The organism is Burkholderia cepacia ATCC 25416 (genome assembly GCF_001411495.1).
GTDB classification, from domain to species: Bacteria; Pseudomonadota; Gammaproteobacteria; order Burkholderiales; family Burkholderiaceae; genus Burkholderia; species Burkholderia cepacia.
The window spans coordinates 3272897-3328495 of record NZ_CP012981.1 but is presented as its reverse complement, the minus strand read 5'-3'; the positions used below and the strand labels follow the sequence as shown (position 1 = coordinate 3328495).

Sequence of the window (55599 nt, the reverse complement as noted above, 5' to 3'; positions counted from 1 at the left end):
TGACAAAGCCCCGCAAGTTCTCGGACTTGCGGGGCTTTTTCTTTTTGACTATCAAATCAACTCACAAGCTTCCTGTGAGCATGAGCACGACGAACGAGCGGTTCACCGGTCGCAGTCGTTCTGATGCCGAGTGAATATTCGCGCGGTGAAGGGTGATCACTCGTCAAGCGGCGATCCGTGTCCGCGTGCGGCATGCTTGAGCCGGACTCGGTGATTTCCTGAACCATCTCAAGTCGACTCGAGAAAGTGAGCTCCTTCGGCTGGGTTCCCGGAAGGTTGGGTGTTTGGCGGCTTCCAGTCTTCCAGACTCAGTTCGGATGAGCCATCGATACAACCTGTCGAAGCTTCGCAGCTAACCCGGCGGTATCGTGCGACTGGCGCGAATACGAGCCGGCCTTGCCATGCAAAAACTCAACTGCGCAGCTGCTCGCCCTTGATAAAGGCAATCAGGGCGCGCAGAGCCTGCGAGACATGGCGATGGCCGGGATAGTAAAGGCATAGTCCCGGAAAAGGCGGACACCAGTCGTCAAGAACGCGTTCGAGGCGTCCGTCACGCAAGGCCTCGACGACGAGGTGGTCAGGGACGAAAGCGATGCCTATGCCGTCCATGGCGGCGTCGACCATCAGCGGTTGGTCCGTCAAAGTAAGCGGGCCCGAGACATCGATGGTCTCGCTCACGCCGCGTCGCTCGAATTCCCACTGGTAGATCGCGCCGCTCTCGAAGCGAAAGCGAATACAGTCGTGTCGATAAAGATCGTGCGGCGTAGTGGGGCGTCCATGTGCAGCGAAATACGCGGGCGGCGCGACTGCTGCGAAACGAACGTTGCCCATGATCGGAACGGCCACCATGTCCTGCGGCACGGCCTCGGCCAGTCGGATGCCCGCGTCGAATCCCGCTGCAACGATGTCACCGAGGCGGCCGTCGCTCACGATGTCGAGATGCACGTCCGGATACGACTTCAGGAAGCTTGCCAGGATGGGACGCAGGATGAGGCGGATGGCGCCTTCGCTTGCATTGATGCGCACGGTTCCGCTGGGAGCCAGGCGGAGATCGTCGACTTCGCGCATCGCTTCGTCAATGCTCGAAACCGCCGGCCGGAGTTTGGCTGCCAGACGCTCGCCGGCCTCGGTGAGCGAGGTGCTGCGAGTCGTTCGATTCAGGAGCCGGACGCCCAGACGCCGCTCGAGCGCTTTTACCGAATGACTGACCGCTGACGGCGTGATCTCGAGTTCGGTCGCTGCTGCGCGAAAGCTTCGTCGTGTTGCAACGGCCAGGAACACGGTGAAAGAGAAAAAATCGAAGCTCCTTGATTGGTGAGTAACTCTCATCGTTTCATCAAGCATTGGTGATCTTGTTTTGATACTAGGGGCTCCCTACACTGGGTGCAACTATTTCAGTCAAGGAGCGCCAGATGTCTCGAAAGATATTGATCACGGGTGCCAGCTCAGGTTTTGGGCGTGGTGCGGCAATTGAACTTGCGCGCCTTGGCCACCACGTCGTGGCGACGGCCGAAACGTGGCCGCAGGTTCGCAGCCTGCGTGCGGACGCAGCCGAGGCCGGTGTGGTGCTCGAGGTGATCAAGCTGAATCTGCTCGACGCGATCGACATCGCTCACGCGGGCTCGTTCGATCCCGATGTCCTGGTGCTGAACGCCGGCGTCATGGAAGGCGGATCGATCGTCGACATCCCGATGCAGCGCGTTCGGGAGTCCTTCGAAATCAACGTCTTCGGCCATCTTCAACTGGTACAGGCGATCGTGCCGAAGATGGTGGCACGCAGGTCCGGAAAAGTCGTATGGACCTCGTCGATGGGGGGCATTCTGGTTGTCCCGTTTGTCGGTGCCTATTGCGCGACCAAGCATGCGATCGAGGCCATCGCCGGGTCGATGAAAGCGGAACTCGAACCCTTTGGCGTCAAAGTCGCGACCGTGAATTCGGGCGTGTTCGGTACCGGATTCAACGACACTGGCGCCGAGAGCTACGTACAGTGGTACGACGCCGATTCTGCCGTTGTGCCGATGCCGAATTTCGGCGACAGCCTGATGAACCAGGCCGACCCCAGGGAGATGATCGACGCCATGGTCGAGATCATTCCGGCCGATACGCATTTGTATCGAACCATGCGCCCCTTTGCGACGATTGACGCTGCGAAGCAGTGGCAAGAGACGGAGTGGACGCAAAATGCCTGAGCTCACGTTGGAGCGGGCGGATCGGATCGTGGCCCAAGGGCGTGCCGCAGCCCAGGACGCGGGACTCAATGCCGTGTTTGCAATTCTGGATGCGGGTGCGCACCTGGTCACTTTCTCGCGGATGGACGGGGCATGGCTTGCGTCGAATGAACTGTCGATTGCAAAGGCCCGGGCTTCGGTGATGTTCCGGGCGCCGAGCGAAGCGCTCAATGTCCCGTGGCAGGCGGGCCAGCCAGTTCCACACTTCGACCACATCCATGCAGGCGGGCTGTTGCTGATGGGAGGAGGAGTGCCTCTCTTGGATGGCGATGGCCAACTGATCGGCGCCCTCGGCGTGTCCGGCGGTACACCCGAGCAAGATGCGGTACTTGCTCGTGCTGCGATTGCCTGAGCGCTGGAGGTGGTGGGAGAGATTCCGATACCTCGGCTATCGCATCGATCCGCGGCGACACGTCACGGTTTCGTCGTCGGCATGTTGTGGGCGCTGGCCTGCTTGGCGTGCCAGTCGTCATGTGTATCGCGCGGTTGCGTACTCGCGCAGCATGAAATATTCGCGGCCCGCGTCAAGAATGTACATCTGCGATGCGTAAGGTGAGGGCGCGACAGCCTGCCGCGATGGTGGATGACCCGCGCGTTGGAATATTCACTGCGCGCACCGAAAATACACACGCGCCATGCAGGTAGCGGGTGCGCATCCGCCCGCTGTGGTGGCGGCTGGCGCAAGCGACCCCATATTTACTTCGACAGCCCGGATGTTGCGCGACCGGTTGTTCGGGCCGCGCTTCGGTTCAACCGTCGATTTCGCTCGAATCGAACGTGATTTGCACATCATGGTCCGCAGGCCGGTACGACGCGGCGTAACCACACTGTTTGCCAGCGAAGATGATCGTGCGCTTGCAGACCGGCGAATTGAAGTCCACCGGCGTTTGCTCGATCAGCCTGGTGTCCGGGCAGGATGCGGACACGTTCGGCAGCTTCTGTTGCGCGGATTCGCTCGCCTGATTCGCGTCCATCCCACGATCTTTCGCGGTGCGCGCCCGCTGAGCAGCAGTGGATGCGCGATGGTCTGCGATCGTATTTTCACGGGCAGCGTCGCTATTGGCGTTCGCCGCTTTCGCTGCGGTTGCAGTTTCTGCGGCGCATTCTGCGCGCTTGGCAACCATCATCACGCCGACCATCGGCGCCTGACAGCGGTTGGCGTCGCAAATTGCTCCGGCTCCTTGCCGAGCGGAAAGGTGATTACGTAAAGCACGTTGATGGGTATCGGCTTGCTGTTTCTAGTCCGCCCCACGGGAGCGTGGAGGGTGGGCGGCGCGGCCATTCACGCGATCCGCGTCGAGCAAGACGAAATGAAATAAAAATGAAAGTTAATCTGTAAGAAATCAGCGCTGCATTCTCGCCGTCTTGTCTGGTGCCAATCAGCTCGTTCCGACCCTCCGGAATGGCAGGCGGATGTCAAAAATGCGGCGATGCGTCGATTTTTGCAATCTGTCTGATCGATCAATACAAAAAATTACTCATAAAAATCAGCAAGATAAGGCGGGTTGTGAAAATCGATGCTCTGCTGCGATGCAGAAAATAATCAATCGCCTTATGCTGGTTAACCCGATCGCGTTTGAGCGGCGTCAAGCTTTCCCGTGATGCCGCTTTACATTTTGCCAACATTGGCGATTCACGAAATCTTTCTGTCGATTTGATTTCGTTCCTTTCGTCTCGCCTGTCTCCGATGCAGTGCGCGACTTCATCAAGGCCCTGTTGACATGCATGATTTCCCCTTCCTGAGCCTGGCCATCTGGGCTCCGATCCTGTTCGGCGCGTGCCTGTTGCGCGCCGGTTCCGACCATCATCCACGTCGAACGCGGCTGATCGCGCTCGTCGGCGCGCTGGTGGGGCTTGCGGCCGTCGTTCCGCTGGTCGCCGGTTTCGATGCACACTCGGCCGCGATGCAGTTCGTCGAGAGCCGCAACTGGCTGGCGGCATTCAATTCCGGATGGCGGGTCGGCATCGACGGCGCGTCGCTGTGGCTCGTCGTGCTGACCGCGTTCACGACGCTCGTGGTGGTCGTGGCGTCGTGGGAGTCGGTCACGGTGCGCGTCGCGCAGTACTACGCGTCGTTCCTGATCCTGTCGGGGCTGATGGTCGGCGTGTTCGTCGCACAGGACGGGCTGCTGTTCTTCATCTTCTTCGAGGCGACGCTGATCCCGCTTTACCTGCTGATCGGCACATGGGGGCGCGAGCGCCGCGTGTACGCGGCCGTGAAGTTCTTCTTTATCTCGTTCGCCGGCTCGCTGTTGCTGCTGATGGCGATGCTGTACCTGTACGCGCAGTCGCACACGTTCGACATGGCCGTGTGGCGCACGCTGCAGCTCGGCTTCGCGCCGCAGTTGCTGGTATTCCTCGGCTTCTTCGCCGCCTTCGCGGTCAAGGTGCCGATGTGGCCGGTCCACACGTGGCTGAGCGACGTCTATACCGACGGCCCGACGGGCGCGGCGCTGATGCTCGCGATGCTCAAGCTCGGCGGCTACGGGTTCCTGCGCTTCGCGCTGCCGGTGACACCCGACGCGAGCCACTTCTTCGCGCCGGCCGTGATCGCGCTGTCGCTGTTCGCGATCGTCTATGCGAGCCTGATCGCGCTCGCCCAGACCGATCTCGGCAAGCTGCTCGCGTATTCGACGGTCGCGCACATGGGGATCGTCACGCTCGGGCTGTTCCTGTTCAACCGGATCGGCGTCGAAGGTGCGATCGTGCAGCTCGTGTCGTACGGCTTCGTCGCGGGCGCGATGCTGTTGTGCGTGAACGTGCTCGTCGACCGCACGAAGCAGCGCGAGATTGCCTCGTACGGCGGCGTCGCGGGCGTGATGCCGCGTTTCGCGACCTTCACGGTGCTGTTCGCGATGGCCAACGTCGGCCTGCCGGGCACGTCGGGCTTCGTCGGCGAGTTCATGGTCATCATGGGCGCGATCCGCTTCAACTTCTGGATCGGCGCGATCGCGGCACTGACGCTGATCCTCAGCGCGTCGTACACGCTGTGGATGCTCAAGCGCGTCGTGTTCGGCAAGGTCGCGAGCCAGCGGATCGCAAAGCTCGCCGACCTGAACCGTCGCGAGATCGTGATGTTCGCGTCGCTCGCACTGGTCGTGCTGGCGGTCGGCATCGATCCGAAGCCGTTCACCGACGCGATCGATCCGACCGTCGGAAGGCTGATCGAAGACGCGAGCCATTCGAAGCTGCCGGCAGGGGACGGCCCTGCGCAGCCGCAGCCGTCGTACATGGCATCGACGCACGGCTGATCGCGGCACGTCGCGCGAACGGGGCTCATCGCGCGGCGGTGCGGCCGTTGCGTACACATCGATCGCGGTCCGGCGCAGGTAGCGCCGGGCCCGCTTGCGGCTGCGTGAAATTGCCCCGCGACAATGTGTCTCACAACAGATTCTGCAATGATGATTTTCCGCATTAGCTGGTTCTTCATCGCACTCGCGCGACGTATGATTCGGCCACTTTCGTGGATCGAATGCGCATCGGGCATACGCAAACGGATTCAATGACCCTCGGGCGGTGTGATGAAAAGAAGAGCTTCAAAAGGCGGGGTGGCGCTGATGTCGATCGGCGCGGCCCTGAGCCTGTCAGGCTGTAATTTAGATGTGCTAAATCCGAAAGGAAGCGTGGGGGCTGCCGAAAAGGCGCTGATCGCGACGTCCACCTGGGCGATGCTGGTCGTCGTCGTGCCGGTGATCCTGCTCACGCTGTGGTTCGCGTGGCGTTACCGCGCATCGAACCGCAATGCCACCTACGCGCCGAACTGGTCGCACTCGACCGCGATCGAGGTCGTGATCTGGACGGTGCCGACGCTGATCATCCTGTTCCTCGGCGTGCTCACGTGGAAGACCACGCACGAGCTCGACCCGTACAAGCCGCTCGAGTCGTCGGTGAAGCCGATCGACGTCGAGGTCGTCGCGCTCGACTGGAAGTGGCTGTTCATCTATCCGGAACTCGGCATCGCGTCGGTGAACCAGCTCGCGATTCCGGTCGGCACGCCGGTGAACTTCCGCATCACGTCGGATTCGGTGATGAACTCGTTCTTCATCCCGCAGCTCGGCGGCCAGGTCTACGCGATGGCCGGCATGCAGACGCGCCTGCACCTGATCGCAGACGAGCCCGGCAACTACGCGGGCACGTCCGCCAACTTCAGCGGCCGCGGCTTCTCCGACATGAAGTTCCGCACGCTCGCCGAGCCGCGCGAACAGTTCGATGCATGGGTGCAGAAGGTGAAGGCCTCGCCCGACCGTCTCGACGCGACCGTGTACGGTACCGTCGCCCAGCCGAGCGAGAAGGCGCCGGTGCGCTACTTCTCGTCGGTCGATCCGCGGCTCTTCCACAACATCATCGCGAAATACAACGATGGCCACGTCCTCGACCTGAAGGACGCCGCCTGCGGCACGAAGGGGTAACGCATGTTCGGCAAACTCACACTTTCGGCGATCCCGTTCGATCAGCCCATCATCATGGGGGCAGGCGCCTTCATGGGGCTGGTCGTGCTGGGCATTCTCGCCGCGCTGACGATCACCGGCCGGTGGAAATGGCTGTGGACGGAATGGCTGACCACGGTCGACCACAAGAGACTCGGCGTGATGTACATCATCGTCGCGCTGATCATGCTGCTGCGTGGCTTCGCCGACGCGATCATGATGCGCATGCAGCTCGCGCTCTCGTACAACGGGCCCGGCTACCTGCCGCCGCACCACTATGACCAGGTCTTCACGGCACACGGCGTGATCATGATCTTCTTCATGGCGATGGTGTTCATGGTCGGCCTGATGAACCTGGTCGTGCCGCTGCAGATCGGCGCGCGCGACGTCGCATTCCCGTTCATCAACTCGCTCTCCTTCTGGATGACGGCCGTCAGTGCGATCCTGATCAACGTATCGCTCGTGATCGGCGAATTCGCGCAGACGGGCTGGCTCGCGTATCCGCCGCTGTCGGAGCTGCAGTTCAGTCCGGGGGTAGGGGTCGATTACTACCTGTGGGCGCTGCAGATATCGGGCGTCGGCACGCTGCTGACCGGCGTGAACTTCTTCGTGACGATCATCAAGATGCGCGCGCCGGGCATGACGCTGATGAAGATGCCGGTGTTCACGTGGACCGCGCTCTGCACGAACGTGCTGATCATGGCGTCGTTCCCGATCCTGACCGCGACGCTCGCGCTGCTCGGCCTCGACCGTTACCTCGGCATGCACTTCTTCACGAACGAAGCCGGCGGCAACGCGATGCTGTACCTGAACCTGATCTGGGCGTGGGGCCATCCGGAGGTGTACATCCTGATCCTGCCGGCGTTCGGGATCTTCTCGGAAGTCATCGCGACGTTCGCGAAGAAGCCGCTGTTCGGCTACAAGACGATGGTGTACGCGACCTGCGCGATCATGGTGCTGTCGTTCCTCGTGTGGCTGCACCACTTCTTCACGATGGGCTCGGGTGCGAACGTGAACGCGTTCTTCGGCATCATGACGATGATCATCGCGATCCCGACCGGCGTGAAGGTGTTCAACTGGCTGTTCACGATGTACCGCGGCCGGATCGAATTCACGACGCCCGTGCTGTGGACGATCGGTTTCATGGTCACGTTCACAATCGGCGGCATGACCGGCGTGATGATGGCGATTCCGGGTGCGGACTTCGTGCTGCACAACAGCCTGTTCCTGATCGCGCACTTCCACAACGTGATCATCGGCGGCGTGCTGTTCGGTTATCTCGCGGGCTTCAACTACTGGTTCCCGAAGGCGTTCGGCTTCAAGCTGAACGAGAAGCTCGGCAAGGCTGCGTTCTGGTTCTGGCAGGTCGGCTTCTACGTCGCGTTCGTGCCGCTCTACGTGCTCGGCTTCATGGGCATGACGCGCCGGCTCAACCACTACGACAACCCCGCCTGGCATCCGTGGCTGCTGGTCGCCGCATTCGGCGCCGTGCTGATCGCGGTCGGCATTGCGTGCCAGTTGCTGCAACTGGTGGTCAGCATCCGCAACCGCAACCTGCCGGCATACCGCGACACGACGGGCGATCCGTGGGGCGGCCGCACGCTGGAGTGGGCGACCTCGTCGCCGCCGGCCGACTACAACTTCGCGGTGATCCCGCAGGTGCGCACGCTCGACGCGTATGCGGACATGAAGGCACGCGGCGAAGGCCGGCCGAACCCGGCGTCGTTCCGCGACATCCACATGCCGTCGAATACCTGCGCGGGCCTCGTGGTGGCGATCTTCAGCCTGGTGCTCGGCTTCGCGCTGGTGTGGCACATCTGGTGGATGGCGATCGGCGGGCTCGTCGGGATCGTCGCGACGCTCGTGATCTACAGCTCGCGCGATAACGACGGTTATTACATCCCTGCGTCGACGGTGCGCAAGACCGAAGACAAGCAGCCGACGCAGCGCGTGGCCGCGCGCGTCGACGACGTGGAACTGGAGGCCAACTGATGTTGCAGAAAACCTTGAGCGCGACCCTGCTCGAGCACGACGACCATCCGCCGTCGCATTCGGTGTTCGGGTTCTGGTTGTATCTGATGACCGACTGCGTGATCTTTGCCGCGCTGTTCGCGACGTTCGCGGTGCTCGGCCAGCAGTATGCGGGCGGGCCGACCGCGAAAGACCTGTTCGACATTCCGGGCGTCGCGGTGGAAACCGCCGCGCTGCTGCTGTCGAGCATCACGTACGGTTTCGCGATGCTCGCCGCGTACAAGCAGCGGCGGGGCGCGCTGCTCGCATGGCTCGCGGTGACGTTCGTGCTCGGCGCGGCGTTTCTCGTGATGGAACTCCGCGAGTTCTCGCACCTGATCGCGGAAGGCGCGGGCCCGCAGCGCAGCGCGTTCCTGTCGGCGTTTTTCACGCTGGTCGGCACGCACGGGCTGCACGTGACGGCCGGGTTGCTGTGGATGATCGTGCTCGCCGGGCAGATCGTGTTTCGCGGCGGCGACCTGACCGATCGCGACCTGCGACGCCTGACGTGCCTGAGCCTCTTCTGGCACTTCCTCGACATCGTGTGGATCTGCGTGTTTTCCTTTGTTTATCTCGCGAGCGTGATCTAAATGGCCCATTCGCATTCGTCTCAACTCGAAGAAGGGCACGGCAGTGTCGGCGGCTATGTCGCCGGCTTCATCCTGTCGGTGCTGCTCACGGCCGCGTCGTTCGGCCTCGTGATGGGCGGCGTGCTGTCGCCGCACGCGTCGCTGATCGCGCTTGCCGTGCTCGCGTTCGTGCAGATCGTCGTGCACCTCGTGTACTTCCTGCACATGAACGGCTCGTCGGGCCAGCGCTGGAACGTGATGGCGTTCAGCTACACGGTGCTGACCGCGGCGATCCTGATCGTCGGCACGCTGTGGGTGATGCACAACGTCAGCATGAACATGATGTCGCGCTGAGCGGCATCGCGGCGCGATGCGTCGACCGGAGAAGCGGCACGAAGGTGCCGCTTTTTTTTCGTCCGCGAGAAGGGCGCTGCGGCCCGCGAGGGCGGTACCGGGGGCATCGACTGTATGATTCGGCGCGTCCGCACTGCCGGTGCGAACGCCGATCGGCAAAGGCGGAAGGGAGCCTGGGCGCCTCCGACGGGCCGTCGATTGTTACAAGACGTTAGCGCAAGCTTGCCCTTGCGATGCCGCGCATCAGTTCTTACAAACTTGAAATATGCGGTGGCAACGCTTGCCGTTATAGTCGAATCACACATCAAACAACCCCCAAAGAGGAATCCATGAAGACCTTGCGTATTGCCTCGCTCTTGACCGGTATGACGGCCTTGCTCGTGTCGGGCGCAGCAATGGCGGGAGTCAATGTCGGGATCAATCTCGGCGTTCCGGCACCGGTCTACGTCGCGCCCGCACCTGTGTATGCGCCGCCGCCGCCTCCGCCGGTCGTCTATCAGCCTGCGCCGGTCTATGCGCCGGCACCCGTCTACGCACCGGCGCCCGCTATCGTGATCGGCTGGCATGGCGACCGCTACTGGGACGGCCGTCGCTACTGGGGTCGCGACGAGTGGTACCACCGTCACGGCGGCCGCCCCGGCTGGGATCGCGGTCACGGCCATTGGGACAACGGTCGCCACAACGGCTGGCGTTGATCGGCAGGGCGCACGCGTGATGTGCGCGCAACGTTCGCTGATGAGGAAACCGCCTGCATGGCGGTTTTCTTTTGGCCCGACGGATTGAATGGGTAGAATCGTCCCTCGTTACTACCCTCATTCGACCGACAGGGCCTCTATGACGAAGGGTTCGCCCCGGGCCGCCGCGCGTGTCCGCCGTGCCGTACGGGTTGCCGGCCGCACGGCCGCGGTGTTCGTGTTGCAGGCGGCGCTGGCCGCGACCGCCGCGCACGCGGCCTACGCCATTGCGCAGTACGGCGAGCCGAAGTATCCGCCGGGCTTCAGGCATTTCGACTACGTCAACCCCGACGCGCCGAAGGGCGGCACGCTCGTGCTCGCGAACCCGAACCGGTTGACCTCGTTCGACAAGTTCAACCCGTTTACGATGCGCGGCAATCCCGCGCCGGGCATCGACATGCTGTTCGAGAGCCTCGCGACCGGCAGCTCGGACGAGCCCGCGTCCGCGTACGGGCTGCTCGCCGACGACATCGACATCGCACCGGATCGCCGTTCGGTCACGTTCCACCTGAATCCGCGCGCGCGCTTTTCCAATGGCGACCCGGTCACGGCCAACGACGTCAAGTTCTCGTTCGACACGCTGAAGAGCAAGCTGGCCGCGCCGCAGTTCGGTGCGTATTTCGCGGAAATCACGAAGGCCGTGGTGGTCGATCCCGCCACCGTACGTTTCGAGTTCCGCAGCGCGAATCGCGAACTGCCGCTGATCGCCGGCGGCGTGCCGGTGTTTTCGCGCAAGTGGGGATTGCGCGCGGACGGCTCGCGCATCCCGTTCGACCAGCTCGCGTTCGAGCAGCCGATCGGCAGCGGCCCGTACCTGATCGAGCGCTACGACAATGGCCGGACGATCACTTACCGGCGCAACCCGGCGTACTGGGGGGCCAACCTGCCGGTGCGGGTGGGCACCAACAACTTCGAACGGATCGTCTACAAGCTGTACGGCGATGGCGTTGCGCGGCTCGAAGCGTTCAAGGCCGGCGAATACGATGTGCTCGTCGAGTACATCGCGCGCAACTGGACGCGCCGCGACGTCGGCAAGCGTTTCGACAGCGGCGAGCTCGTCAAGCGCGAATTCCGCCAGCACAACGGCGCCGGCATGCAGGGCTTCTTCATGAACCTGCGCCGGCCGCTGTTTCGCGACGTGCGCGTGCGCCAGGCGCTCGACCTTGCGTTCGACTTCGAATGGCTGAACCGCCAGCTGTTCTACAGCGCCTACACGCGTCTGGACAGCTACTTCGCCGACACCGACCTGCAGGCGACCGGCACGCCCGGCCCCGGCGAGCTGAAATTGCTGGAGCCGCTGCGCGCGCAGCTCGATCCGGCCGTGTTCGGGCCGATGGTCACGCAGCCGGACACGAATCCGCCGGGCTCGCTGCGCGCGAACCTGTTGAAGGCGCGCACGCTGCTCGCGCAGGCCGGCTGGACCTATCGCGACGGCGCGCTGCGCAATGCGAAGGGCGAGCCGTTCACGTTCGAGATCCTCGACGATTCGGGTGCCGCGATGGAAGGTGTCGTGACGGCCTATCAGCGCAATCTGGCGAAGCTCGGCATCGATGCACGCTTTCGCACGGCCGATTTCGCGCTGCTGCAAAAGCGCCTCGACGCGTTCGACTACGACATGACGACAATCCGCCTGCCGGGCGTGCAGGTGCCGGGTGCCGAGCAATACTCGCGCTACGCCAGCAAGTTCGCCGACGAGCCGGGCTCCGACAACCTCATCGGGCTGAAGTCGCCGGCCGTCGACACGCTGCTGCACGCACTCGGCACCGCGCAGTCGCGCGACGAATTGCTCGACGCGACGCACGCGCTCGACCGCGTGCTGATGCATGGCTACTACGCGGTCCCGCAGTGGTACAGCACGACGCACCGGATCGCGTACAAGCGCACGCTTGGCTACCCGCAGACGCTGCCGCTGTACTATTCGGCCGAGGGCTGGGTCGTGTCGACCTGGTGGGCGAAGCCCGATCACTGAGCCACGCCGCCCTACGTCCAACCCCGCCTACCGATCGCGAGTCGACGCCCATGTGGAGCTACATCCTCAAACGCCTGCTGCTGATGATCCCGACGCTCGTCGGCGTGCTGACGCTTACGTTCGCGGTGATCCAGTTCGTGCCGGGCGGCCCCGTCGAACAGGCCGTGCAGGAATTGCGCAAGGGCGCGACGGAGCAGGGCGCGGTGCCGTTCGGGATGCGCGCACACACCGGCGTCGACGCACAGCAGCTCGCGCAGCTCAAGGCGCTGTACGGTTTCGACAAACCGCCGCTCGAACGCTACTGGCTGATGCTGAAGCGCTTCGCGCGCTTCGATCTCGGCGACAGCTACTTCCGCCACCAGAGCGTGTGGTCGCTGGTCGTGCAGAAGCTGCCCGTGTCGATCAGCATCGGGCTGTGGACGTTCTTCCTCACGTACCTGATCGCGGTGCCGCTCGGCATCGCGAAGGCCGTGCGCAACGGTTCGCCGTTCGACGTCGCGACGAGCCTCGTCGTCCTCGTCGGTTATGCGATTCCGGGCTTCGTGCTCGGCGTGCTGCTGCTCGTGCTGTTCGGCGGCGGCTCGTTCTGGCAGCTTTTCCCGCTGCGTGGGCTCACGTCGGACAACTTCGCCCAGCTGTCGCTCGTCGGCAAGGTGCTCGACTACCTGTGGCACATCGCGCTGCCGATCACGGCGTCGGTCGTCGGCAGCTTCGCGGTCGTCACGATGCTCACGAAGAATGCGTTCCTCGACCAGATCCGCCGGCAATACGTGCTGACCGCGCGCGCGAAGGGGCTCTCCGAGCGCAGCGTGCTGTGGAAGCACGTGTTCCGCAACGCGATGCTGCCGCTGATCGTCGGTTTCCCGGCCGCGTTCATCGGCGCGTTCTTCACGGGCAGCCTGCTGATCGAGACGCTGTTCTCGCTCGACGGCCTCGGGCTGCTGTCGTACGAATCGGTCGTGCGGCGCGACTATCCGGTCGTGCTCGGCACGCTGTACCTGTTCACGCTGATTGGCCTTGCGACCAAGCTGATCTCCGATCTCTGCTATGTGTGGGTCGATCCGCGCATTCAATTCGACACCCTGGAGCGCTGACATGAAACCGTCCGTCTGCATGCCCGGCGTCACCGGGCGAGGTGCGCGATGAACCGGGCCGTCGTGTCGTCCCGCATCGACGCGGCGCGCGCCCGCGTGTCGCCGTCTCCCGCGCGCCGCGTATGGCAGCGCTTCAGGCAGCAGCGCCTCGGCTACTGGAGCTTCGTGATCTTCGTCGTCGCGTTCGCCGCGAGCCTCGCGGCGCCGCTGTGGTCGAACGACAAGCCGCTCGTCGTGCGCTACGACGGCCAGACCTATTTCCCGATGTTCCATGCGTATCCGGAGACGACCTTCGGCGGCGATTTCCCGACGCCGGCCGACTATCTCGATCCGTATGTGCGCAAGCGGCTCGAGGCGCCCGGCAACTTCGTCGTCTACCCGCCGAACCGTTACTACTACGACACGCTGAACTACTTCTCGAACGTGCCGAACCCCGCGCCGCCGTCGCGCGCGAACTGGCTCGGTACCGACGCGCAGGGGCGCGACCTGCTCGCCCGGCTCGTGTACGGGTTCCGCGTGTCGGTCGAGTTCGGGCTGATCCTGACCGTGATCGGCACGCTGCTCGGGATCGCCGCGGGCGCCGTGCAGGGCTTCTTCGGCGGGCGCATCGACATCGTCGGGCAGCGCCTGATCGAGATCTGGAGTTCGCTGCCCGAGCTGTACCTGCTGATCATCTTCGCGTCGATCTTCGAGCCGAGTTTCCTGCTGCTGATCGTGCTGCTGTCGCTGTTCGGCTGGATCGGGCTCGCCGACTACGTGCGCGCGGAATTTCTGCGCAACCGCACGCAGGACTACGTGCGCGCGGCGCGCGCGATGGGGCTCACGAACTGGCAGATCATCTGGCGCCATGTGCTGCCGAACAGTCTCACGCCGGTGATCACGTTCCTGCCGTTCCGGATGAGCGGCTCGATCCTCGCGCTCACGAGCCTCGATTTCCTCGGGCTCGGCGTGCCGCCGCCGACCCCGAGCCTCGGCGAACTGCTCGCGCAGGGCAAGGGCAACCTCGACGCATGGTGGATCTCGTTGTCGACCTTCGGCGTGCTGGTCACGACGCTGCTGCTGCTGACCTTCATGGGCGACGCGCTGCGCAACGCGCTCGATACGCGGATCGCCGATTCGGTGCGCGCGGCGGGAGGCCAGCGATGAGCGAACCGGTCGTATCGACGCAGCATGAGCCGCTGCTGGCGCTCGAGCATCTGCATGTGCGCTTCGGCGACACGGTCGCGGTGGACGACGTGACGCTCGAGATCGGTCGCGGCGAGCGCGTCGCGCTGGTCGGCGAATCGGGTTCCGGCAAGAGCGTGACCGCGCTGTCGATCCTGCGGCTGCTGCGCGATGCCGACGTGAGCGGCGCGATCCGCTTCGCGGGGCAGGACCTGGCTGGCAAGAGTGAGCGCGAGATGCGCGGGCTGCGCGGCTCGGACATCGCGATGATCTTCCAGGAACCGATGACGGCGCTCAACCCGCTGTATACGATCGGCGTGCAGATCGGCGAGACGATCGTGCTGCACGACGGCGTATCGGCGGTCGAGGCGCGCAAGCGTGCGATCGCTCTGCTTGCGCGCACGGGCATCGCGGAGCCGGAGAAGCGTGTCGACAGCTATCCGCACCAGTTGTCGGGCGGCCAGCGGCAGCGCGCGATGATCGCGATGGCGCTCGCCTGCCGGCCGCGCCTGCTGCTGGCCGACGAGCCGACCACCGCGCTCGACGTGACGATCCGCGCGCAGATCGTCGACCTGCTGCTGGAACTGCAGCGCGAGGAAGCGGAAAAGCGCGGGATGGCGATCCTGCTGATCACGCACGACCTGAATCTCGTGCGGCACTTCGCGGACCGCGTCGCGGTGATGGAGCACGGCCGGCTCGTCGAGAGCGGGCCGGTCGAGCGGATCTTCGCGGAACCCGAGCATCCGTATACGCAGCGGCTGCTGAACAGCCGTCCGCAACGCGCGGTCGCGCCGGTGATGCCGATCGCGCCCGTCGTGCTCGACGCCCGCCACGTGAGCGTGCAGTTCGCGCGCAAGCGGCCGGGCATCGCGGGCTGGTTCGGCTCGGTACCCGTGACGGCTGTCGCGGATGTGTCGGTGTCGGTGCGGCAGGGCGAGACGCTCGGCATCGTCGGTGAATCGGGATCCGGGAAGTCGACGCTCGCGATGGCGCTGCTCGGCCTGCAAAAGACGGCCGGCGGCACGATCGAATTCCAGGGGCGCGCGCTGTCGACCTATCGCGGCCGCGAACAGACCGCACTGCGCTCGAACATGCAGGTGGTCTTTCAGGATCCGTTCAGTTCGCTTTCTCCGCGTCACACGATCGAGCGGATCGTCGGCGAGGGGCTCGAACTGCATCGCCCGGACATGACGCCCGATGCGCGTCGCGCGAAGTCGCTCGCGGTACTGCGCGAAGTCGGCCTCGACCGCACGGTGCTGCACCGTTATCCGCACGAATTCTCGGGCGGGCAGCGCCAGCGGATCGCGATCGCGCGCGCGCTGGTGCTGGAACCGCGCATCCTGATCCTCGACGAGCCGACGTCCGCGCTCGACGTGTCGATCCAGCAGCAGGTGCTCAAGCTGCTCGCGAATTTGCAACAGAAATACAACCTTGGCTATGTATTCATCAGCCATGACCTGGAGGTGATCGGGGCGATGGCGCATCGCGTCGCGGTGATGCAGGGCGGGGCCGTCGTCGAGTCGGGAGAGGTGGCCGACATCTTCACCAGGCCGTCACATCCTTACACACAAAAGCTGTTGAAAGCGGTCTGGAAAGCGTGATAGGCCGCCAATGGTCTGATCATCTCGATTGTATTTATTAATTTGTTTTGACAAACGATTACGCGCTGGCTAGTATCGACCGAAATTTTCCGCCAATCAGCTGATTTTTAAGCAAATTCCATCGACCAATGCAGCATCGATCCCTGACCCAGGCATGCGCGCGCACCATCGCCGGGCTATTCATCGGCGCCCTGTTCGCAGCAGCACCCGGCGCGTTCGCCGACGAAGTCAGCAGTTTTAACCAGAATGTCATAAATTCGACGCAGAACGCGTCGAATTCCTCCCTCCAGCAGACCAGCGCTCAGCCGTCGGGCGGCGGCGCGAAGTCGTTCCTCGCCGGCATGGCCGGCAAGGCGGGCGACGTGGTCGTCGGCGCGCTGAACATGATCGGCGTGCGCTATCGCTGGGGCGGCAACTCGCCGGATTCGGGCCTCGACTGCAGCGGCTTCGTGCGCTACGTGTTCCAGGACACCCTCGGCATGTCGCTGCCGCGTCGTGCGGAAGAGATGAGCCGCGTCGGCGAGAAGGTGAGCATGAGCAACCTCAAGCCGGGCGATCTCGTGTTCTTCAACACGATGCGCCGCACGTTCTCGCACGTCGGCATCTACATCGGCGACAACAAGTTCGTGCACTCGCCGTCGACGGGCAGCACCATCCGCGTCGACGATCTCGATAGCGGCTACTGGGAAAAGCGTTTCACCGGCGCGCGCCGGCTTGAGTCGGAGTTCCCGATGAAGCCGGAAGATCTGCGTCAGCGCGTGCGCGCGACGATTGGCGACGATTCGGCGAACGGCAACAACTGACGTTCGACGGCCAGTCCGGCCGGATCGAAAAAACCCTGTCACCGAAAGGCGGCAGGGTTTTTTGTTTTGGGGCGGTGCAAACGGTGAGGCGGTCGCGCCGTCGTTTGAGGGCCGGCGGCGCGCGCCGGCCTGCTCATCGCGTACTTACGCGGCGGCCACGCCGCGCGCTGCCGCGAGCTTGCGCTGCAGTTCCGGCATGATGCGCGCGACGGCTTCCTCGCCCGCAAGAATGGCCGCGTTGCGCTGGTTGAAGTCGCTGCCGCCCATGGCCGCGAGGTTCGGGCGGATCACGACGTCCGCGTACTTGTCGAGCTCGTAGGTCTTGATCGTCTGGCCCATGATCGTGAAGGTCTGCAGCAGCATCTCGATCGGGTTGTTGGTTGCCGCGCCGTCCGGCCGGGCCGAGATGTCGACCGCGATCACGAAGCTCGCGCCCATCTTGCGCGCGTACGACGCCGGCACGGGGCTCACGAGGCCGCCGTCGACATATTCGCGGTTGCCGATCTTCACCGGTTCGAACACCGACGGCACGCTGCATGATGCACGCACCGCGAGCCCCGTGTTGCCCTGCTGGAACAGGATCGGCTGACCGCTCTGCAGATCGGTCGCGACAATACCGAGCGGCTTCGCCATCTTCTCGATCGGCCGGTTGTTGAGCGTCTTGTTCAGGAAGTTCTGCAGCGCCACGCCTTGCAGCAGCCCGCGCGAACGGAACGGCAGCGCCCAGTCGCTGATCGCCGCCTGATCCATGTCGAGCGCGATCTTGTTGATCTGCAGTGCGCTCATGCCGGACGCATACAGTGCGCCGACCACCGAGCCCGCGCTCGTGCCCGCGACGATTTCGACCGGGATGCCGCGCGCCTCGAGCGCCTTCAGCACGCCGATGTGCGAGAAGCCGCGCGCGGCGCCGCCACCGAGCGCGATGCCGATCTTCACCGGCTTCTCGCGCGGCTGCGTGGCGCCGGAGGCATTGTCCGAACGGGATTTGTCGCCGAACGACGTGCAGGCGGCGAGGCTGGCGGACGCGGCGGCGATCGTGAAGTGGCGGCGCGACAGGCGAGGGGACGACATCGAATGGTTCTCCGGCGGCTTGGCGGCGGGTTACACGGCCCGCGGCGGCGATAGGTTCCGAGCGGCCGCGCGGCAGGTTCCGTGCGGCCGGTGCCGCGCCGGCTGGCGGCCGCGGCGCGCACATCATAAAGCAAGCGGCGCGCTTGGCGCGATGTCCGGCGCGAGTATAATTCCGGCTTCTTTCCCGTTCCGGGCGCGGCCGGCCCCGTTGCTGTCCGGGCTGCCGCCGTCGATCCCGCGTCGAATCATTCATGCGCCCCAGGCGTTCGAGTTACCGTTTATGACCCGTCCTGTCCGTACCCGCTTCGCGCCGAGTCCCACCGGCTTCATCCACCTCGGCAACATCCGCTCCGCGCTCTATCCGTGGGCGTTCGCCCGCAAGATGAAGGGCACGTTCGTGCTGCGCATCGAGGACACCGACGTCGAACGCTCGTCGCAGGAAGCGGTCGACGCGATCCTCGAAGGGATGCAATGGCTCGGCCTGGATTTCGACGAAGGCCCGATCTACCAGATGCAGCGGATGGACCGCTATCGCGAGGTGCTCGCGCAGATGCTGGAGAAGGGGCTTGCATACCCGTGCTACATGTCGGCCGAGGAACTCGACGCGCTGCGCGAACGCCAGCGCGAGGCCGGCCTGAAGCCGCGCTACGACGGCACGTGGCGTCCGGAGCCCGGCAAGGTGCTGCCGGAGCCGCCGGCCGGCGTAAAGCCGGTGCTGCGTTTCCGCAATCCGCTGACGGGCACGGTCGTGTGGGATGACGCGGTGAAGGGGCGCGTCGAGATTTCGAACGAGGAACTCGACGACCTCGTGATCGCGCGTCCGGACGGCACGCCGATCTACAACTTCTGCGTGGTGGTGGACGACATGGACATGGGCATCACGCACGTGATCCGTGGCGACGACCACGTGAACAACACGCCGCGCCAGATCAACATCCTGAATGCGCTCGGCGGCGAGGCGCCGGTCTACGCGCACCTGCCGACCGTGCTGAACGAGCAGGGCGAGAAGATGAGCAAGCGGCATGGCGCGATGAGCGTGATGGCGTATCGCGACGCGGGTTTCCTGCCCGAAGCGGTTGTCAACTATCTCGCGCGCCTCGGCTGGTCGCACGGCGATGCCGAGATCTTCTCGCGCGAGCAGTTCGTCGAATGGTTCGATCTCGAGCATCTCGGCAAGTCGCCCGCGCAGTACGACCACAGCAAGCTGAGCTGGCTGAACGCGCATTACATCAAGGAAGCGGACAACGCGCGCCTCGCCGAGCTGGCCAAACCGTTCCTCGCTGCACTCGGCGTCGACGATGCGGCGATCGCCACGGGCCCGGCGCTCGATGCCGTGGTCGGGCTGATGAAGGATCGCGCGACGACGGTCAAGGAGATCGCGGAAGGCGCTGCGATGTTCTACCGTGTGCCGGCACCGGATGCCGATGCGCTTGCGCAGCACGTGACCGATGCGGTGCGTCCGGCGCTGGCCGATCTCGTCGCTGCGCTGAAGGCGGCCGACTGGACGAAGGAGGCCGTATCCGCCGCGCTGAAGGCGACGCTCGGCACGCACAAGCTGAAGATGCCGCAACTCGCGATGCCGGTACGCCTGCTGGTGGCGGGGACGACGCATACGCCGTCGATCGACGCGGTGCTCGTCCTGTTCGGTCGCGATGTCGTGGTGTCGCGCATCGAGGCCGCGCTGGCCTGAGATTCGGGGGCGAGCGAAGCTGCCCGTGCGTGACATCGCGGCAGCTTCGCAAAAAATTTCGCTCCAATCGCAAAAAGGGTATTTACAAGTTCAAAGTAGCTCCATATAATCTCACTTCTGTTCTGCAAGGGGGTATAGCTCAGCTGGGAGAGCGCTTGCATGGCATGCAAGAGGTCAGCGGTTCGATCCCGCTTACCTCCACCATCAGAACAAGCTGGATTGATTTGCGAAGCAGCAGTGGTAGTAATAAATGCTTCACAAAATGATTCAAAGCAGTTAGAATTTCGGCCTTCGCTGTTGATTGAAAAGTGAATAGCGAAAGTCAGACAGATCTGAAAAGATTTTGTCCCCTTCGTCTAGAGGCCTAGGACATCACCCTTTCACGGTGAGTACAGGGGTTCGAATCCCCTAGGGGACGCCAGGATTCAGCGGCGTTTCGTAGAAGTGTCGCAAGGCTCGCAGGAACGTAACCGACGTCCTGCGGGTTGGGTAAGAAAGCTGGAGCGGTAGTTCAGTCGGTTAGAATACCGGCCTGTCACGCCGGGGGTCGCGGGTTCGAGTCCCGTCCGCTCCGCCAGAACGAAGCCCGTTCAAGACGTTTTTGAGCGGGCTTTTGTATTAAAGATGTAAGCAGTACGTTGTCCCCTTCGTCTAGAGGCCTAGGACATCACCCTTTCACGGTGAGTACAGGGGTTCGAATCCCCTAGGGGACGCCAGGATTCAGCGGCGTTTCGTAGAAGTGCCGCATCGCTTGCAGGAGCGTGACAAGATCCTGCAAGCGAGGGTAAGGAAAGCTGGAGCGGTAGTTCAGTTGGTTAGAATACCGGCCTGTCACGCCGGGGGTCGCGGGTTCGAGCCCCGTCCGCTCCGCCAGAACGAAGCCCGTTCAAAGAACGTTTTTTGAACGGGCTTTTGCATTAAGGATGTAAGCAGTACGTTGTCCCCTTCGTCTAGAGGCCTAGGACATCACCCTTTCACGGTGAGTACAGGGGTTCGAATCCCCTAGGGGACGCCAGATTTCGGCGTCGTTCGAACAAACGATGCGCCGGCAGGAAGCAACCGACGCCTGCCAGGCAAGCAGCAAGACTGGAGCGGTAGTTCAGTCGGTTAGAATACCGGCCTGTCACGCCGGGGGTCGCGGGTTCGAGTCCCGTCCGCTCCGCCAAAAATGAAGAAGCCCGCCTCGTGCGGGCTTTTTTATTTGCGTTTCCGGTTGCGCCCGCCGGCGGGACATAACCACCGGTCATCACGCGTCGAGCCGCTACGAGAAATCCGCGATTGCATCCGCACGCGACTGCGCTATCGTGGCGGGATGCGTTCTTGACCCCTGCGCGATGCTCGATCCGACCGACCTGCGACTCCTGTATCAGCTCCGGCCTGCGGAGGCCGGCGATTTTCCCTTTGCCGAAGCGCTGACGCACGGCAACATGGGCGGCTATTACAAGCGCCATGGGCTCGTGTGGCGCAGCGACCTGTTCTACGCGAGCTGGCGCGAATCCGAGAACTTCATCCTCGAGGCCGACGGCGAGCGCATCGGCGTGCTGCGCGTGACCGAGGAGGGCGACTCGCTGCACATCCGCGACGTACAGATCGCGGCCGGTCATCGCGGGCAGGGCGCCGGCACCTACATGCTCGACATGTCGCACCGCTGGGCGCGTGCGCGCGGGCTGCACGAACTTCAATTGCGCGTGTTCGTCGACAATCCTGCCGCGCGTCTTTATTTGCGCATGGGCTATCAGGTTGCCGGGTCGCGGCTCGCGCAACTTGGCTCGATCCGCCACATGGTGCGGCCGGTCTGACGCGCTGACGACTCCGAATGACGCGTTCAGCGGACAGTGCCGATGGCGTCGTCGTCCGGGGTTTCGTCGTCCGCGAGGCTGCCTTCCGGGCCGCGGTGTTCGTAGCCGCGCAGCATGAATGCGCGGGGGCTTTCGCCGAATGCACGCCGGAACATCGCCGAAAAGGCGCTCTGGCTCTGGTAGCCGAGCTCGCGCGCGATATGCGACAGCGGGCGCCCCTGGTTCAGCAGCGGAATGGCCCGTGCCAGCAGTGCCTGCTGACGCCACTGCGAAAAACTCACGCCCAGTTCCTGCTTGAATAGCCGCGAAATCGTGCGCGTGCTCGCGCCGACCTCGCTTGCCCAGTGCTCGAGCGACTCCGCATGCGCCGGATGCGCGAGTACCGATTCGCACAGCATGCGCAGCCGTTTTTCGTCGGGCATCGGCACCGCGAGCGGCAGCGGTTCGGCGCGACTCAACTCGTCGAGCACGAGCCCGCACAGCAGGCGCTCGCGCGCGGTGCTCAGGTCGCGCGCGTCGAGCGCGACGATCAGTTCGCGCAGGAGCCCCGTCACTTCGACGACGCGGCACGCGTCAAGCCCTTCCGGCACGATCGACTCGTCGATGTACAGCGTGCGCAAGAACGCCTCTTCGACGATCACGACTTCGTGCGTCACGTGCGGCGGTACCCAGATCGCACGGGACGGCGGCACCATCCATGTCGTGCCGGTCGTCGCGACGCGCAGCACGCCGCGCGATGCGTACGCGAGCTGTGCCCATGCATGCGTATGCAGCGGGATGCGGCGTCCGGCGTCGAGCTGCCGTGCGCGCACACGCATCGGATGGACGGCGGTCGGCGCGAATTCGGGCGGAATGTCGATGACGTACAGGTTCGGTACGTCGGCTTGGGCGGGCGGATTCATGGACGATTCGGGCAACGCTGCGGCGATGCCGTTATTGTAGAAGGCGCCGCGAAAGCGCATGTGACGGTTTGTCGGGCGATCATGCCGCGCTCAAATGAACTTTGTGTGGGAGCGCCGGAGATTTCAGGGCCGCCCGGAACCAGACGCGCTTGCGGGCCCGAACCATCGGGCCGGTATCGTGGTCTATCGATGCGCGGGGGATTGCGCAAGAATTGCGCACGGATCGCGCATGAACACGGCAACACACGAATCAAAGAGGAGAACCACGATGCGTTACGTATTCGTCTACGGCACCTTGAGAAACGGGGAGGCCAACGACATCGGCCACGCAGCCGCCAGGCACGGAATTGCCGCGCCGACGCTGCTCGGCGCCGCCGCGCTGCCGGGAGAACTGTACGATTTCGGCACTTATCCGGGGATGGTTCCCGGGTCGGCCGGCAAGTCGCTGGTCTGGGGCGACGTCTACGAAGTCGACGACCGGCTCGTTCCCGTGCTCGACGAGATCGAGCGCGTCTATCCGGGTGTCGACACGCTGTTCAAGCCGGAAGACGTGACCGTCGAACTCGGCGGCCGGCAGTACGCGTGCCTTTACTATCCGGTCGCCGCGCACGCGGCCGCCGGGCGTCCGCGCATTGCGTCGGGCGACTGGGTTCAGCACCGGCGCGAGCGGGAAGCCGTCTGACCGGTCGCGCGGCAGCCGCTTCAGCCGCAAAGGAAAAAGCGCCCCGAGGGGCGCTTTCGTTTGTGCCGTCATTCGCGTGCGACCGGCGCCGACGCAGGGGCGGCCCCGATCGGGACGGGCGGCTTCGTCAGATTTCCTCGTACAGCGGCAGCGTCAGGAATTCGGTGAAGCCTTCCGACGTCGACATCTGCTCGAAGATCGCGGCGGCGCGCTCGTACGGCTGCGTGTTGCCGCCGACCGAACGCTTCACGTTGTCGAGCTCGGCCTTCGAGAATTCCCGCACGAGTTCGGCCGTGACCTTGCGGCCGTCGTCGAGCACGCCCTTCGGCGAGCGGATCCATTGCCACACCTGCGAACGGGAAATCTCGGCCGTGGCCGCATCTTCCATCAGGTTGTGGATCGGTACGCAGCCGTTGCCGTCGAGCCAGGCGCCGAGGTAATGGATGCCGACGTTGATGTTGTTGCGCAGGCCGGCTTCGGTGATCGGCGCTTCGGGCTGGAAGTCGAGCAGGTTCCTGCCTTCGACCTGCACGTCGTCGCGCTGCTTCGCGATCTGGTTCGGCTTGTCGCCGAGCACCTTGACGAACTCTTCCATCGCGATCGGCACGAGGCCCGGGTGCGCGACCCAGCCGCCGTCGTAGCCGTCGGTCGCGTCGCGCTGCTTGTCCGAACGCACGCCGCCCATGGCCTTGTCGTTCGCTTCCGGATCGTTCTTGATCGGGATCAGCGCGCTCATCCCGCCGATCGCCGGCGCGTTGCGCTTGTGGCAGGTCTTCAGCAGCAGCAGCGCGTACGCGCGCATGAACGGCACTGTCATCGTGATCTTCGAACGCTCGGCCAGGCAGAAGTCGCGGTCGTTCTTGAACTTCTTGATCGCCGAGAAGATGTAGTCCCAGCGGCCCGCGTTCAGGCCCGAGCTGTGTTCGCGCAGTTCGTACAGGATCTCGTCCATCTCGAACGCGGCGAGGATCGTCTCGATCAGCACGGTCGCGCGGATCGTGCCGCGCGGCACGCCGACGGCTTCCTGCGCCGCGACGAAGATGTCGTTCCACAGCCGTGCCTCGAGATGGCTTTCCATCTTCGGCAGGTAGAAGTACGGGCCCGAGCCACGCGCAAGCAGTTCCTTCGCGTTGTGGAACAGGAACAGCGCGAAATCGAAGATGCCGCCGGACACGCGCTGGCCGTCGACCGTCACGTGCTTCTCGTCGAGGTGCCAGCCGCGCGGACGCACGATCAGCGTCGCGACCTTGTCGTTCAACTGGTAGGACTTGCCGTTCTGCTCGAGCGAGATCGTCCGGCGCACCGCGTCCTTCAGGTTGATCTGGCCGTCGATCTGGTTCGTCCAGCTCGGTGCGTTCGAATCCTCGAAGTCCGTCATGTACGAATCGGCGCCCGAGTTCAGCGCGTTGATGATCATCTTGCGCTCGACGGGGCCCGTGATCTCGACGCGGCGGCATTGCAGGTCGGCCGGCAGCGGCGCGACCTTCCAGTCGCCTTCGCGGATCGCCTTCGTCTCGGCCAGGAAGTCGGGGCGCTCGCCCGCGTCCAGGCGTTTCGTGCGCTCGACGCGCGCCTGCAGCAGCGCCTGGCGGCGCGGTTCGAACGTGCGGTGCAGCGCCGCGACGAGTGCGAGTGCTTCGGGCGTCAGGATTGCTTCGTAACCCGGCTTGATTTCGCCGGTGATCGCCATGCCTTGCGGCAGCGTGATCGGGGTGCTCATGAGTCTCATCTCCTTGGTCGGTCAGTTGCGGTTTCGGTAAAGGGGGAAGGCGGCAGCTGCAAACGTCATGCACCCGGGCCGGGGCGCGTGCGGTTTGCGGGTCTGCCGGACGGAGCCGGGGTGGCGAGGAATGCGAGCAGGTCGGCCATGCCGGTGCCCGTACCGTCCGGCGGCGCGCCGAGTTCCTCGGCGGGCGCGCCCGTGCGGTTGAGCCAGAACGTGGTGTAGCCGAACCAGACGGCGCCGGCGACGTCCCACGCGTTCGACGACACGAACACGATGCCGCGCCGGTTCGGTCCGAACGCGGCGGTGCCGAGCGCATAGGCCGCCGGACTCGGCTTGTATGCGCGCACGGTGTCGGCCGACAGCACGCGATCGAACAGCCCGGACATGCCGGCGCTCTTGATCGCGATGTCGAGCATCTGCGGCGTGCCGTTCGACAGGATCGCGAGCGGCGGGCGCGGGTCGAGCGCGCGCAGCTTGCGCAGCGCGGGCACCGTATCGGGATAGGTGGACAGGCACGCGTATTCGTCCATCAGTCGCTTCTCGGCCGCGCTGTTCAGCGCGAGCCCGAGCCGGCGCGCGGCGAACCGCAGCGCATCGAGCGTGATGTCCCGGAACGGGCGGTAGCGGGCGCCGGCCGGATCCGCGAGCGTGCGCAGCTGCGAGTATTCGATTTGCTTGCGTCGCCACAGCTGCGACAACCGTTCCCCGTGACCCGGAAACATCTGCTCCGCCGCGGCCAGCACCGCACGCACGTCGAACAACGTGCCGAATGCGTCGAAGAGGATTGCGTCGGGAGAGGAGAGTGTCGTTGTGGCCGACATAGCCTTGCGCTCCGGTTTCAGAGGTCAGGTAAATTCTATTCGTGATCGTATGCGCTAAAAAAGACGCTATTCATCACTTGATCTTTTACTTTCATATACCTAATCTTGAGCCGTTTAAGCTATTTGAAGGGCGGCGGCACCGCCCCGGCGAGTCATGGACCGGTTCAAGCAGATCGAAACGTTCGCTGCGGTCGCGGCGAAGGGCAGCCTGTCGGCGGCCGCGCATGCGGAAGGCGTCGCCCCGGCGATCATCGGCCGACGCCTCGACGCGCTCGAGGAGCGGCTCGGCGTCAAGCTGCTGGTGCGCACGACGCGCAAGCTCACGCTGACGTTCGAGGGCTCGGCGTTTCTCGAGGATTGCCAGCGGATCATCAACGACATGCAGAACGCCGAGGCGAGCGTGTCCGCCGGCGGCGTCAAGGCGAGCGGCCACCTGCGTATTTCCGCGCCGGCCGGCTTCGGCCGGCGGCACGTCGCGCCGCTCGTGCCCGAATTCAGCGTCGGGCATCCCGACGTATCCGTCACGCTCGACCTGTCCGACCGCATGGTCGACCTCGTCAACGAGGGGTTCGATTGCGCGGTGCGGCTCGGCGAGCTGCCCGACTCGTCGCTCGTGTCGCTGAAGCTCGGCGAGAACCGCCGCGTGTGCGTCGCGGCTCCCGCGTATCTCGTACGGCGCGGCACGCCCGCGACGCTCGCGGAACTGGCGCGGCACAACTGCCTCGCGCTCGCGGCAAACGCGAACCAGCAGCGCGGCTGGGCGTTCCAGGAGGACGGCAAGGTCGTGTCGATCCGCGTGAACGGCACGATGGAGTGCTCGGACGGCGCGGTGCTGCACGAGTGGTGCCTCGCCGGACATGGCCTGGCGTGGCGCTCGTGGTGGGAGGTCGGCGAGGACATCGCGGCCGGCCGGCTGGTCAGCGTGCTCGACGCATTTGCCGCCCCGCCGATCGGCATCCACGCGGTGTTCCCGCAACGCCGGCACCTGCCGCTGCGTGTGCGGCTGTTTCTCGACTACTTGAAGCACACTTACGAGCGGCCCGGATATTGGGGCGAGTAGCAGCGGGAGCCGGTCGCGTTCGCCCGCGTGTTTCCGATATGAGGGCGAACCCGCTGCCGGGGCCGGTTGGACGGTTTCGCGCACTACACTCGTAGGAGGCATGTCCGACGCGCCACGGCCGCCCCGGATGGGATCGCGGCTTGCGGCGTGTACTTGACGAAGGAGGGCGCGATGTTCCGGCACATCCTCGTTCCAACCGACGGTTCCGAACTGTCGCAGAAGGCGATCGACGGCGCGATCGACCTGGCCCGGGCGGTCGGTGCGCGCGTCACGGCGTACGCGTGCCTGCCGCAGTATCCGTACTCGCCGTTTTCCGAAGTGATCATCGAGCCGCCCGCCGATTTCCGGGCGCGCAGCGAGCGCGAGGCGCGCACGCATCTCGACGAGGTCGAATCGGCCGCGAAGGCGGCCGGCGTCGACTGCGACACCTGGACGAGCGTCCATCCGTCGCCGTATCTCGGCATCATCGAGGCGGCAGAACGCGGCGGTTGCGACGTGATCTTCATGGCGTCCCACGGACGCCGCGGGCTCGGCAGCTTGCTGATCGGCAGCGAGACGCAGCGCGTGCTGACCCATACGAAAATTCCGGTGATCGTCTATCGGTAGGGCGGTGCCCTGGAAAAAGGGCGCGCCGGACGAAGCCGGCGCGCGTCGTTGCTGGCGGCATGCAGGCCGCGCGGCCGGTCGCGCGATCGGTATCGCGCGCCTGCCGTCTCCTCCCTGATTCTTGTTCGGTGGCCGATACCGCACCGTCGCGAGACGGGGCGGGCATCGGCATGACACGCCTGGCGCGTGTTACGCGACCTTCTTGCCGTCGAAGAACTGCTCGTCCTCGGTCGAGCCGTGCAGTGCGGTCGTCGACGCTTCGCGTTCGACCGTCTGCGTCACGGCGTCGAAGTAGCCGGTGCCGACTTCGCGCTGGTGCTTGACGGCCGTGAAGCCCTTGTCCGCGGCCGCGAACTCGGCCTGCTGCAGTTCGACGAAGGCGCTCATCTGCGTGCGGGCATAGCCGTGCGCGAGGTTGAACATCGAGTAGTTCAGCGCATGGAAGCCGGCCAGCGTGATGAACTGGAACTTGTAGCCCATCGCGCCGAGCTCCTTCTGGAACTTCGCGATCGTCGCGTCGTCGAGGTTCTTCTTCCAGTTGAACGACGGCGAGCAGTTGTACGACAGCAGCTTGCCCGGGAACTGCTTGTGGATCGCTTCCGCGAACTTCTTCGCGTACTCGAGATCCGGCTTGCCGGTTTCGCACCAGACCAGGTCGGCGTACGGCGCATAGGCAAGACCGCGCGAGATCGCCTGCCCGATGCCCGGCTTCGTGCGGAAGAAGCCTTCCACCGTGCGCTCGCCCGTGAGGAACGGCTTGTCGTTGTCGTCGACGTCGGACGTGATCAGGTCGGCGGCTTCCGCGTCGGTGCGGGCGACCAGCACGGTCGGCGTGCCCATCACGTCGGCCGCGAGACGCGCTGCCGACAGCTTCGCGACGGCTTCGCGGGTCGGCACGAGCACCTTGCCGCCCATGTGGCCGCACTTCTTCACCGACGCGAGCTGGTCCTCGAAGTGGACGCCCGATGCACCGGCTTCGATCATCGCCTTCATCAGCTCGAACGCGTTCAGCACGCCGCCGAAACCGGCTTCCGCGTCGGCGACGATCGGTGCGAAGAAATCGACATAACCTTCGTCGCCCGGATTCTTGCCCTCCGACCACTGGATCTGGTCGGCGCGCGTCAGCGTGTTGTTGATGCGCTTCACGACGAGCGGCACCGAGTTTGCCGGGTACAGCGACTGGTCCGGGTACATTTCACCCGCGACGTTCGCGTCGCCGGCCACTTGCCAGCCGGACAGGTAGATGGCCTTCAGGCCGGCCTTCACCTGCTGCATCGCCTGGTTGCCGGTCAGCGCGCCGAGTGCGTTGACGAACGGTTCGTTGTTGACGAGGCTCCACAGCTTTTCCGCGCCGCGCTTGGCGAGCGTGTGCTCGATCGGAACCGAACCGCGCAGGCGGACCACGTCCTCAGCCGAATAGCTGCGCTTGATGCCTTTCCAGCGCGGATCGGTTTCCCATTGCTTTTGCAGTTCCTGTGCCTGTTGCTGACGCGACATGATGAGCTCCTTGATGCGGTGCGATGCCTGATGGGTTGAATCTGACGGTGGTGAGGCTGTTCTCGAAGCCGGGAGCGTTGCGTTCCGGTTCGTGAGGTCTTGTATAAGAGTCTAGGCAAATCGACCGAGGCGGGACAGGGGGCTTTGTGGGGCGGCAGTCAAATTTTTAGTTGTTTTGAATCAGTGGCTTGAAGTTGTAATTTCGAGATAAGAAACGCCTTTTCCCATCCCGCAATCACTCGGGTTGTGCCACGCAACATGATTTTTTACGACACAAAAAAATTTTCCGCATCGTGAAATGTGGGGCGGGGCGAAAAAAAACCGGCGCAGATACGCCGGTTGGCTGAATGGGCAGTGCCATCCGTGGGGCGGCCGGTGGCCGCCCGTGCGTGCTTACGACGCGGAGTTGCTGCGACGCGGGCCGCCGCTGCGTTGACCGTCGCGGCGCGGGCCGCCGTCACGGCTGCCGCCCGGCTTGCCGCTCCAGCCGCCGCCATTGCCGCCGCCGTAGCTGCGGCCGTTGCCGCCATGACCGCCGCCCGGCTTGCCGCCGAAGTGTCGACCGCCGCCGTTACCGCCGCCCGGACGGCCGCGGCCGCCGGTGCCGCCGTTGCGCGGGGGTGCCTTGCGCGGCTCGAAACCTTCGATCACGTTGACCGGCAGCGGCGAGCGCACGAAGCGTTCGATGCGCTTGAGCGCGCCCTGTTCGGCGTGGTGCACGAGGCTCACCGCGGTGCCCGAACGGCCCGCACGGCCCGTACGGCCGATACGGTGCACGTAGTCTTCCGCGAACTTCGGCAGGTCGTAGTTGAACACGTGCGTGATGCCCGGGATGTCGATGCCGCGCGCCGCGACGTCGGTCGCGACCAGCACGCGCACACGGCGCTCGCGCAGCGCACGGATCGTGCGGTTACGCGCGCCCTGCGGCAGGTCGCCGTGCAGCGCGGCCGATTCGAAGCCTGCGTCGGCGAGACGGCCGGCGAGCTGGTCGGCGTCGATCTTCGTCGCCGTGAAGATGATCGCCTGGTCGAGCGCGTCGTCGCGCAGCAGGTGATCGAGCAGGCGATCCTTGTGATCGCGGTCGTCCACGTAGTGCACGGTCTGCGCGATGTTCGCGCGCGACTCGAGGCGCTGCTGGATCTCGATGCGCTCGGGATCCTTCAGCAGGCGGCTCGTCAGCGAACCGATCTTGCCGTCGAGCGTGGCCGAGAACAGCATCGTCTGGCGCGTCGCGGGCGTCGCGGCGACGATCGTTTCGATGTCGTCGATGAAGCCCATGTCGAGCATGCGGTCGGCTTCGTCGAGCACGAGCATCTTCAGCTCGGACAGGTCGATACGGCCGCGTTCGAGGTGATCGAGCAGACGGCCCGGCGTGGCGACCAGGATTTCGGGGTTCTTCGCGAGCAGCATCAGCTGCTGGCCGTAGGCGACGCCGCCGAGGATGCTGACCGTGCGCAGGCGCTTCAGGTGCTTGCCGTAGGTCGACGCGGCGGTGGTGACCTGCATCGCGAGTTCGCGGGTCGGCGTCAGCACGAGCAGGCCCGGGCGCGCGACGGGTTGCGGGCGGCGCGCACGGCGGTCGCCCTGGTTCGGTTCACGCGGCGCGCGCGGTTGCTGCGCCTGTGCCTTCTGGAGCTGCGCGAAACGTTCGATCGCGGGCAGCATGAATGCAGCGGTCTTGCCCGAACCGGTCGGGCTCGAGACCAGCAGGTCACGGCCGGCGATGCCGGCCGGAATCGCGCGCTGCTGGACCGGCGTCGGCTTCACATAGCCGGCGGCCTGCAGCGCGGAGACGATCTCCGGCGACAACCCGAGCGACGCGAAGCTCGGCTCGTCCGACGCCGGTTCGACCGCGGCCGGTGCGGCGGCGTCGTCGAGACCGAGCGCCTGGTCGGCGATCGCGTTGAGCGGGCTGGAGTTGATGCTCGAAGTCATAACAATCCTTGAAACACAGTGGGTGAAACGTCGGCGCCAATCGCGCATACCCAAGTCGTCGGATTCAGCGAGCAAATCGGGAAACGGGTGCAATCCGCCGAACCGTCGGCGGATGAGGCATTAGAAGCTGTTTTGGGTGCGGCGCGCTTCAGGAGCGGGGCCGCCAGCCTGATAAGTGACGACCGCGAAGGTCGAAGCAGGAGGGGACAGGTTCTAAACCGGATTGGAGCTTAACGCTACGAGGCGTCGGGCCGGAACGGCTTGCGAGCCGAGCGCGGAGATGACGCAGCCAGCATTATAAAGAGATTTGCTGCGCTGCGCCACTGATTTGATTGCCTATTGCGACCGGGGGCGGCCGAAGGCTATTCGGTCAGGATGCCGTGCCGTTCTTCAGCGATTCGACGAGTTCGATGTACTGCTGCTTTGCCGCATCCTGCGACGTGCCTTTCAGCGCATCCCATGCGTCGTACTTGTACTTGCCGACGATGTCGGTGAAGCCCGGCTTGTCGCCATGGGCGTCGCCGTCGGTCGCCTGCTTGAAGAGCGCGTACAGGCGCAGCAGGGTCAGGTTGCCCGGCCGTTCCGTCAGTTGCTTGACGTCGATCTGGGCCTGGTCGAATTGGGCGGTGAGTTCGCTCATCGGGTGTCTCCGTAAGGGTTTCAGGTCGGGCGATCTTAACAAGCGGACCGCCGCGCGGGGTCGAGCGATCCTTCCAAACCGCCGCCGGGCGTGCGCGTGCGCACGGATCGGGCCCGATCGCCCGTGGGAGCGGGGTGCCGCATTACAATGTCGCCCATGACGCAAACAGTGCTCCTCGCCATCGATACGTCGACCGAATACTGCTCGGTCGCGCTGCTGCGCTCGGCCCACGCCGATGACGCCGTTTCCATCCCGCAAACCTGGGTCCGCCACGAGCTGACGGGCGCCGTGTCGAGCACGCGCGTGCTGCCGGCAATCCAGGCGCTCTTCGCCGAATCGGGGCTGACGCTCGCCGATTGCGACGCGATCGCGTTCGGCGCGGGCCCCGGCTCGTTCACGGGCCTGCGCACCGCGACGGGCATTACCCAGGGGCTCGCGTTCGGGCGCGGGCTGCCGGTCGTGCCGATCGGCACGCTGCTCGCGTGCGCCGAGCACGCGCGGCTGCGCGCCCCCGGTACGACCCGCGTCCTCGCCGCGCTGGATGCGCGGATGGACGAAGCCTACTGGGCGGACTTCGCGTGGGACGAAAGCGCCGGCGACTGGCTCACGCTGCATCCGGCTTCGCTCGATGTACCGGGTGCGGTCGGCGTGCCCGACACGCCGTTCACGCTCGCGGGTAACGCGGCTGCCGCGTTCGGCGCGCAGTTGCCGGCCGCGGCGCACGCGGCCGTGATCGACGGCGACGCGATGCCGCACGCGCTGGCGGTCGCCCATGCCGCGCTGCGCGCGTTCCGCGCCGGCCGTACGGTGCCGGCCGACCAGGCCGCACCGGAGTACGTGCGCGACAAGGTGGCACAGACGACCGCCGAGCGCGTCGCGGCACGCGCCGCTCAGGCAGGCGGAGCGAAGGGATGACGGGCGTACTGCTGAGCGACCGCTACCTGGCGCCGATGACGGATGCCGATCTCGACGAGGTCGTCGCGATCGAGCACGTCGCGTACGAGTTCCCGTGGAGCCGCGGCAACTTCGAGGATTCGTTGCGCAACGGCTACCTGGGCGTGTGCCTGCGGCACGTGACGGGTTCGCTCGTCGGCTATTGCGTGCTGATGCCCGTGGTCGACGAGATGCACCTGCTTAATCTGTGCGTCGCGCCGGCCGCGCAGCGCGCGGGTGCCGGCCTTGCGCTGCTGCGCGAGGCCGTGCGCATTTCGCGCGCGGAGCGGCTCGACGGCGTGCTGCTCGAGGTGCGGCCGTCCAATCCGCGCGCGATCCATCTGTACGAGCGCTTCGGCTTCGTGACGATCGGCCGGCGCAAGAATTACTACCCGGCGAAGCATCACAGCCGGGAAGACGCGATCGTGATGCGTCTGACGCTGAACAAGGATGAGGGGGACGCGCATGGCATGGGCTGAAGCGGCGCTCGAGGAAATGGGCCTCGCGCAGATCTGGGTGCGGCGCGGGCAGGGCGTGAATGAAGGTGCGAACGCGGGTGCGGCAGTCGAAGCGCCCGCCGCGGCGCAAACGGGGGCGGAGAACGCCGCACCTGCCGTCGTTGCGACCGAGCGACCTGCGCGCACCGCGCGTACGCCAGTGCAAGACGAGGCGACGCCGGCAGTGGCGCGGAACGTCGATGTTCCGCCGGCTCGCGAGCCAGCCGCCCCGGCGCACCGCGTCGACGACGGCGATCGCGTGCCCGCGCGCGCCGCGCCGGTCGCATCGACCGACACGATGCCGCCGATGGACGATGCGCCGCCTGCCGGAGCCGACGATTTTGCGTGGTTCGATGCGGCGCCGCCGGGCGATCCCGCGCCGGCGGCCCCATTGCGACGCGCCGAAACCCCGGTTGCGACACTCGACTGGGACGCGCTGGCTGCGCGCGTGGCCGACTGCACGCTCTGCCGGCTGTGCGAGAAGCGAACGAACACCGTGTTCGGGGTCGGCGACCGCGAAGCGGACTGGATGCTGATCGGCGAAGCGCCGGGCGAGAACGAGGACAAGCAGGGCGAGCCGTTCGTCGGCCAGGCCGGCAAGCTGCTCGACAACATGCTGCAGTCGCTGGCGCTCCAGCGCGGCGACAACGTGTACATCGCGAACGTGATCAAGTGCCGGCCGCCCGGCAACCGTAACCCGGAGCCGGACGAGGTCGCGCGCTGCGAGCCTTATCTGCAGCGTCAGGTCGCGCTCGTGAAGCCGAAGCTGATCGTCGCGCTCGGCCGTTTCGCCGCGCAGACCTTGCTGAAGACGGATGCGAGCATCGCGTCGCTGCGCGGGCGCGTGCATGCGTACGAGGGCGTGCCGGTGATCGTGACCTACCACCCGGCATACCTGTTGCGCAGCCTGCAGGACAAGTCGAAGGCATGGGCCGACCTGTGCCTCGCACGCGACACGTTCCGGCGCGCGGAAGGCGCCGACGTGAACGGGCCGGCCGGGCAATGACGACGGGCGCGGCGTGCGCATTCGTCGATACGCTGCATGACGCCGCGGTTCGCGATCTGGGCTGGTTGCTTGCCAGCCCGAGCCTCCTCACCGCGGTACCGGGAGCGCCGCTTGCGCGCCCGTGGCCGGATGCGGCCGGGCAGTCGGCCGTCCACGCATGGCTCGCCGCGCTCGATGCGCAGCCCGGGCCGCTGCATCGCGCGCTCGACGGGTTCCGGCCCACCCGGCTCGGCCGCTACGCGGAATGCCTGCTCGAGTATTTCCTGACGCACGGCCCGTCGCTGCGGCTCGTCGCGGCCAATCTCCCGCTGCGCAGCAACGGCAAGACGCTCGGCGAAGTCGATTTTCTCGTCGACGCGCCGGGCGGTCAGCGCCTGCATTGGGAACTCGCGGTGAAGTGCTATTTGTGCGCGCCGGTACGCGACGGTGCATCGCTTGCCGACTTCGTCGGCCCCAATCTCGTCGACCGGTTCGACCGCAAGCGCAGCCGGCTGCTCGATCACCAGTTGCGCCTCGGCGAACACGACGGGTTCGCGCGGCTCGGCTACGGCGCGCCGTCCGACGCGCAGATGTTCATCAAGGGCTGGTTGTTCTATCCGCACGGCGAGCCGTTGCCGCCGGTGTCCGCCGAAATCGCGCCGGATCACCCGCGCGGATTCTGGCTGACGCACGCGCAGTGGCCGGCGTGGGCGGCCGCGCAGCCCGCCGGCGCCGCATGGAGTGTGTTGCCGAGGCTGGCGTGGCTGGCGCCGCGGCGTGCCGCCGCCGATACCGGATTCGAGCCGGAACCGCTGGCGGCCGCTCTGGAACTGCCGCCCGTGTTGACGACGCGCGAGGCCCCCGCGCTGATCGGTATTCATGAACAGGGCGGTGACGGCACCTGGCGCGAACGGGCGCGCGGGTTCGTCGTGCCGGACGACTGGCCGGTGCGCGCGCAGGCGTTCGCGGCGCAGGATCACTGACGTCGCGTCAGCCGGCGCTTACCACCAGCGATGGAAGTGATGGACGGGGCCGACGCCGTGGCCGACGTCGAGGTGGCCGCTCGCGGCGATCGCGCCGGTCAGGTAGGTCTTGGCTTCGCGCACTGCGCTTTCGAGGTCGGGCTGTTGCGGAAGCAGCGCGGCGATCGCCGACGACAGCGTGCAGCCGGTGCCGTGCGTGTTGCTGACCGGTACGCGTGCACCGTCGAGCCGCACGGTGCGCGCCGCTTCGACGAGCCAGTCGGGGCTCGCGGACGCGTCCGGCAGGTGGCCGCCTTTCATCAGCACGGCACGCGCGCCCGTCTGTAGCAGAGCCCGGCCTTGCCGGACCATGTCGTCTTCCGTGGTGGCGGGCACGTCGTTCAGCAGCGCGGCCGCTTCGGGCAGGTTCGGCGTCACGACCGTCGCGAGCGGCAGCAGCGCATCGCGCAACGCGTCGACGGCGTCGGGCGCCAGCAGCGCGTGCGAGCTCTTCGAGATCATCACCGTGTCGAGTACGACGAAGCGTGGCGCATAACGCCGCAGCGCGTCGGCGACCGCGTGCACGATCGCCGCATTCGCGAGCATCCCGATCTTGACCGCATCGATGCGGATGTCGCTGAACACCGCGTCGAGCTGTGCGGCCACGAACGCCGCGTCCGGCGCATGCACGCCCGTTACGCCGCGGGTGTTCTGGGCGGTCAACGCGGTGATCGCGCTGGCGCCGTAGGCGCCCAGCGCGGAGAACGTCTTCAGGTCGGCCTGGATGCCTGCGCCGCCGCCCGAATCGGAGCCGGCGATCGTCAGGATGTTGGGTATCGGGTGCGTCATCGGGGCAATGCGCCGGTTTGGAGACCGGCGCCGGCGGACGGAAACGGGAAGTGTAGCGTCAGTGCCGCGATTCGCCGATCAGCGCGACCGAGTCGAACTGGCGCTGGTTCGCCTGGTGGCGGCGCATCACGAGCCACATCGTCAGGCAGACGAACGTGCCGAACAGGACGATCACGACGCCGACCGGCACGTCGAGCCACACGAGCACCGCATACAGGCACAGCATCACGAGCACCGACAGGTTCTCGTTGAAGTTCTGCACCGCGATCGAGTGGCCGGCCGACAGCAGCACGTGGCCGCGATGCTGCAGCAGCGCGTTCATCGGAACCACGAAGTAACCGGACAGCGCGCCCACGCACATCAGGAAGATGTACGCGATGATCAGGTACACGGGCATGCGCAGGTGGCCGAAATGCACGGCCCAGTGCGGCGGGAACAGGTCGCGCGTGTAGAACGCCATCAGCATCACCGCGATGCCCATGACGATGCCGACGGGCAGCACGGTCAGCGACTTCTTCAACGGGATCCGGGCCGCGGCGGCGATTGCGCCGGCCGCGACGCCGACGGCGACCACGGCCTGGAGGATCGCGCCTTCCGACAGCGACATGCCGAGCGAGACTTCAGCCCACTTCAGCACGATGAACTGCAGCGTCGCACCTGCCCCCCAGAACAGCGTCGTGACCGCCAGCGAGATCTGGCCGAGCTTGTCGCGCCACAGCACCATGAAGCAGTCGGCGAAATCGGTGAGGAGCTTGACCGGGCCGCGTTCCTGCTTCGGGTAGCGGGCGCCGGTATCGGGAATGCGCAGGTTGAACAGCGCGGCGACCACGTAGATCGCCATGATGATCGCCATCGCCGCTTCGGCGGGCGTGCCGATCCAGGCGGGGGTGTGCGCGATCACGTGCGACGCGATGTGCGGGCTGATCAGCGCACCGCCGAGCACGGTGCCGAGGATGATCGAGCTGACGGTCGTGCCTTCGATCCAGCCGTTGGCGGCGACCAGCCGGTCGGCCGGCAGCAGCTCGGTGAGAATGCCGTATTTCGCGGGCGAGTAGGCTGCCGCGCCGAAGCCGACGATCCCGTACGCGATCAGCGGGTGGGCGCCGAACAGCATGATCATGCAGCCGACCACCTTGATCGAGTTGGTGATGAACATCACGCGGCCCTTCGGGCGCGAATCCGCGAACGCACCGACATACGCCGCCAGCACCACATAGGACAACACGAAGAACAGCTTCAACAGCGGTGTCATCCAGTTGGGGGCGTGAAGGTCTTTCAGCAGGGCGATGGCGGCGATGAGGAGCGCATTGTCGGCCAGCGACGAGAAAAACTGCGCGGCCATGATGGTGTAAAAACCTTTTTTCATCTGATGCGATGCTTTCGTCGCTGCGGCAGGGCCGCGTAGGCCGCCTGGTATGCGATCGGCTTATTCCGTTCGAAATGGGTTGTGCGCACGGCTTTATAACATGAAAATACGCCAGTTCGGACTAGCAAGATTCCCCGATCGTTCCGCAAGTTGTCGGCTTCAGTGCTCAAAAGGCGCGGTAAGCTGATGATTCGCAAGCGTCTTTACGTAAATTTCCCATGCCGCGCCCGATCTCCGCCACCATCCACACCGCCGCTCTCGCGAACAATCTCTCCGTCGTCCGCCGCTTTGCCGGCCCGTCCAAGGTCTGGGCGGTCGTCAAGGCGAACGCGTACGGGCACGGTCTCGCCCGCGCGTTTCCGGGCCTGCGCGGCACCGACGGCTTCGGCCTGCTCGACCTCGACGAGGCAGTCAAGCTGCGCGAGCTCGGCTGGGCCGGCCCGATCCTGCTGCTGGAGGGGTTCTTCCGCTCGACCGACATCGACGTGATCGACCGCTACAGCCTGACGACGACCGTCCACAACGACGAGCAGATGCGGATGCTGGAAACGGCGCGGCTGTCGAAACCCGTCAACGTGCAGCTGAAGATGAACAGCGGGATGAACCGGCTCGGCTACCTGCCGGAGAAATACCGCGCCGCGTGGGAGCGCGCCCGCGCGTGCCCCGGCATCGGCCAGATCACGTTGATGACCCATTTTTCGGATGCGGACAACGAGCGCGGCGTCGCCGAGCAGCTCGCGACGTTCGAGCGCGGCGCGGAAAACATCGCCGGCGCGCGCAGTCTCGCGAACTCGGCCGCCGTGCTGTGGCATCCGGACACGCATTTCGACTGGGTGCGCCCGGGGATCGTGCTGTACGGCGCGTCGCCGTCGGGGCTGTCGTCCGACATCGCCGACACGGGGCTGAAGCCGGCGATGACGCTCGCGTCCGAACTGATCGCGGTGCAGACGATCGCGAAGGGCCAGGCGATCGGCTACGGCTCGACGTTTTCCGCGCAGGCGCCGATGCGGATCGGCGTGGTCGCATGCGGTTATGCGGACGGTTATCCGCGGGTCGCGCCCGAAGGCACGCCCGTGATCGTCGACGGCATCCGCACGCGGATCGTCGGTCGCGTGTCGATGGACATGATTACCGTCGACCTGACCCCGTGCCCGCAAGCCGGCGTCGGCGCGCGTGTCGAGCTGTGGGGCAATGCATTGCCGATCGACGACGTCGCCCGCCATTGCGGCACGATCGGTTACGAGCTGATGTGTGCAGTCGCCGGCCGTGTGCCCGTGCGCGCGGAATAAGGGCATCGCGCGTGGCCAAACAGAAAACTGTATACGTCTGCAGCGAGTGCGGTGGACAGACCCCGAAGTGGCAAGGGCAATGCCCGTCGTGCCAGGCCTGGAATACGCTCGTCGAATCGGTTCCTGAAACGCCGTCGGCCCATCGTTTCCAGTCGCTCGCGAAGCGTGCGCCCGTGCAGCGTCTCGTCGACATCGAAGCAGCCGACGTGCCGCGCTTCTCCACCGGCATCGGCGAATTCGACCGCGTGCTCGGCGGCGGGCTCGTGCCGGGCGGCGTCGTACTGATCGGCGGCGATCCGGGTATCGGCAAATCGACGCTGCTGCTGCAATCGCTCGCGGACATCGCGAGCGAGCGGCGTGCGCTCTATATCAGCGGCGAGGAATCGGCCGCGCAAATCGCGTTGCGCGCGCAACGGCTTGCGCTGCTCGACGGCGGTGCGCCGGCAGACGAACTGAAGCTGCTTGCCGAGATCCAGCTCGAGAAGATCCAGGCCGCGATCGACACGGAGCGGCCGGACGTGGCCGTGATCGACTCGATCCAGACCGTCTATTCGGAAGCGCTCACGTCGGCCCCCGGCTCCGTCGCGCAGGTGCGCGAATGCGCGGCGCAGCTCACGCGCATCGCGAAGCAGTCGGGCACCGCGATCATCATGGTCGGGCACGTGACGAAGGAAGGCAATCTGGCCGGCCCGCGCGTGCTCGAGCACATCGTCGACACGGTCCTGTACTTCGAAGGCGACACGCACTCGTCGTTCCGGCTCGTGCGCGCGTTCAAGAACCGCTTCGGCGCGGTCAACGAACTCGGTGTGTTCGCGATGACGGAGCGCGGGCTGCGCGGCGTCGCGAATCCGTCCGCACTGTTCCTGTCGCAGCACGAGCAGGTCGTGCCCGGCTCGTGCGTGCTCGTTACACAGGAGGGCACGCGCCCGCTGCTCGTCGAAGTCCAGGCGCTCGTCGACACCGCACACGTGCCGAACCCGCGCCGGCTCGCGGTCGGCCTCGAACAGAACCGGCTCGCGATGCTGCTCGCGGTGCTGCACCGTCATGCGGGCATCGCGTGCTTCGACCAGGACGTGTTCCTCAATGCGGTGGGCGGCGTGAAGATCACCGAGCCGGCCGCCGACCTCGCGGTGCTGCTCGCGATCCATTCGTCGATGCGCAACAAGGCGCTGCCGAAGGGGCTGATCGTGTTCGGCGAAGTCGGGCTGGCGGGCGAGATCCGGCCGTCGCCGCGCGGGCAGGAGCGGCTGCGCGAGGCCGCGAAGCTCGGTTTCACGTCCGCGTTGATCCCGAAGGCGAATGCGCCGAAGCAGCCGATCGAAGGGCTGAACGTGATGGCCGTCGATCGGCTCGAGCAGGCGATCGACCGCGTGCGCGATCTCGAGTGACCGGCTGCACGGGCACGCGGGCCGGGCCTGCCGGCGATCTGGCGCGTAATTCGTTGTAAAGAATATGTAGGCTTCTGTAACCCGCCGGACATCGCTTTTCCCTATCCTTTGCCGGATTGTCGAACCGCGCAATGCGAAGGGAACCTATGTTGAAATCCTATGGGGAAGCGCCGGGCGGACGCCTTTACAACCTGCGCGGCTGCCGCGTGTCGGAGCCGATTCGGCAACCCTGGGGCGGTGGATGCCGGATCGTCGAATGGATCGACGAAGAGGGGCGTCTCGCGCGCAAGGTCGTGTCCGAGGACGTGACGGAAGCGGAAGTCGCTGCCGCGATCCGGCGGCCGACCGAAGGGCGCCGGTACCTGATGGGCGACGACGAGCAGATGCCGCGCGATACGCTGCCGCGCCGCTGAGCCGGCAGCCTGGCGGATGGCCGGCGAACCGGGTGACGACGGTAGTGAATGAACAGGCCGGGACCGTGCGCCCGGCCTTGTCGCATCCGGGCCCGAAGAAGGACGGATGGGCCTGTCGAGGTGTCGCGATATCAAGGTGCTGCGGTCCCGAGGCAGCCGGCACGCCGGGCTGGCGTACCGGCCGGTTGTGCCGCGACAGCGGTCAGCCGATCTGCTCGAGCTCTTCCTGCGCGGCAAGCCAGTCGGCCTCGACCGTCTCGAGACGCGTGTTGACGTCCCCGAGCTTGCGGATCGCATCGGTCAACTCCGTCTTGCGCTCGGCGTCGTAGCTCGCCGGATCTGCGACGAATGCGTCGAGGCGTGCCTTCTCCGCGTGCAGCGTCTCCATTTCCTTTTCGAGCTTCGTGATACGCGTCTGCAGCGGCTTCTTCAGCACCGACAGGCGCTGCCGTTCCTCGGCGGCCTGACGCTTCTGGTCCTTGCGGTTGGCCGCGGCACCCGCGGCCGACGAAGCCGCGCTGTCCGCCTTCGCGGCGGCGCGCTGCTCGGCCGCGTGCTGCAGCAGCCAGTCGCGGTAGTCGTCGAGGTCGCCGTCGAACGGCTGCAGCCGGTGTTTCGCGACCAGCATGAACTGGTCGGTCGTCGCGCGCAGCAGGTGGCGGTCGTGCGAGACGAGGATCAGCGTGCCCTCGAACTGCGCGAGCGCCATCGTCAGCGCATGGCGCGTTTCGAGGTCGAGGTGGTTGGTCGGTTCGTCGAGCAGCAGCAGATTCGGCTTCTGCCAGATGATCAGCGCGAGCGCGAGGCGTGCCTTTTCGCCGCCCGAAAACGGCCCGACCGGGCTGGTTGCCATGTCGCCGGAGAAGTTGAAGCCGCCGAGGAAGTCGCGCAGTTCCTGCTCGCGCGTGTCGGGCGCGAGCCGCGCCAGATGCGCCAGCGGCGAATCGTCCTCACGCAACGTTTCGAGCTGGTGCTGCGCGAAATAGCCGATCGTCAGCCCCTTGCCGTCGCGGACGTGCCCCGACAGCGGTGCGAGCGTGCCGGCCAGCGTCTTGATCAGCGTCGACTTGCCCTGGCCGTTCGCGCCGAGCAGGCCGATGCGCTGGCCGTTCTGGATCGACAGCGCAACGCGCTCGACGATCGGGATCTCCGCTCCGCCGTCGGCGTGGTAGCCGCAGCGGACGTCTTCCATCACCATCATCGGGTTCGGCGCGGCATCGGGCGTGCGGAATTCGAACGTGAACGGCGACGCGATGTGCGCGGGCGCGATCAGCTCCATCTTCTCGAGCGCCTTCATCCGGCTCTGCGCCTGCTTGGCCTTGGTCGCCTTGGCCTTGAAGCGGTCGACGAAGCTCTGCAGGTGCTCGATCGTCTTCTGCTGCTTTTCGTAGGCGCTTTGCTGCAGCGCCAGTTGCTGCGCGCGCAGCACTTCGAACTGCGAGTAGTTGCCGCCGTAGCGCTTCACCTGGCGGTTTTCCAGGTGCAGCGTGACATTGCAGATCGAATCGAGGAATTCGCGGTCGTGCGAGATCACGACGAGCGTGCCGGGGTAGCGGTGCAGCCAGTCTTCGAGCCAGACGATCGCGTCGAGGTCGAGGTGGTTCGTCGGTTCGTCGAGCAGCAGCAGGTCGGAGCGGCACATCAGCGCCTGCGCGAGATTCAGGCGCATGCGCCAGCCGCCGGAGAAGCTGGCGACGGATTCGCGCGTCTGCGCGAGCGTGAAGCCGAGACCGAGCAGCAGCGCCTCGGCACGGGCCGGCGCGGTGTAGCCGTCGGCGTCGGCGAACGCCGCGTGCGCGTCGGCTTCGGCGGCGCCGTCATGCGCGGCAGACGCGGCGGCGATGCGCGCCTCGATCTCGCGCAGCGCGGCGTCGCCGTCGAGCGTGTAGTCGAGCGCCGAGCGGTCGACGGCGGGTGTTTCCTGCGACACGTGGGCGATCCGCCACGACGGCGGCATCGAGAAATCGCCGCCGTCGGAGTGCAGCTCGCCGCGCAGGACCGAGAACAGCGTCGACTTGCCGGCGCCGTTCGCGCCGATCAGGCCGGCTTTCTCGCCGGGATTGAGTACGAAGGAGGTCGACTCGAACAGCGGCTTGGTGCCGCGCGCAAGGCTGAACTGATTGAAACGGATCACGGCGGAAATGACTGGCCAAAACCGCTATTCTAGACTGCGCGCCGCCTGCGCCGGGCATTGGCCGTTCGGCGGATGCCGCAATGGCGCAATTTCGCCTAGACTCCACGTCGATCCGGTTTCGTAAAAGGAGTGCCCGATGTCCACCCTGTATTCGTTCAGCGCAGAGACGCTTGCCGGCGCGCCGGCCTCGCTCGACGCGTATCGCGGCAAGGTGCTGCTGATCGTCAACACCGCGAGCGAGTGTGGTTTCACGCCGCAGTACGCGGGCCTGCAGAAGCTGTACGACCAGTACGCGGCGCGTGGCTTCTATGTGCTCGGCTTTCCGTGCAACCAGTTCGGCAAGCAGGAGCCCGGCGACGCCGCGCAGATCGGCGCGTTCTGCGAGCGCAATTACGGCGTCACGTTCCCGATGTTCGCGAAGATCGACGTGAAGGGCGACCATGCGCATCCGCTGTACCGCTACCTGACCGATGAGGCGCCCGGCATTCTCGGCCTCAAGGCGATCAAGTGGAACTTCACGAAATTCCTGATCGATCGCGAAGGGCGCATCGTCAAGCGCTATGCGCCGTCCACCAAGCCGGACGAAATCGCCGCGGATATCGACAAGCTGCTGTGACGGCTGCCGGCGGCGTTCGCGGCGCCGGTGCGGGTCGCCCGCCCGCCGCCGCGGTCCCGGCCGTCAGAGGATCGGCGCGAACAGCCGCGCGACGTGCATCGCGATGCGTCGCCAGGCAGGCGAGCGGCGGTATTCGTTCGCATCGACCTCGTACGCCTGTGCGAAGTCGGCAACGAGCATCGTCTCGACCTCGTCGGCGAATGCGCGGTCGACGGTCAGCACCATGATCTCGAAATTGAGGCGGAACGAGCGGTTGTCGAGATTCGCGCTGCCGATCGCCGCCGCGATGCGGTCGATCAGCACGACCTTCTGGTGCAGGAAGCCGGGCCGGTAGCGGAATACCTTCACGCCTGCATCGATCAGATCGCGCGCGTACAGCTTCGACGCCTCGAATACCACGTAGTGATCGCGCCGGCTCGGAATCAGGATGCGCACGTCGACGCCGCGCATGACGGCGAGCTTCAGCGCGGAGATCACGGCTTCGTCGGGAACGAGGTACGGCGTGGTGATCCAGACCCGTTCGCGCGCGGCGTTGATCGCCTCGACGAAGAACAGCGAGCCCGTCTCCTGCTTGTCGGCCGGCCCCATCGGCACGGCGAGGCAATGCATGTTGTCGCCCGGCTGCGCGGGCGGCGGCATCGCGAGCGGCGGCAGCTTCTGCGTCGCCCAGTGCCAGTCTTCGGCGAACACGTACTGGATGCTCGCGACCACGGGGCCGCGTATCTCGATGTGCGTGTCGCGCCACGGCGACAGGCGCGGCTTCGCACCGAGATATTCGACGCCGACGTTGTGGCCGCCGACGAACGCGCGATTGCCGTCGACGACGACGATCTTGCGGTGGTTGCGGAAATTGAGCTGGAAACGGTTGACGAACTTCCGGTTGGTCGCGAACGGATGCACCTCGACGCCGCCCCGGCGCAATGTGTCGACGTAGCTGTGCGGCAAGTCGAAGCTGCCGATGCTGTCATACAGGAGGCAGCAGCGCACGCCGGCTGCCGCACGCGCGAGCAGCGAGTCGCGCAGCATCCGGCCGAGCGCATCGTCGCGCACGATGAAGAACTGCACCACCACGTAATCGCGTGCGGCGTCGATTGCGGCCAGGATCGCCGAGAACGTCGCATCGCCGTTCACGAGCGTGCGCACCGAATTGCCGCCGAGGAACGGCATGCCGCCGAGCCGCGTGAGCGCGAGCACCGCGGCCGGGCCGATCGCGTCGGCGGCCGGCCCGTCGGTCGCATCGGTGCTGAGCCAGGGCGAGCGGGGTGTGTGCATGCGCAACATTTCCAGCTCGTGGCGCCTGGCGTCGACGTAGCCGGAGAACTTGCTGCGACCGAGGAACAGGTACGGAACGAGCGTCAGGTACGGCATGGCCGCAAGCGAGACGGCCCATGCGATCGCGCCTTGCGACGTGCGCGTGTTCATGATCGCGTGGCACGCCGCGACGATCCCGAGCACATGGATGGTCAGGATCAGGGTGCCGAGATGTAGCCAGTCGAGGGTCATGGGCGCGTGACGGACTCCTGAGGTCGCGCGGCCGGGCGGCCGCCTACGCGCATCTTACCCAACCGTGCGGCGCAATGGTGCGCCGCACGGCGGGCGAGCCGGAAAGGCTCAGGCCTTGCGCGGCAGGTCGGACGCCTGGATCAGGAAGACGGCGTCGTCGCCCGCGCTGGTGGGCAGCCACGTGAGTTCGAGGCCGCCGAACGCGGCTTCGACGTTCTCGCGCTCGTTGCCGATCTCGACGACGAGCACGCCGTCGTCGTGCAGCCAGCGATGGGCTTCGGCGACGATGCGTCGCACGATGTCCATCCCGTCATCGCCGCCCGCGAGCGCCATCTCCGGCTCGTGACGGTACTCGGGCGGCAGTGCGGCCATCGACGACGCATTCACGTACGGCGGGTTCGTCAGGATCACGTCGTAACGCGTGCCCGGGTCGGTGCGGAACGCGGGCAGCGGCGCGTAGAGGTCGCCGCGGTGCAGTGCGACGCGGTCTTCGAGGCCGTAGTCGCGCACGTTGATCTCGGCGACTTCGAGGGCCTTGTCGGACAGGTCGACCGCGTCGATCTCGGCATTCGGGAACGCGCTCGCCGCGAGGATCGCGAGGCAGCCCGAGCCCGTGCACAGCTCGAGCACGGCGCCGACCTGTTCGGGATCGGCGACGTACGGCTGCAGCCCGTCGTCGAGCAGTTCGCCGATGAACGAGCGCGGCACGATCACGCGTTCGTCGACGTAGAAGCGATGGCCATGCATCCAGGCTTCATGCGTGAGGTACGCGGCCGGCACGCGGTCGGTCGCGCGCCGTTCGATCACCGCGAGCACGGCCGCGATTTCGTCGGGCAGGAGCCGTGCGTCGAGGAACGGCTCGAGCGTGTCGAGCGGCAGTTCGAGCGTGCGCAGCACGAGGTAGGCCGCTTCGTCGTACGCATTGTCGGAGCCGTGGCCGAACGCGAGCTTCGCCTTCGAGAAGCGCGTGACCGCGTAGCGCAGCAGGTCGCGAACAGTGGCAAAAGGTGTCGTCATGCGAGGCTCCATCAGGCGATCAGTTGTTCGAGCACGCGGCGGTACACGTTCTTCAGCGGATCGATGAAGCGCACTTCGATGTGCTCGTCGATCTTGTGGATGCTGCCGTTCGGCGGGCCGAACTCGATCACCTGCGGGCAGATGCGCGCGATGAAACGGCCGTCCGACGTGCCGCCCGTGGTCGACAGCTCGGTCGTGATGCCCGTTTCGGTGCGGATCGCGTTTTCCAGTGCGCCCGACAGCTCGCCGCGCGGCGTGAGGAACGGCAGGCCGCTCACCGACCACTTCAGCGTGTATTCGAGGCCGTGCTTGTCGAGAATCGCGTGCACGCGCGCCTGCAGGCCCTCGACCGTGCTCGCGGTCGAGAAGCGGAAGTTGAACAGCAGGTCGGCATGGCCGGGGATCACGTTGGTCGCGCCGGTGCCGGCGTGCAGGTTCGACACCTGCCAGGTGGTCGGCGGGAAGTATTCGTTGCCTTCGTCCCACTGCTCGGCGGCGAGCTCGGCGAGCGCCGGCGCGAGCAGGTGGATCGGGTTCTTCGCGAGGTGCGGATAGGCGATGTGGCCCTGTACGCCCTTGACGACCAGTTCGCCCGACATCGAGCCGCGGCGGCCGTTCTTGACGACGTCGCCGAGTTCGCGGGTCGACGTCGGTTCGCCGACGATGCAGTAGTCCATGCGTTCGCCGCGCGCTTCGAGCAGCTCGACGACCTTCACGGTGCCGTCGGTGGCGGGGCCTTCCTCGTCGCTCGTGATCAGGAACGCGATCGCGCCGCGGTGGCCGGGGTGTGCCGCGACGAATTCCTCGGATGCGACGACGAACGCCGCGAGCGATGTCTTCATGTCGGCCGCGCCGCGGCCGTACAGCTTGCCGTCCCGATGGGCGGGGATGAACGGCGGCGAGCTCCATTGCTCGAGCGGGCCGGTCGGTACGACGTCGGTGTGGCCCGCGAAGGCGAGCAGCTTGCCGTCGCGGCCGTCGGCGCCGCGCTTGACGGCCCACAGGTTGGTCACGCCGTGCGACGCGATGGTCTCGCATTCGAAGCCGAGCGCGGCGAGGCGCTCGGTCAGGATCTGCTGGCAATGCTGGTCGTCGGGCGTGACGGACGCGCGGGCGATCAGCTGTTCGGTAAGAGCTAGGGTGGCGGACATGGTTCGGACCACTTTCGATAAAAAATGCCGGCGCGGTGGCCGGCAGCGACAAGACGTCGGGCTGCGCCGACAGGCGCAGCGCGGGCGGCCCTATGCGGCAAACAGCGCCGCGTATTGATCGGCCACGAAGCCGAGCGATTTCACGCGGCCGTTGACCACCAGCACGGGACGCTTGATGACCGACGGCTTGTGGATCATCAGCGCGACCGCGCCGGTCTTCGTTTCGGCGGCCGCCTTCATTGCGTCGTCGAGGCCGCGCCACGTGGTGCCGCGCTTGTTGACGAGTGCGTCGAGCGACACGTCCTTCAGCCAGTCTTCGATCAGCGGCGCGCTGACGCCGAGCTTCTTGAAGTCGTGGAACTCGAATTCGACGCCGTGATCGTCGAGCCACACGCGGGCCTTCTTCACGGTGTCGCAGTTCGGAATGCCGTAGACGACCACGGTGTGCGGCTTCGCCATCAGTCGCCTCGCAGCAGCTCGTTCAGGCCGACCTTCGCGCGCGTCTTCGCGTCGACCTTCTTGACGATCACCGCGCAATACAGGCTGTGCGAGCCGTCCTTCGACGGCAGATTGCCGGCGACGACGACCGAACCGGCCGGGATGCGGCCGTAGCTGACTTCGCCCGTCTCGCGATCGTAGATCTTCGTGCTCTGGCCGAGGTACACGCCCATCGAGATCACCGAGTTTTCCTCGACGATCACGCCTTCGACGACTTCCGAGCGGGCGCCGATGAAGCAGTTGTCTTCGATGATGACCGGGTTCGCCTGCAGCGGCTCGAGCACGCCGCCGATGCCGACGCCGCCCGACAGGTGCACGTTCTTGCCGATCTGCGCGCACGAACCGACCGTTGCCCACGTGTCGACCATCGTGCCTTCGTCGACGTACGCGCCGATGTTGGTGTACGACGGCATCAGCACGACGTTCTTCGCGATGAACGAGCCGCGGCGCGCGATGGCCGGCGGGACGACGCGGAAGCCGCCTGCGGCGAAATCTTCTGCCGTGTAGTTCGCGAACTTCGACGGCACCTTGTCGTAGAACTGCGAGTAGCCGCCGGCGGGCATCGGCGCGTTGTCCTCCAGGCGGAACGACAGCAGCACGGCCTTCTTCAGCCACTGATGCACGGTCCAGTTGCCGTCGATCTTCTCGGCAACGCGCAGCGCGCCTTTGTCGAGCTGCTCGATCGCGTGCGCGACGGCTTCGCGGACGTCGGCCGGCGCGGCCTTCGGCGACAGCTCGGCGCGGTTGTCCCAGGCGGTATCGATGATTTGCTGAAGTTGTTGCGACATGTTCGTTTTCGCAGGAGATTGGATGGAATTGATCGGATGGACGATTACCGCGCGAGAGACCGGCAGAAATCGACGATGCGTTGCGCGCCCTCGACGCATTCGGGGGTGCCCGCGACGAGCGCGATCCGGATGAAATCGCGGCCCGGATTCGTGCCGTGCGCATCGCGCGCCAGGTACGAGCCGGGCAGAACCGTCACATTATAGTCGGCGTACAGGCGGCGGGCGAACTCGGTGTCCGACAGGCCGGTGCGCGACACGTTGGCCCACAGGTAGAACGCCGCGTCGGGCAGTTTCACGTCGATCACGTCGGCGAGCATCGGCGTGACCGTGTTGAACTTCTGCAGGTACAGCGCGCGGTTCTCGCGCACGTGCGCCTCGTCGTTCCACGCGGCGATGCTCGCGTGCTGCCAGACCGGCGACAGCGCCGCGCCGTGGTACGTGCGGTACAGCAGGAATTTCTTCAGCAGCGCGGCGTCGCCGGCGACGAAACCCGAGCGCATGCCCGGCACGTTCGAGCGTTTCGACAGGCTCGACAGCATCACGAGCCGCTCGAAGCCGCGGCCGAGGCGGTGCGCGGCCTCGAGGCCGCCGAGCGGCGGTGCCGCTTCGTCGAAATAGATTTCCGAATAGCACTCGTCGGACGCGATCACGAAACCGTGGCGGTCGGACAGCGCGAACAGCTCGCGCCAGTCGTCGAGCGTCAGCACGGCGCCGGTCGGGTTGCCCGGCGAGCAGACGTACAGCAGCTGCGTGCGCGCCCAGACCGCGTCGGGCACCGACGCGTAGTCGCACGCGAAGTTGCGGGCCGGGTCGCTGTTCGCGAAATAGGGTTCGGCACCGGCCAGCAGCGCCGCGCCTTCGTAAATTTGATAGAAAGGATTCGGACAGAGTACGATCGCCTTCTCGCCCGTTTCGGACGGGCGTGCGTCGATCACCGTCTGGGCAAGCGAGAACAGCGCCTCGCGCGAGCCCGACACGGGCAGCACCTGCGTGGCCGGATCGATGGCCGGCAGCCCGTAGCGGCGCTCGAGCCAGTGCGCGATCGACGTACGCAGCGCGTCCGAGCCGGCGGTGGCCGGGTACGACGCGAGACCGTCGAGCGCGGCCACCACGGCGTCGCGGATCAGCGCCGGGGTCGCATGTTTGGGCTCGCCGATGCCGAAGCTGATCGGTTTGAGGGCGCCGGAAGGCGTCACGTCCTTGAACAGGGCGCGCAGCTTTTCGAAGGGATAGGGCTGGAGCGAGTCGAGTCGAGGGTTCACGGGCGAAGCGGCCATCGCGGCCGGTTGGAGCGAAAGAAGCGGCGGGCGCGCCGCGCGGCTGCGAACGGGCGCCGCGGGCGCACGGGTCGCAACGGACGATTATAGCGTGACGGAACGCGGTCACGGCCTGCCGGAACGGCGGCCGGGCCGGTCGAATAAAGGGTATCGAACCAAATGAATAACGCGGTACGCGGCAGCCTGCCGACGCTGGCCATCCTGATCGGCGCATCGGTATGGGGCCTGATCTGGTATCCGCTGCGGATCCTTGCGTCGCTCGGCGTGACGGGCACGCTCGCGAGCGCGCTGACGAGCCTCGTCGCGTTCCTGTTCGTGATCGTCGCGCGGCACCGCACGATCGCGACGCTGCGCTGGCACTGGGTGCTGGCCGGCATCGCGGTGACGGCCGGCGTGACGAACCTCGGGTTCGTGTGGGGCACGATCCACGGCGAAGTGCTGCGCGTGATGCTGCTGTTCTACCTGACCCCCGCGTGGACCGCGATCTACGCGCACTTCCTGCTGCGCGAGCGGCTGACCTGGGCCGGCGCGGGGCTCGCGGCGCTGTCGATCGGCGGCGCGATGCTGATGCTGTGGTCGCCGGCGCTCGGCCTGCCGCTGCCGGCCAGCCCGGCCGAATGGGCCGGCCTCGCTGCCGGGCTGAGTTTCGCGATGAGCAACGTGCTCGTGATCAAGGCGAGCCGCGAACTGCCGGAGATGCGCGCGGAGATGCGCACCGCGACGCTGTTCGGCGGCGCGGCCGTGTTCGGCGCGATCGCGTCGCTGTTCGAGGGGCTGCCGGCTGCGCCGGCGGGCGGCCAGCTCGGTGTCGCCGCGCTGATCATCGTCGCGATCGGCGTGACGATGGCGTCGAACAACCTGCTCGTGCAGTACGGGCTCGCGCGTGTGCCGGCGAACCGTGCGTCGATCATCATGCTGTTCGAGATCGTGATCACCGCGCTGTCGGCGTGGGTGTTCGCGAACGAGCTGCCGACCGCGCGCGAGTGGGCGGGCGGCGCGTGCATCGTGCTGGCCACGCTGCTGTCGAGCCGGGTCCATCGTGCCGCGCCGGCACCGGACAAACCCGGCGACGGTCGGGACGGTGCACGCGCGATGGTATGATGGAAGCCGTTTGCGGGGCCCAACGCTGGATGCGCGCGGCCCCGCTTTTGAATTCCGGGGCGCGTCGCGCGCATGGGCCGTCCGGCCTCGCGCAGTGCGGCTCCGTCCGTTTCACACCTTCTTCACATCCGATACCGCCGTGCGTCTGAGCTCGATCAAACTCGCTGGCTTCAAATCCTTTGTCGATCCCACGCATTTCCAGGTTCCGGGCCAGCTTGTCGGCGTGGTGGGCCCGAACGGGTGCGGCAAGTCCAACATCATCGACGCCGTGCGCTGGGTGCTCGGCGAGTCGCGCGCTTCCGAGCTGCGCGGCGAGTCGATGCAGGACGTGATCTTCAACGGCTCGACCGCCCGCAAGCCCGGCAGCCGGGCCAGCGTCGAACTGATCTTCGACAACTCCGACGGCCGCGCGGCCGGCCAGTGGGGCCAGTACGGCGAGATCGCCGTGAAGCGCGTGCTCACGCGCGACGGCACGTCGAGTTATTACATCAACAACCTGCCGGCGCGTCGCCGCGACATCCAGGACATCTTCCTCGGCACGGGCCTCGGGCCGCGTGCGTACGCGATCATCGGGCAGGGCATGATCGCGCGGATCATCGAGGCGAAGCCGGAAGAGCTGCGCGTGTTCCTCGAGGAAGCCGCGGGCGTCTCGAAGTACAAGGAGCGCCGCCGCGAAACCGAGAACCGCCTGCACGACACGCGCGAGAACCTGACGCGCGTCGAGGACATCGTCCGCGAACTCGGTGCGAACCTCGAGAAGCTCGAGGCGCAGGCCGTCGTCGCGACCAAGTACAAGGAACTCGTCGCCGACGGCGAGGAGAAGCAGCGCCTGCTGTGGCTGCTGCGCAAGAACGAGGCCGCGGGCGAGCAGCAGAAGCAGCAGCGCGCGATCGAACAGGCGCAGATCGACCTCGAGGCGCAGACGGCGAAGCTGCGCGAGGTCGAGGCGCAGCTCGAGACGCTGCGTGTCGCGCATTACTCGGCGAGCGACGCGATGCAGGGCGCGCAGGGTTCGCTCTACGAGGCGAATGCCGAGGTGAGCCGTCTCGAAGCCGAGATCAAGTTCATCGTCGAATCGCGCAATCGTGTGCAGGCGCAGATCGCCGCGCTGAACGCGCAGCGCGAGCAATGGCGCGCGCAGGCCGAGAAGGCGCAGGACGAGCTCGAGGAAGCCGAGGAAGCGCGCGCGATGGCCGACGAGAAGGCCGCGCTCGCCGAAGACAACGCCGCCGCGAAGCACGACGCGCTGCCGGCGCTCGAAGCGAAATGGCGCGATGCGCAGGCGCAGCTCAACGACGAGCGCGCGCGGATCGCGCAGACCGAACAGTCGCTGAAACTCGAGGCCGCGCACCAGCGCAACGCCGACCAGCAGCTTCAGCAGCTTCAGCAGCGCCATGAGCGCCTGAAGAGCGAAGCGGGCGGGCTCGACGCGCCGGACGAGGCCCAGCTCGAAGAGCTGCGCATGCAGCTGGCCGAGCAGGAAGAGATCCTTGCCGAAGCGCAGGCGCGCCTCGCCGACGCGCAGGAAACGGTGCCGCGCCTCGATGGCGAACGCCGTGCCGCGCAGGAGCGCGTGCAGGCCGAGGCCGCGCAGATCCACCAGCTCGAGGCGCGTCTCGCCGCGTTGAAGCAACTGCAGGAAAACGTGCAGACCGAAGGCAAGGTGCAGCCGTGGCTCGACAAGCACGAGCTCGGCGCGCTGCCGCGCCTGTGGAAGAAGCTGCACGTCGAAGCCGGCTGGGAAGCGGCGCTCGAGGCCGTGCTGCGCGAGCGCCTCGCCGCGCTCGAAGTGTCGAATCTCGACTGGGTGAAGGCATTCGCGACCGATGCGCCGCCGGCAAAGCTCGCGTTCTATGCGCCGCCCGCGGCCGGCGAACCGCCCGCGGCCGTGGCGGGCCTGCGTCCGGTGCTGTCGCTCGTGCGCATCGACGATGCGGGCATCCGTGCGGTGCTGAACGACTGGCTCGGCAACGTGTATGTCGCCGACGACGTCGCACAGGCGCTCGCGACGCGCACGCAGCTGCCGGCAGGCGGCGCGTTCGTCGTCAAGGCCGGCCATGTCGTCACGCGCGTCGGCGTGCAGCTCTACGCCGCCGATTCGGAGCAGGCCGGGATGCTGGCCCGCCAGCAGGAAATCGAAAACCTGACGCGCCAGGTGCGTGCGCAGGCGCTGCTCGCCGACGAGGCGCGCACGGCGGCCGTGCGCGCGGAAGCCGCGCACACGCAGGCCACGCAGGCGCTCGGCGACGTGCGCGCACAGGCCGAGCGTGCGACGCAACGCGTGCACGCGCTGCAGATGGACGTGCTGAAGCTCGCGCAGGCGCACGAACGTTACACGCAGCGCAGCACGCAGATCCGCGAGGAACTCGAGGAAATCGGCGCGCAGATCGAAGAGCAGCGCGCGATGCGCGCGGAATCGGAAGCGAATTTCGAACGTTTCGACGGCGAACTCGCGGAGCTGCAGGCGCGCTTCGAGGACAACCAGCTCGCATTCGAAGCGCTCGACGAATCGCTGACGCAGGCGCGTCAGGAAGCGCGTGACCTGGAGCGCGGCGCGAACGACGCGCGCTTCGCCGCGCGCAACGCGGTGACGCGGATCGACGAACTCAAGCGCAGCATCCAGGTCGCGCACGAGCAGAGCGAACGTGTTGCCGGATCGCTGGAAGACGCACGCGCCGAACTCGAGACGATCAACGAGCAGACCGCGCACACGGGCCTGCAGGACGCGCTCGAAGTTCGTGCGGTGAAGGAAGAGGCGCTGCAGGCCGCGCGGATCGAACTCGACGACCTGACCGCGAAGCTGCGCGCGTCGGACGAGCAGCGGCTCGTCGCCGAGCGCTCGCTGCAGCCGCTGCGCGATCGCATCACCGAATTGCAGTTGAAGGAGCAGGCCGCGCGCCTGGCGGTCGAGCAGTTCGCCGAGCAACTGACGGCGGCCGAGGTCGACGAGGAAGCGCTGCGCGAGAAGCTCACGCCGGATCTGAAGCCGTCGTACCTGCAAGGCGAGGTCACGCGCCTGAACAACGCGATCAATGCGCTCGGCCCGGTGAACATGGCCGCGCTCGACGAGCTCAAGGCCGCGAGCGAGCGCAAGGTGTTCCTCGATGCGCAGTCGGCCGACCTGATCGACGCGATCACGACGCTCGAGGACGCGATCCACAAGATCGACCAGGAAACCCGCACGCTGCTGCAAGGCACTTTCGACGAGGTCAACCGTCACTTCAGTGACCTGTTCCCGCGCCTGTTCGGCGGCGGCCAGGCGAAGCTGATCATGACGGGCGACGAGATCCTCGATGCCGGCGTGCAGGTGATGGCGCAGCCGCCCGGCAAGAAGAACGCGACGATTCACCTGCTGTCGGGCGGCGAGAAGGCGCTGACCGCGACCGCACTGGTGTTCGCGATGTTCCAGCTCAATCCGGCGCCGTTCTGTCTGCTCGACGAGGTCGACGCGCCGCTCGACGACGCGAACACCGAGCGTTTCGCGAATCTCGTGCGCGCGATGTCCGACAAGACGCAGTTCCTGTTCATCTCGCACAACAAGATCGCGATGGAGATGGCGCAGCAGCTGATCGGCGTGACGATGCAGGAGCAGGGCGTGTCGCGGATCGTCGCGGTGGACATGGAAACCGCCGCGGGTTTTGCCCAGAATTGACGTTTGACGAAACCGGACCGCGTTCGCGCGGCGCATGGGCGCCCGTTCGCGGTTCCGACGAACAAGAATTGCTGATGGAGCGTGCATGGACGAGTTGACACTCGGTTTGATCGGCGCGGGCGCCGTCGTGGTGGGCGGCGTCGTGGTCTACAACGCATGGCAGGGCGCGAAGGTGCGGCGCAGGATGCCGCGCCCGATGCCGGAAGAAGCGGCCGAGGCGATGAACCGCCCCGAGCGCGACGAAGAGTTGCCGTTCATCGAGCCGGTGCGTCAGCCGGTGCGGCGCGAGCCTGCGGCGCCGGCTGCTGCGGCTGCCGCGTCGGCGGAAGTCGCGCGCGTCGAGCCGACCTTCGGCGGTGCGGCGCCTGCCGACATGCCGGCCGATCTGCAGGCCGAGGCGACCGGCGTCGAGTCGCCGGCCGAGCCGGTCGACGCGGTCGCCGGCGAAGACACCGTGCCGGCCACCGCGCACGACACGCACGCTGAAGCGGCCGAGCCGGTCGAACCCGTGCTGCCGGCCGCGACGACGATCTCGTCGGCACCGCCGGCGATCGTCGACCGCCGGATCGACTGCATCGTGCCGATCCGCCTCACCGGTTTGCTGCCGGGCGACAAGATCCTGCCGGCCGCGCAGCGGCTGCGCCGCGCGGGCAGCAAGCCCGTGCATATCGAAGGCAAGCCCGAAGGCGGCCAGTGGGAGCTGCTGCAGAACGGCGTGCGCTACGAGGAACTGCGCGCGGCCGCGCAGCTCGCGAACCGCAGCGGCGCGCTGAACGAGCTCGAGTTCTCCGAATTCGTGACGGGCGTCCAGCAGTTCGCCGACGCGATCGACGGCGCGCCGGAATTCCCGGACATGATGGAAACGGTCGCGATGGCGCGCGAGCTCGACGCGTTTGCCGCGCAATGCGACGCCCAGTTGTCGATCAACGTGATGTCGGACGGCGCGCCGTGGTCGGCGAACTACGTGCAGGCGGTCGCGTCGCAGGACGGGCTGCTGCTGTCGCGCGACGGCACGCGTTTCGTGAAGCTCGACGCGAAGCAGAACCCGGTGTTCATGCTGCAGTTCGGCGACACGAACTTCCTGCGTGACGACCTCACGTACAAGGGCGGCAACATGATCACGCTGGTGCTCGACGTGCCGGTCGCCGAAGAGGACATCCTGCCGTTCCGGCTGATGTGCGACTACGCGAAGTCGCTGTCCGAACGGATCGGTGCGCGGGTCGTCGACGATTCGCGCCGGCCGCTGCCGGAATCGACGCTCGTCGCGATCGACCAGCAACTGATGAAGCTGTACGCGAAGCTCGAGGAAGCCGGCATCCCGGCCGGTTCGCCGGTCACGCGCCGCCTCTTCAGCCAGTAACGCGAACGCACGGGCGGCGGGCCTCGGGGCCGCCGTTCGTCGCTGCGGCGCACACCTCGCTGTTTGCGCTGCAGCACGCGCATCGGGCGCGTTTTGCGCGCCCCGCCACGGCGGCAAACTGAGATAATCGGGCATCCGATTTTCTCAGAACGAATCTGCCGCCAGCATGGCCCGAACCCAAGCCGAACCGCCAGCCAGCCAGCCCGACGCGCGCGCCGCGTGGCTGCGCGACCAACTCGAGCGGGCGAACTACGCCTACTACGTGCTCGATCAGCCGGATCTGCCCGACGCCGAGTACGACCGACTGTTTCGCGAGTTGCAGCAGCTCGAAACCGATCATCCCGAACTCGTGACGCCCGATTCGCCGACGCAGCGCGTGGGCGGCGAGGCGGCCGGCGGCTTCACGCCGGTCGTCCACGATGCGCCGATGCTGTCGCT

General features: G+C 66.2%; 49 protein-coding genes and 8 tRNA genes (1 of these 57 running past the window's edge). 37 read left to right on the top strand and 20 right to left on the bottom strand.

Annotated features, from left to right (window positions below):
- Positions 1 to 411 precede the first annotated feature (411 nt).
- The gene (locus APZ15_RS15360) at positions 412 to 1344 is read right to left on the bottom strand and encodes a LysR family transcriptional regulator (RefSeq protein ID WP_034195760.1); all 933 of its coding nucleotides are present in this window, start codon (positions 1342 to 1344) and stop codon (positions 412 to 414) included.
- Between the two features lie 68 nt (positions 1345 to 1412).
- Between APZ15_RS15360 and APZ15_RS15355 the strand changes: the two genes are divergently transcribed.
- Both APZ15_RS15355 and APZ15_RS15350 read left to right on the top strand, forming a co-directional pair.
- Positions 1413 to 2189, top strand: a complete 777-nt coding sequence (locus tag APZ15_RS15355) for an SDR family oxidoreductase (RefSeq protein WP_027787052.1) — start codon at positions 1413 to 1415, stop codon at positions 2187 to 2189.
- Positions 2182 to 2580 carry a GlcG/HbpS family heme-binding protein gene (locus tag APZ15_RS15350; RefSeq protein WP_027787053.1) on the top strand — a complete coding sequence of 133 codons (399 nt, stop codon included), beginning with the start codon at positions 2182 to 2184 and terminating at the stop codon, positions 2578 to 2580. Before APZ15_RS15355 ends, APZ15_RS15350 begins: the two co-directional genes overlap by 8 nt.
- 397 nt (positions 2581 to 2977) lie before the next feature.
- Here the strand turns inward: APZ15_RS15350 and APZ15_RS40930 are convergent, their stop codons facing one another.
- Positions 2978 to 3355 (bottom strand): hypothetical protein, encoded by a 378-nt coding sequence (locus APZ15_RS40930; RefSeq protein WP_138143286.1) that lies wholly within the window; start codon positions 3353 to 3355, stop codon positions 2978 to 2980.
- Positions 3356 to 3949: 594 nt separating this feature from the next.
- On the opposite strand from APZ15_RS40930, the gene APZ15_RS15340 reads away from it, so the two are divergent.
- The 6 genes from APZ15_RS15340 to APZ15_RS15315 all read left to right on the top strand — a co-directional run bounded on the left by APZ15_RS15340 (position 3950) and on the right by APZ15_RS15315 (position 10283).
- Entirely contained in the window at positions 3950 to 5479 is a 1530-nt protein-coding gene (locus tag APZ15_RS15340) for a complex I subunit 4 family protein (protein WP_027787055.1), read from the top strand.
- A 270-nt stretch (positions 5480 to 5749) separates the two neighbouring features.
- Complete coding sequence (cyoA, locus tag APZ15_RS15335; RefSeq protein WP_027787056.1) at positions 5750 to 6637, top strand: ubiquinol oxidase subunit II; 888 nt, start codon at positions 5750 to 5752, stop codon at positions 6635 to 6637.
- 3 nt (positions 6638 to 6640) lie between these two features.
- On the top strand, positions 6641 to 8647 hold the full coding sequence (gene cyoB, locus APZ15_RS15330) for a cytochrome o ubiquinol oxidase subunit I (RefSeq protein WP_021162481.1): 2007 nt from the start codon (positions 6641 to 6643) through the stop codon (positions 8645 to 8647).
- Complete coding sequence (cyoC, locus tag APZ15_RS15325; RefSeq protein WP_021162482.1) at positions 8647 to 9255, top strand: cytochrome o ubiquinol oxidase subunit III; 609 nt, start codon at positions 8647 to 8649, stop codon at positions 9253 to 9255. Before cyoB ends, cyoC begins: the two co-directional genes overlap by 1 nt.
- Positions 9256 to 9588 carry a cytochrome o ubiquinol oxidase subunit IV gene (gene cyoD / locus APZ15_RS15320; RefSeq protein ID WP_011352504.1) on the top strand — a complete coding sequence of 111 codons (333 nt, stop codon included), beginning with the start codon at positions 9256 to 9258 and terminating at the stop codon, positions 9586 to 9588.
- A gap of 329 nt (positions 9589 to 9917) precedes the next feature.
- On the top strand, positions 9918 to 10283 hold the full coding sequence (locus tag APZ15_RS15315; protein WP_027787057.1) for a hypothetical protein: 366 nt from the start codon (positions 9918 to 9920) through the stop codon (positions 10281 to 10283).
- Between the two features lie 315 nt (positions 10284 to 10598).
- Here APZ15_RS15315 and APZ15_RS40925 read toward each other — a convergent pair whose 3' ends face one another.
- Positions 10599 to 10799 carry a hypothetical protein gene (locus APZ15_RS40925; protein ID WP_152036212.1) on the bottom strand — a complete coding sequence of 67 codons (201 nt, stop codon included), beginning with the start codon at positions 10797 to 10799 and terminating at the stop codon, positions 10599 to 10601.
- 606 nt (positions 10800 to 11405) lie between these two features.
- Positions 11406 to 11532 (bottom strand) — tRNA-Arg (locus APZ15_RS40920).
- Between the two features lie 75 nt (positions 11533 to 11607).
- Here APZ15_RS40920 and APZ15_RS40915 point away from each other — a divergent pair.
- The 5 genes from APZ15_RS40915 to APZ15_RS15290 all read left to right on the top strand — a co-directional run bounded on the left by APZ15_RS40915 (position 11608) and on the right by APZ15_RS15290 (position 16953).
- On the top strand, positions 11608 to 12291 hold the full coding sequence (locus APZ15_RS40915) for an ABC transporter substrate-binding protein (RefSeq protein WP_148668953.1): 684 nt from the start codon (positions 11608 to 11610) through the stop codon (positions 12289 to 12291).
- A 50-nt stretch (positions 12292 to 12341) separates the two neighbouring features.
- The gene (locus tag APZ15_RS15305; RefSeq protein ID WP_027787059.1) at positions 12342 to 13385 is read left to right on the top strand and encodes a microcin C ABC transporter permease YejB; all 1044 of its coding nucleotides are present in this window, start codon (positions 12342 to 12344) and stop codon (positions 13383 to 13385) included.
- Between the two features lie 48 nt (positions 13386 to 13433).
- On the top strand, positions 13434 to 14531 hold the full coding sequence (locus APZ15_RS15300) for an ABC transporter permease (protein WP_021162484.1): 1098 nt from the start codon (positions 13434 to 13436) through the stop codon (positions 14529 to 14531).
- Positions 14528 to 16150, top strand: coding sequence for an ABC transporter ATP-binding protein (locus APZ15_RS15295; protein ID WP_027787060.1), 1623 nt, complete (start codon positions 14528 to 14530; stop codon positions 16148 to 16150). Before APZ15_RS15300 ends, APZ15_RS15295 begins: the two co-directional genes overlap by 4 nt.
- A gap of 128 nt (positions 16151 to 16278) precedes the next feature.
- Complete coding sequence (locus APZ15_RS15290) at positions 16279 to 16953, top strand: C40 family peptidase (RefSeq protein ID WP_027787061.1); 675 nt, start codon at positions 16279 to 16281, stop codon at positions 16951 to 16953.
- 144 nt (positions 16954 to 17097) lie between these two features.
- Here APZ15_RS15290 and APZ15_RS15285 read toward each other — a convergent pair whose 3' ends face one another.
- Entirely contained in the window at positions 17098 to 18024 is a 927-nt protein-coding gene (locus tag APZ15_RS15285) for a patatin-like phospholipase family protein (protein ID WP_027787062.1), read from the bottom strand.
- Positions 18025 to 18304: 280 nt separating this feature from the next.
- Here APZ15_RS15285 and gltX point away from each other — a divergent pair, with 280 nt between their 5' ends.
- From gltX to APZ15_RS15240, 9 genes are all read left to right on the top strand, one after another.
- Complete coding sequence (gltX, locus tag APZ15_RS15280; RefSeq protein ID WP_027787063.1) at positions 18305 to 19714, top strand: glutamate--tRNA ligase; 1410 nt, start codon at positions 18305 to 18307, stop codon at positions 19712 to 19714.
- A 128-nt stretch (positions 19715 to 19842) separates the two neighbouring features.
- Positions 19843 to 19918 (top strand) — tRNA-Ala (locus APZ15_RS15275).
- Between the two features lie 141 nt (positions 19919 to 20059).
- Positions 20060 to 20135 (top strand) — tRNA-Glu (locus APZ15_RS15270).
- A 79-nt stretch (positions 20136 to 20214) separates the two neighbouring features.
- Positions 20215 to 20291: transfer RNA gene (locus tag APZ15_RS15265), tRNA-Asp, on the top strand.
- 63 nt (positions 20292 to 20354) lie between these two features.
- Positions 20355 to 20430, top strand: a tRNA-Glu gene (locus tag APZ15_RS15260).
- An 80-nt stretch (positions 20431 to 20510) separates the two neighbouring features.
- Positions 20511 to 20587: transfer RNA gene (locus tag APZ15_RS15255), tRNA-Asp, on the top strand.
- Between the two features lie 66 nt (positions 20588 to 20653).
- Positions 20654 to 20729: transfer RNA gene (locus APZ15_RS15250), tRNA-Glu, on the top strand.
- Between the two features lie 73 nt (positions 20730 to 20802).
- Positions 20803 to 20879, top strand: a tRNA-Asp gene (locus tag APZ15_RS15245).
- A 169-nt stretch (positions 20880 to 21048) separates the two neighbouring features.
- Positions 21049 to 21513 carry a GNAT family N-acetyltransferase gene (locus tag APZ15_RS15240; RefSeq protein WP_027787064.1) on the top strand — a complete coding sequence of 155 codons (465 nt, stop codon included), beginning with the start codon at positions 21049 to 21051 and terminating at the stop codon, positions 21511 to 21513.
- A 26-nt stretch (positions 21514 to 21539) separates the two neighbouring features.
- Here APZ15_RS15240 and APZ15_RS15235 read toward each other — a convergent pair whose 3' ends face one another.
- Positions 21540 to 22415 carry an AraC family transcriptional regulator gene (locus APZ15_RS15235; protein WP_027787065.1) on the bottom strand — a complete coding sequence of 292 codons (876 nt, stop codon included), beginning with the start codon at positions 22413 to 22415 and terminating at the stop codon, positions 21540 to 21542.
- Between the two features lie 268 nt (positions 22416 to 22683).
- Here APZ15_RS15235 and APZ15_RS15230 point away from each other — a divergent pair, with 268 nt between their 5' ends.
- Entirely contained in the window at positions 22684 to 23097 is a 414-nt protein-coding gene (locus APZ15_RS15230) for a gamma-glutamylcyclotransferase family protein (protein ID WP_027787066.1), read from the top strand.
- A 127-nt stretch (positions 23098 to 23224) separates the two neighbouring features.
- On the opposite strand, the gene aceB is transcribed toward APZ15_RS15230, so the two are convergent.
- Both aceB and APZ15_RS15220 read right to left on the bottom strand, forming a co-directional pair.
- On the bottom strand, positions 23225 to 24817 hold the full coding sequence (aceB, locus tag APZ15_RS15225) for a malate synthase A (RefSeq protein ID WP_027787067.1): 1593 nt from the start codon (positions 24815 to 24817) through the stop codon (positions 23225 to 23227).
- 65 nt (positions 24818 to 24882) lie between these two features.
- Positions 24883 to 25644: a haloacid dehalogenase type II gene (locus tag APZ15_RS15220; RefSeq protein WP_021159073.1), complete on the bottom strand. Its 762-nt coding sequence runs from the start codon at positions 25642 to 25644 to the stop codon at positions 24883 to 24885.
- 154 nt (positions 25645 to 25798) lie between these two features.
- Here APZ15_RS15220 and APZ15_RS15215 point away from each other — a divergent pair, with 154 nt between their 5' ends.
- Together APZ15_RS15215 and APZ15_RS15210 are read left to right on the top strand one after the other, a co-directional pair.
- A complete protein-coding gene (locus APZ15_RS15215) occupies positions 25799 to 26704 on the top strand; it encodes a LysR family transcriptional regulator (RefSeq protein ID WP_021159074.1) in 906 nt (301 codons plus the stop codon).
- Positions 26705 to 26875: 171 nt separating this feature from the next.
- A complete protein-coding gene (locus APZ15_RS15210; protein WP_011352489.1) occupies positions 26876 to 27310 on the top strand; it encodes a universal stress protein in 435 nt (144 codons plus the stop codon).
- A gap of 189 nt (positions 27311 to 27499) precedes the next feature.
- On the opposite strand, the gene aceA is transcribed toward APZ15_RS15210, so the two are convergent.
- The 3 genes from aceA to APZ15_RS15195 form a co-directional block, all read right to left on the bottom strand.
- Positions 27500 to 28807 carry an isocitrate lyase gene (gene aceA / locus APZ15_RS15205; RefSeq protein ID WP_027787068.1) on the bottom strand — a complete coding sequence of 436 codons (1308 nt, stop codon included), beginning with the start codon at positions 28805 to 28807 and terminating at the stop codon, positions 27500 to 27502.
- A gap of 393 nt (positions 28808 to 29200) precedes the next feature.
- Positions 29201 to 30742: a DEAD/DEAH box helicase gene (locus APZ15_RS15200; protein WP_027787069.1), complete on the bottom strand. Its 1542-nt coding sequence runs from the start codon at positions 30740 to 30742 to the stop codon at positions 29201 to 29203.
- Between the two features lie 370 nt (positions 30743 to 31112).
- On the bottom strand, positions 31113 to 31382 hold the full coding sequence (locus APZ15_RS15195; protein WP_011352486.1) for an acyl-CoA-binding protein: 270 nt from the start codon (positions 31380 to 31382) through the stop codon (positions 31113 to 31115).
- Positions 31383 to 31529: 147 nt separating this feature from the next.
- Here APZ15_RS15195 and tsaB point away from each other — a divergent pair, with 147 nt between their 5' ends.
- The 4 genes from tsaB to APZ15_RS15175 are packed head-to-tail and all read left to right on the top strand — an operon-like array spanning position 31530 to position 34780.
- On the top strand, positions 31530 to 32297 hold the full coding sequence (tsaB, locus tag APZ15_RS15190; RefSeq protein ID WP_027787070.1) for a tRNA (adenosine(37)-N6)-threonylcarbamoyltransferase complex dimerization subunit type 1 TsaB: 768 nt from the start codon (positions 31530 to 31532) through the stop codon (positions 32295 to 32297).
- Entirely contained in the window at positions 32294 to 32794 is a 501-nt protein-coding gene (gene rimI / locus APZ15_RS15185) for a ribosomal protein S18-alanine N-acetyltransferase (RefSeq protein WP_021159081.1), read from the top strand. Before tsaB ends, rimI begins: the two co-directional genes overlap by 4 nt.
- Positions 32781 to 33818 (top strand): uracil-DNA glycosylase, encoded by a 1038-nt coding sequence (locus tag APZ15_RS15180; RefSeq protein WP_027787071.1) that lies wholly within the window; start codon positions 32781 to 32783, stop codon positions 33816 to 33818. The genes rimI and APZ15_RS15180 overlap by 14 nt, the downstream gene beginning before the upstream one ends.
- Complete coding sequence (locus tag APZ15_RS15175; RefSeq protein WP_027787072.1) at positions 33815 to 34780, top strand: DUF1853 family protein; 966 nt, start codon at positions 33815 to 33817, stop codon at positions 34778 to 34780. Before APZ15_RS15180 ends, APZ15_RS15175 begins: the two co-directional genes overlap by 4 nt.
- A gap of 18 nt (positions 34781 to 34798) precedes the next feature.
- Here the strand turns inward: APZ15_RS15175 and thiD are convergent, their stop codons facing one another.
- Positions 34799 to 35608 carry a bifunctional hydroxymethylpyrimidine kinase/phosphomethylpyrimidine kinase gene (gene thiD, locus APZ15_RS15170; protein ID WP_027787073.1) on the bottom strand — a complete coding sequence of 270 codons (810 nt, stop codon included), beginning with the start codon at positions 35606 to 35608 and terminating at the stop codon, positions 34799 to 34801.
- Between the two features lie 58 nt (positions 35609 to 35666).
- A complete protein-coding gene (gene lplT / locus APZ15_RS15165) occupies positions 35667 to 36974 on the bottom strand; it encodes a lysophospholipid transporter LplT (protein ID WP_027787074.1) in 1308 nt (435 codons plus the stop codon).
- A gap of 218 nt (positions 36975 to 37192) precedes the next feature.
- On the opposite strand from lplT, the gene alr reads away from it, so the two are divergent.
- The 3 genes from alr to APZ15_RS15150 all read left to right on the top strand — a co-directional run bounded on the left by alr (position 37193) and on the right by APZ15_RS15150 (position 40064).
- Complete coding sequence (alr, locus tag APZ15_RS15160) at positions 37193 to 38263, top strand: alanine racemase (RefSeq protein WP_021159086.1); 1071 nt, start codon at positions 37193 to 37195, stop codon at positions 38261 to 38263.
- Between the two features lie 11 nt (positions 38264 to 38274).
- Positions 38275 to 39651 (top strand): DNA repair protein RadA, encoded by a 1377-nt coding sequence (radA, locus tag APZ15_RS15155; RefSeq protein ID WP_027787075.1) that lies wholly within the window; start codon positions 38275 to 38277, stop codon positions 39649 to 39651.
- A gap of 146 nt (positions 39652 to 39797) precedes the next feature.
- Complete coding sequence (locus tag APZ15_RS15150; RefSeq protein WP_021159088.1) at positions 39798 to 40064, top strand: DUF2866 domain-containing protein; 267 nt, start codon at positions 39798 to 39800, stop codon at positions 40062 to 40064.
- Positions 40065 to 40266: 202 nt separating this feature from the next.
- On the opposite strand, the gene APZ15_RS15145 is transcribed toward APZ15_RS15150, so the two are convergent.
- A complete protein-coding gene (locus APZ15_RS15145) occupies positions 40267 to 42198 on the bottom strand; it encodes an ATP-binding cassette domain-containing protein (RefSeq protein WP_027787076.1) in 1932 nt (643 codons plus the stop codon).
- 136 nt (positions 42199 to 42334) lie between these two features.
- Between APZ15_RS15145 and APZ15_RS15140 the strand changes: the two genes are divergently transcribed.
- On the top strand, positions 42335 to 42814 hold the full coding sequence (locus APZ15_RS15140; RefSeq protein WP_027787077.1) for a glutathione peroxidase: 480 nt from the start codon (positions 42335 to 42337) through the stop codon (positions 42812 to 42814).
- 63 nt (positions 42815 to 42877) lie between these two features.
- Here the strand turns inward: APZ15_RS15140 and cls are convergent, their stop codons facing one another.
- The 6 genes from cls to dapC all read right to left on the bottom strand — a co-directional run bounded on the left by cls (position 42878) and on the right by dapC (position 49048).
- The gene (gene cls / locus APZ15_RS15135) at positions 42878 to 44317 is read right to left on the bottom strand and encodes a cardiolipin synthase (protein WP_027787078.1); all 1440 of its coding nucleotides are present in this window, start codon (positions 44315 to 44317) and stop codon (positions 42878 to 42880) included.
- A 108-nt stretch (positions 44318 to 44425) separates the two neighbouring features.
- Positions 44426 to 45334, bottom strand: a complete 909-nt coding sequence (gene prmB / locus APZ15_RS15130; RefSeq protein ID WP_027787079.1) for a 50S ribosomal protein L3 N(5)-glutamine methyltransferase — start codon at positions 45332 to 45334, stop codon at positions 44426 to 44428.
- 11 nt (positions 45335 to 45345) lie between these two features.
- A complete protein-coding gene (gene dapE, locus APZ15_RS15125) occupies positions 45346 to 46485 on the bottom strand; it encodes a succinyl-diaminopimelate desuccinylase (protein ID WP_027787080.1) in 1140 nt (379 codons plus the stop codon).
- Between the two features lie 90 nt (positions 46486 to 46575).
- Positions 46576 to 46944 carry an ArsC family reductase gene (locus tag APZ15_RS15120; protein ID WP_006478478.1) on the bottom strand — a complete coding sequence of 123 codons (369 nt, stop codon included), beginning with the start codon at positions 46942 to 46944 and terminating at the stop codon, positions 46576 to 46578.
- Positions 46944 to 47771, bottom strand: a complete 828-nt coding sequence (gene dapD, locus APZ15_RS15115) for a 2,3,4,5-tetrahydropyridine-2,6-dicarboxylate N-succinyltransferase (protein WP_014896723.1) — start codon at positions 47769 to 47771, stop codon at positions 46944 to 46946. The genes APZ15_RS15120 and dapD overlap by 1 nt, the downstream gene beginning before the upstream one ends.
- A gap of 44 nt (positions 47772 to 47815) precedes the next feature.
- On the bottom strand, positions 47816 to 49048 hold the full coding sequence (dapC, locus tag APZ15_RS15110; RefSeq protein WP_027787081.1) for a succinyldiaminopimelate transaminase: 1233 nt from the start codon (positions 49046 to 49048) through the stop codon (positions 47816 to 47818).
- A gap of 159 nt (positions 49049 to 49207) precedes the next feature.
- Here dapC and APZ15_RS15105 point away from each other — a divergent pair, with 159 nt between their 5' ends.
- The 4 genes from APZ15_RS15105 to ligA form a co-directional block, all read left to right on the top strand.
- Positions 49208 to 50149: a DMT family transporter gene (locus APZ15_RS15105; RefSeq protein ID WP_027787082.1), complete on the top strand. Its 942-nt coding sequence runs from the start codon at positions 49208 to 49210 to the stop codon at positions 50147 to 50149.
- Positions 50150 to 50288: 139 nt separating this feature from the next.
- On the top strand, positions 50289 to 53801 hold the full coding sequence (gene smc, locus APZ15_RS15100) for a chromosome segregation protein SMC (RefSeq protein ID WP_027787083.1): 3513 nt from the start codon (positions 50289 to 50291) through the stop codon (positions 53799 to 53801).
- A gap of 85 nt (positions 53802 to 53886) precedes the next feature.
- On the top strand, positions 53887 to 55161 hold the full coding sequence (locus APZ15_RS15095) for a cell division protein ZipA C-terminal FtsZ-binding domain-containing protein (protein ID WP_027787084.1): 1275 nt from the start codon (positions 53887 to 53889) through the stop codon (positions 55159 to 55161).
- Positions 55162 to 55327: 166 nt separating this feature from the next.
- Positions 55328 to 55599, top strand: the beginning of a protein-coding gene (ligA, locus tag APZ15_RS15090) for an NAD-dependent DNA ligase LigA (RefSeq protein WP_027787085.1). The gene runs 1804 nt beyond the window's last position; only the first 272 of its 2076 coding nucleotides appear in the window; the start codon lies at positions 55328 to 55330; its stop codon lies beyond the right edge, outside the window.

What these genes read in the sequence shown, in the direction of transcription:
- APZ15_RS15360 (WP_034195760.1), bottom strand. Translation starts at nt 1,344, where the DNA reads ATGCTTGATGAAACGATGAGAGTTACTCACCAATCAAGGAGCTTCGAT.
- APZ15_RS15355 (WP_027787052.1), top strand. Translation starts at nt 1,413, where the DNA reads ATGTCTCGAAAGATATTGATCACGGGTGCCAGCTCAGGTTTTGGGCGT.
- APZ15_RS15350 (WP_027787053.1), top strand. Translation starts at nt 2,182, where the DNA reads ATGCCTGAGCTCACGTTGGAGCGGGCGGATCGGATCGTGGCCCAAGGG.
- APZ15_RS40930 (WP_138143286.1), bottom strand. Translation starts at nt 3,355, where the DNA reads ATGATGGTTGCCAAGCGCGCAGAATGCGCCGCAGAAACTGCAACCGCA.
- APZ15_RS15340 (WP_027787055.1), top strand. Translation starts at nt 3,950, where the DNA reads ATGCATGATTTCCCCTTCCTGAGCCTGGCCATCTGGGCTCCGATCCTG.
- cyoA (WP_027787056.1), top strand. Translation starts at nt 5,750, where the DNA reads ATGAAAAGAAGAGCTTCAAAAGGCGGGGTGGCGCTGATGTCGATCGGC.
- cyoB (WP_021162481.1), top strand. Translation starts at nt 6,641, where the DNA reads ATGTTCGGCAAACTCACACTTTCGGCGATCCCGTTCGATCAGCCCATC.
- cyoC (WP_021162482.1), top strand. Translation starts at nt 8,647, where the DNA reads ATGTTGCAGAAAACCTTGAGCGCGACCCTGCTCGAGCACGACGACCAT.
- cyoD (WP_011352504.1), top strand. Translation starts at nt 9,256, where the DNA reads ATGGCCCATTCGCATTCGTCTCAACTCGAAGAAGGGCACGGCAGTGTC.
- APZ15_RS15315 (WP_027787057.1), top strand. Translation starts at nt 9,918, where the DNA reads ATGAAGACCTTGCGTATTGCCTCGCTCTTGACCGGTATGACGGCCTTG.
- APZ15_RS40925 (WP_152036212.1), bottom strand. Translation starts at nt 10,799, where the DNA reads ATGTCGATGTCGTCGGCGAGCAGCCCGTACGCGGACGCGGGCTCGTCC.
- APZ15_RS15305 (WP_027787059.1), top strand. Translation starts at nt 12,342, where the DNA reads ATGTGGAGCTACATCCTCAAACGCCTGCTGCTGATGATCCCGACGCTC.
- APZ15_RS15300 (WP_021162484.1), top strand. Translation starts at nt 13,434, where the DNA reads ATGAACCGGGCCGTCGTGTCGTCCCGCATCGACGCGGCGCGCGCCCGC.
- APZ15_RS15295 (WP_027787060.1), top strand. Translation starts at nt 14,528, where the DNA reads ATGAGCGAACCGGTCGTATCGACGCAGCATGAGCCGCTGCTGGCGCTC.
- APZ15_RS15290 (WP_027787061.1), top strand. Translation starts at nt 16,279, where the DNA reads ATGCAGCATCGATCCCTGACCCAGGCATGCGCGCGCACCATCGCCGGG.
- APZ15_RS15285 (WP_027787062.1), bottom strand. Translation starts at nt 18,024, where the DNA reads ATGTCGTCCCCTCGCCTGTCGCGCCGCCACTTCACGATCGCCGCCGCG.
- gltX (WP_027787063.1), top strand. Translation starts at nt 18,305, where the DNA reads ATGACCCGTCCTGTCCGTACCCGCTTCGCGCCGAGTCCCACCGGCTTC.
- APZ15_RS15240 (WP_027787064.1), top strand. Translation starts at nt 21,049, where the DNA reads ATGCTCGATCCGACCGACCTGCGACTCCTGTATCAGCTCCGGCCTGCG.
- APZ15_RS15235 (WP_027787065.1), bottom strand. Translation starts at nt 22,415, where the DNA reads ATGAATCCGCCCGCCCAAGCCGACGTACCGAACCTGTACGTCATCGAC.
- APZ15_RS15230 (WP_027787066.1), top strand. Translation starts at nt 22,684, where the DNA reads ATGCGTTACGTATTCGTCTACGGCACCTTGAGAAACGGGGAGGCCAAC.
- aceB (WP_027787067.1), bottom strand. Translation starts at nt 24,817, where the DNA reads ATGAGCACCCCGATCACGCTGCCGCAAGGCATGGCGATCACCGGCGAA.
- APZ15_RS15220 (WP_021159073.1), bottom strand. Translation starts at nt 25,644, where the DNA reads ATGTCGGCCACAACGACACTCTCCTCTCCCGACGCAATCCTCTTCGAC.
- APZ15_RS15215 (WP_021159074.1), top strand. Translation starts at nt 25,799, where the DNA reads ATGGACCGGTTCAAGCAGATCGAAACGTTCGCTGCGGTCGCGGCGAAG.
- APZ15_RS15210 (WP_011352489.1), top strand. Translation starts at nt 26,876, where the DNA reads ATGTTCCGGCACATCCTCGTTCCAACCGACGGTTCCGAACTGTCGCAG.
- aceA (WP_027787068.1), bottom strand. Translation starts at nt 28,807, where the DNA reads ATGTCGCGTCAGCAACAGGCACAGGAACTGCAAAAGCAATGGGAAACC.
- APZ15_RS15200 (WP_027787069.1), bottom strand. Translation starts at nt 30,742, where the DNA reads ATGACTTCGAGCATCAACTCCAGCCCGCTCAACGCGATCGCCGACCAG.
- APZ15_RS15195 (WP_011352486.1), bottom strand. Translation starts at nt 31,382, where the DNA reads ATGAGCGAACTCACCGCCCAATTCGACCAGGCCCAGATCGACGTCAAG.
- tsaB (WP_027787070.1), top strand. Translation starts at nt 31,530, where the DNA reads ATGTCGCCCATGACGCAAACAGTGCTCCTCGCCATCGATACGTCGACC.
- rimI (WP_021159081.1), top strand. Translation starts at nt 32,294, where the DNA reads ATGACGGGCGTACTGCTGAGCGACCGCTACCTGGCGCCGATGACGGAT.
- APZ15_RS15180 (WP_027787071.1), top strand. Translation starts at nt 32,781, where the DNA reads ATGGCATGGGCTGAAGCGGCGCTCGAGGAAATGGGCCTCGCGCAGATC.
- APZ15_RS15175 (WP_027787072.1), top strand. Translation starts at nt 33,815, where the DNA reads ATGACGACGGGCGCGGCGTGCGCATTCGTCGATACGCTGCATGACGCC.
- thiD (WP_027787073.1), bottom strand. Translation starts at nt 35,608, where the DNA reads ATGACGCACCCGATACCCAACATCCTGACGATCGCCGGCTCCGATTCG.
- lplT (WP_027787074.1), bottom strand. Translation starts at nt 36,974, where the DNA reads ATGAAAAAAGGTTTTTACACCATCATGGCCGCGCAGTTTTTCTCGTCG.
- alr (WP_021159086.1), top strand. Translation starts at nt 37,193, where the DNA reads ATGCCGCGCCCGATCTCCGCCACCATCCACACCGCCGCTCTCGCGAAC.
- APZ15_RS15150 (WP_021159088.1), top strand. Translation starts at nt 39,798, where the DNA reads ATGTTGAAATCCTATGGGGAAGCGCCGGGCGGACGCCTTTACAACCTG.
- APZ15_RS15140 (WP_027787077.1), top strand. Translation starts at nt 42,335, where the DNA reads ATGTCCACCCTGTATTCGTTCAGCGCAGAGACGCTTGCCGGCGCGCCG.
- cls (WP_027787078.1), bottom strand. Translation starts at nt 44,317, where the DNA reads ATGACCCTCGACTGGCTACATCTCGGCACCCTGATCCTGACCATCCAT.
- prmB (WP_027787079.1), bottom strand. Translation starts at nt 45,334, where the DNA reads ATGACGACACCTTTTGCCACTGTTCGCGACCTGCTGCGCTACGCGGTC.
- dapE (WP_027787080.1), bottom strand. Translation starts at nt 46,485, where the DNA reads ATGTCCGCCACCCTAGCTCTTACCGAACAGCTGATCGCCCGCGCGTCC.
- APZ15_RS15120 (WP_006478478.1), bottom strand. Translation starts at nt 46,944, where the DNA reads ATGGCGAAGCCGCACACCGTGGTCGTCTACGGCATTCCGAACTGCGAC.
- dapD (WP_014896723.1), bottom strand. Translation starts at nt 47,771, where the DNA reads ATGTCGCAACAACTTCAGCAAATCATCGATACCGCCTGGGACAACCGC.
- dapC (WP_027787081.1), bottom strand. Translation starts at nt 49,048, where the DNA reads ATGGCCGCTTCGCCCGTGAACCCTCGACTCGACTCGCTCCAGCCCTAT.
- APZ15_RS15105 (WP_027787082.1), top strand. Translation starts at nt 49,208, where the DNA reads ATGAATAACGCGGTACGCGGCAGCCTGCCGACGCTGGCCATCCTGATC.
- APZ15_RS15095 (WP_027787084.1), top strand. Translation starts at nt 53,887, where the DNA reads ATGGACGAGTTGACACTCGGTTTGATCGGCGCGGGCGCCGTCGTGGTG.